This window comes from Cronbergia sp. UHCC 0137 (assembly GCF_034932285.1).
In the GTDB taxonomy this organism is placed as follows: domain Bacteria; phylum Cyanobacteriota; class Cyanobacteriia; order Cyanobacteriales; family Nostocaceae; genus Cronbergia.
The window spans coordinates 1-57,671 of sequence record NZ_JAYGHC010000013.1 but is presented as its reverse complement, the minus strand read 5'-3'; the positions used below and the strand labels follow the sequence as shown (position 1 = coordinate 57,671).

At 38.1% G+C, this 57,671-nt stretch carries 58 protein-coding genes and 2 tRNA genes (1 of these 60 running past the window's edge); 23 read left to right on the top strand and 37 right to left on the bottom strand.

Annotation, left to right across the window (positions count from 1 at the left end):
- The 7 genes from VB711_RS08555 to VB711_RS08525 all read left to right on the top strand — a co-directional run.
- Positions 1-366: the final stretch of a tRNA-dihydrouridine synthase family protein gene (locus tag VB711_RS08555; protein ID WP_323285448.1), read on the top strand. The gene continues 651 nt to the left of window position 1, outside the view; only the last 366 of its 1,017 coding nucleotides appear in the window; the start codon falls outside the window, past its left edge; it ends in the stop codon at positions 364-366.
- Between the two features lie 161 nt (positions 367-527).
- Complete coding sequence (locus VB711_RS08550; protein WP_323285447.1) at positions 528-779, top strand: hypothetical protein; 252 nt, start codon at positions 528-530, stop codon at positions 777-779.
- On the top strand, positions 766-1,137 hold the full coding sequence (locus VB711_RS08545) for a type II toxin-antitoxin system VapC family toxin (RefSeq protein WP_323285446.1): 372 nt from the start codon (positions 766-768) through the stop codon (positions 1,135-1,137). Before VB711_RS08550 ends, VB711_RS08545 begins: the two co-directional genes overlap by 14 nt.
- 207 nt (positions 1,138-1,344) lie before the next feature.
- Positions 1,345-1,806 (top strand): DUF29 domain-containing protein, encoded by a 462-nt coding sequence (locus tag VB711_RS08540; RefSeq protein ID WP_323285445.1) that lies wholly within the window; start codon positions 1,345-1,347, stop codon positions 1,804-1,806.
- Positions 1,807-2,413: 607 nt separating this feature from the next.
- Positions 2,414-3,886: a hypothetical protein gene (locus tag VB711_RS08535; RefSeq protein ID WP_323285444.1), complete on the top strand. Its 1,473-nt coding sequence runs from the start codon at positions 2,414-2,416 to the stop codon at positions 3,884-3,886.
- A 201-nt stretch (positions 3,887-4,087) separates the two neighbouring features.
- Positions 4,088-4,369: a type II toxin-antitoxin system Phd/YefM family antitoxin gene (locus VB711_RS08530; RefSeq protein ID WP_323285443.1), complete on the top strand. Its 282-nt coding sequence runs from the start codon at positions 4,088-4,090 to the stop codon at positions 4,367-4,369.
- Complete coding sequence (locus VB711_RS08525) at positions 4,362-4,685, top strand: Txe/YoeB family addiction module toxin (RefSeq protein WP_079290402.1); 324 nt, start codon at positions 4,362-4,364, stop codon at positions 4,683-4,685. Before VB711_RS08530 ends, VB711_RS08525 begins: the two co-directional genes overlap by 8 nt.
- A gap of 201 nt (positions 4,686-4,886) precedes the next feature.
- Here the strand turns inward: VB711_RS08525 and VB711_RS08520 are convergent, their stop codons facing one another.
- Complete coding sequence (locus VB711_RS08520; RefSeq protein ID WP_323285442.1) at positions 4,887-5,633, bottom strand: DUF1868 domain-containing protein; 747 nt, start codon at positions 5,631-5,633, stop codon at positions 4,887-4,889.
- A gap of 132 nt (positions 5,634-5,765) precedes the next feature.
- On the opposite strand from VB711_RS08520, the gene holA reads away from it, so the two are divergent.
- Together holA and VB711_RS08510 are read left to right on the top strand one after the other, a co-directional pair.
- Positions 5,766-6,758, top strand: coding sequence for a DNA polymerase III subunit delta (gene holA / locus VB711_RS08515; RefSeq protein ID WP_323285441.1), 993 nt, complete (start codon positions 5,766-5,768; stop codon positions 6,756-6,758).
- A 73-nt stretch (positions 6,759-6,831) separates the two neighbouring features.
- Positions 6,832-7,299 (top strand): DUF4168 domain-containing protein, encoded by a 468-nt coding sequence (locus VB711_RS08510; protein WP_323285440.1) that lies wholly within the window; start codon positions 6,832-6,834, stop codon positions 7,297-7,299.
- Between the two features lie 65 nt (positions 7,300-7,364).
- Here the strand turns inward: VB711_RS08510 and VB711_RS08505 are convergent, their stop codons facing one another.
- Together VB711_RS08505 and sipA are read right to left on the bottom strand one after the other, a co-directional pair.
- The gene (locus tag VB711_RS08505) at positions 7,365-7,919 is read right to left on the bottom strand and encodes a peroxiredoxin (RefSeq protein ID WP_323285439.1); all 555 of its coding nucleotides are present in this window, start codon (positions 7,917-7,919) and stop codon (positions 7,365-7,367) included.
- A gap of 50 nt (positions 7,920-7,969) precedes the next feature.
- Entirely contained in the window at positions 7,970-8,218 is a 249-nt protein-coding gene (gene sipA / locus VB711_RS08500; RefSeq protein WP_323285437.1) for a regulatory protein SipA, read from the bottom strand.
- 287 nt (positions 8,219-8,505) lie between these two features.
- On the opposite strand from sipA, the gene gntT reads away from it, so the two are divergent.
- Positions 8,506-9,855 carry a guanitoxin biosynthesis MATE family efflux transporter GntT gene (gene gntT / locus VB711_RS08495; protein ID WP_323285436.1) on the top strand — a complete coding sequence of 450 codons (1,350 nt, stop codon included), beginning with the start codon at positions 8,506-8,508 and terminating at the stop codon, positions 9,853-9,855.
- Positions 9,856-10,248: 393 nt separating this feature from the next.
- Here the strand turns inward: gntT and VB711_RS08490 are convergent.
- The 11 genes from VB711_RS08490 to VB711_RS08440 form a co-directional block, all read right to left on the bottom strand.
- Positions 10,249-10,320: transfer RNA gene (locus VB711_RS08490), tRNA-Thr, on the bottom strand.
- An 83-nt stretch (positions 10,321-10,403) separates the two neighbouring features.
- A tRNA-Tyr gene (locus VB711_RS08485) sits at positions 10,404-10,486 on the bottom strand.
- 110 nt (positions 10,487-10,596) lie between these two features.
- The gene (locus VB711_RS08480; RefSeq protein WP_323285435.1) at positions 10,597-12,249 is read right to left on the bottom strand and encodes an ABC transporter ATP-binding protein; all 1,653 of its coding nucleotides are present in this window, start codon (positions 12,247-12,249) and stop codon (positions 10,597-10,599) included.
- 136 nt (positions 12,250-12,385) lie between these two features.
- Complete coding sequence (locus VB711_RS08475) at positions 12,386-13,174, bottom strand: DUF6816 family protein (RefSeq protein ID WP_323285434.1); 789 nt, start codon at positions 13,172-13,174, stop codon at positions 12,386-12,388.
- Positions 13,175-13,271: 97 nt separating this feature from the next.
- Positions 13,272-13,676, bottom strand: a complete 405-nt coding sequence (locus VB711_RS08470; protein ID WP_323285499.1) for a ChuX/HutX family heme-like substrate-binding protein — start codon at positions 13,674-13,676, stop codon at positions 13,272-13,274.
- A gap of 28 nt (positions 13,677-13,704) precedes the next feature.
- Positions 13,705-14,484: a DUF4058 family protein gene (locus tag VB711_RS08465; RefSeq protein WP_323285433.1), complete on the bottom strand. Its 780-nt coding sequence runs from the start codon at positions 14,482-14,484 to the stop codon at positions 13,705-13,707.
- A gap of 133 nt (positions 14,485-14,617) precedes the next feature.
- Positions 14,618-15,571, bottom strand: a complete 954-nt coding sequence (locus tag VB711_RS08460) for a PhoH family protein (protein WP_323285431.1) — start codon at positions 15,569-15,571, stop codon at positions 14,618-14,620.
- Positions 15,572-15,754: 183 nt separating this feature from the next.
- A complete protein-coding gene (locus VB711_RS08455; RefSeq protein WP_323285430.1) occupies positions 15,755-16,141 on the bottom strand; it encodes a KH domain-containing protein in 387 nt (128 codons plus the stop codon).
- 1 nt (position 16,142) lies between these two features.
- The gene (gene rpsP / locus VB711_RS08450) at positions 16,143-16,409 is read right to left on the bottom strand and encodes a 30S ribosomal protein S16 (protein WP_323285429.1); all 267 of its coding nucleotides are present in this window, start codon (positions 16,407-16,409) and stop codon (positions 16,143-16,145) included.
- A 230-nt stretch (positions 16,410-16,639) separates the two neighbouring features.
- Positions 16,640-18,091 (bottom strand): signal recognition particle protein, encoded by a 1,452-nt coding sequence (ffh, locus tag VB711_RS08445; protein ID WP_323285428.1) that lies wholly within the window; start codon positions 18,089-18,091, stop codon positions 16,640-16,642.
- A gap of 289 nt (positions 18,092-18,380) precedes the next feature.
- Entirely contained in the window at positions 18,381-19,616 is a 1,236-nt protein-coding gene (locus VB711_RS08440; RefSeq protein WP_323285427.1) for a hypothetical protein, read from the bottom strand.
- Positions 19,617-19,823: 207 nt separating this feature from the next.
- On the opposite strand from VB711_RS08440, the gene VB711_RS08435 reads away from it, so the two are divergent.
- The gene (locus tag VB711_RS08435; protein WP_323285426.1) at positions 19,824-20,372 is read left to right on the top strand and encodes an NADPH-dependent FMN reductase; all 549 of its coding nucleotides are present in this window, start codon (positions 19,824-19,826) and stop codon (positions 20,370-20,372) included.
- A 103-nt stretch (positions 20,373-20,475) separates the two neighbouring features.
- Here VB711_RS08435 and VB711_RS08430 read toward each other — a convergent pair whose 3' ends face one another.
- A complete protein-coding gene (locus tag VB711_RS08430) occupies positions 20,476-21,594 on the bottom strand; it encodes a ferrochelatase (protein WP_323285425.1) in 1,119 nt (372 codons plus the stop codon).
- A 391-nt stretch (positions 21,595-21,985) separates the two neighbouring features.
- Between VB711_RS08430 and VB711_RS08425 the strand changes: the two genes are divergently transcribed.
- Positions 21,986-22,579: a hypothetical protein gene (locus VB711_RS08425; protein WP_323285424.1), complete on the top strand. Its 594-nt coding sequence runs from the start codon at positions 21,986-21,988 to the stop codon at positions 22,577-22,579.
- 218 nt (positions 22,580-22,797) lie between these two features.
- Positions 22,798-24,045, top strand: coding sequence for an MFS transporter (locus VB711_RS08420; protein ID WP_323285423.1), 1,248 nt, complete (start codon positions 22,798-22,800; stop codon positions 24,043-24,045).
- 446 nt (positions 24,046-24,491) lie between these two features.
- On the opposite strand, the gene VB711_RS08415 is transcribed toward VB711_RS08420, so the two are convergent.
- Both VB711_RS08415 and fmt read right to left on the bottom strand, forming a co-directional pair.
- Positions 24,492-24,794, bottom strand: coding sequence for a calcium-binding protein (locus VB711_RS08415; RefSeq protein ID WP_416233572.1), 303 nt, complete (start codon positions 24,792-24,794; stop codon positions 24,492-24,494).
- Positions 24,795-24,887: 93 nt separating this feature from the next.
- Positions 24,888-25,883: a methionyl-tRNA formyltransferase gene (fmt, locus tag VB711_RS08410; RefSeq protein WP_323285422.1), complete on the bottom strand. Its 996-nt coding sequence runs from the start codon at positions 25,881-25,883 to the stop codon at positions 24,888-24,890.
- Positions 25,884-26,747: 864 nt separating this feature from the next.
- On the opposite strand from fmt, the gene VB711_RS08405 reads away from it, so the two are divergent.
- The gene (locus tag VB711_RS08405; RefSeq protein ID WP_323285420.1) at positions 26,748-27,956 is read left to right on the top strand and encodes a hypothetical protein; all 1,209 of its coding nucleotides are present in this window, start codon (positions 26,748-26,750) and stop codon (positions 27,954-27,956) included.
- A 151-nt stretch (positions 27,957-28,107) separates the two neighbouring features.
- On the opposite strand, the gene minE is transcribed toward VB711_RS08405, so the two are convergent.
- The 6 genes from minE to VB711_RS08375 all read right to left on the bottom strand — a co-directional run bounded on the left by minE (position 28,108) and on the right by VB711_RS08375 (position 33,475).
- Entirely contained in the window at positions 28,108-28,407 is a 300-nt protein-coding gene (gene minE / locus VB711_RS08400; protein WP_323285419.1) for a cell division topological specificity factor MinE, read from the bottom strand.
- A gap of 293 nt (positions 28,408-28,700) precedes the next feature.
- Positions 28,701-29,507, bottom strand: a complete 807-nt coding sequence (gene minD, locus VB711_RS08395; RefSeq protein WP_323285418.1) for a septum site-determining protein MinD — start codon at positions 29,505-29,507, stop codon at positions 28,701-28,703.
- A gap of 175 nt (positions 29,508-29,682) precedes the next feature.
- Positions 29,683-30,693, bottom strand: coding sequence for a septum site-determining protein MinC (gene minC, locus VB711_RS08390; protein ID WP_323285417.1), 1,011 nt, complete (start codon positions 30,691-30,693; stop codon positions 29,683-29,685).
- Between the two features lie 188 nt (positions 30,694-30,881).
- Complete coding sequence (locus VB711_RS08385; RefSeq protein ID WP_323285416.1) at positions 30,882-32,222, bottom strand: four-carbon acid sugar kinase family protein; 1,341 nt, start codon at positions 32,220-32,222, stop codon at positions 30,882-30,884.
- Complete coding sequence (locus VB711_RS08380) at positions 32,219-32,674, bottom strand: DUF29 domain-containing protein (RefSeq protein ID WP_323285415.1); 456 nt, start codon at positions 32,672-32,674, stop codon at positions 32,219-32,221. The genes VB711_RS08385 and VB711_RS08380 overlap by 4 nt, the downstream gene beginning before the upstream one ends.
- Positions 32,675-32,818: 144 nt before the next feature.
- Positions 32,819-33,475 (bottom strand): hypothetical protein, encoded by a 657-nt coding sequence (locus tag VB711_RS08375; protein WP_323285414.1) that lies wholly within the window; start codon positions 33,473-33,475, stop codon positions 32,819-32,821.
- 101 nt (positions 33,476-33,576) lie between these two features.
- Here VB711_RS08375 and VB711_RS08370 point away from each other — a divergent pair, with 101 nt between their 5' ends.
- The 3 genes from VB711_RS08370 to VB711_RS08360 are packed head-to-tail and all read left to right on the top strand — an operon-like array spanning position 33,577 to position 35,218.
- Entirely contained in the window at positions 33,577-34,239 is a 663-nt protein-coding gene (locus VB711_RS08370) for a ParA family protein (protein WP_323285413.1), read from the top strand.
- Between the two features lie 5 nt (positions 34,240-34,244).
- The gene (locus tag VB711_RS08365; protein WP_323285412.1) at positions 34,245-34,739 is read left to right on the top strand and encodes a hypothetical protein; all 495 of its coding nucleotides are present in this window, start codon (positions 34,245-34,247) and stop codon (positions 34,737-34,739) included.
- A 20-nt stretch (positions 34,740-34,759) separates the two neighbouring features.
- Positions 34,760-35,218 carry a restriction endonuclease gene (locus VB711_RS08360; protein WP_323285411.1) on the top strand — a complete coding sequence of 153 codons (459 nt, stop codon included), beginning with the start codon at positions 34,760-34,762 and terminating at the stop codon, positions 35,216-35,218.
- Positions 35,219-35,345: 127 nt separating this feature from the next.
- On the opposite strand, the gene VB711_RS08355 is transcribed toward VB711_RS08360, so the two are convergent.
- From VB711_RS08355 to VB711_RS08345, 3 genes are all read right to left on the bottom strand, one after another.
- The gene (locus tag VB711_RS08355) at positions 35,346-35,843 is read right to left on the bottom strand and encodes a DUF29 domain-containing protein (protein ID WP_323285410.1); all 498 of its coding nucleotides are present in this window, start codon (positions 35,841-35,843) and stop codon (positions 35,346-35,348) included.
- Positions 35,844-35,921: 78 nt separating this feature from the next.
- A complete protein-coding gene (locus tag VB711_RS08350; RefSeq protein WP_323285409.1) occupies positions 35,922-36,686 on the bottom strand; it encodes a hypothetical protein in 765 nt (254 codons plus the stop codon).
- 2 nt (positions 36,687-36,688) lie between these two features.
- Positions 36,689-39,100, bottom strand: coding sequence for an N-6 DNA methylase (locus VB711_RS08345; RefSeq protein ID WP_323285408.1), 2,412 nt, complete (start codon positions 39,098-39,100; stop codon positions 36,689-36,691).
- 234 nt (positions 39,101-39,334) lie between these two features.
- Here VB711_RS08345 and VB711_RS08340 point away from each other — a divergent pair, with 234 nt between their 5' ends.
- Positions 39,335-39,553, top strand: coding sequence for an addiction module protein (locus VB711_RS08340; RefSeq protein ID WP_323285406.1), 219 nt, complete (start codon positions 39,335-39,337; stop codon positions 39,551-39,553).
- Between the two features lie 31 nt (positions 39,554-39,584).
- On the opposite strand, the gene VB711_RS08335 is transcribed toward VB711_RS08340, so the two are convergent.
- Together VB711_RS08335 and VB711_RS08330 are read right to left on the bottom strand one after the other, a co-directional pair.
- Positions 39,585-39,839 carry a UPF0175 family protein gene (locus VB711_RS08335; protein WP_323285404.1) on the bottom strand — a complete coding sequence of 85 codons (255 nt, stop codon included), beginning with the start codon at positions 39,837-39,839 and terminating at the stop codon, positions 39,585-39,587.
- A 537-nt stretch (positions 39,840-40,376) separates the two neighbouring features.
- Positions 40,377-41,642, bottom strand: a complete 1,266-nt coding sequence (locus VB711_RS08330; RefSeq protein WP_323285403.1) for a hypothetical protein — start codon at positions 41,640-41,642, stop codon at positions 40,377-40,379.
- 239 nt (positions 41,643-41,881) lie between these two features.
- Here VB711_RS08330 and VB711_RS08325 point away from each other — a divergent pair, with 239 nt between their 5' ends.
- Positions 41,882-42,670, top strand: coding sequence for an SDR family oxidoreductase (locus VB711_RS08325; protein WP_323285402.1), 789 nt, complete (start codon positions 41,882-41,884; stop codon positions 42,668-42,670).
- A gap of 120 nt (positions 42,671-42,790) precedes the next feature.
- On the opposite strand, the gene VB711_RS08320 is transcribed toward VB711_RS08325, so the two are convergent.
- The 8 genes from VB711_RS08320 to VB711_RS08285 all read right to left on the bottom strand — a co-directional run bounded on the left by VB711_RS08320 (position 42,791) and on the right by VB711_RS08285 (position 50,698).
- A complete protein-coding gene (locus VB711_RS08320; protein ID WP_323285401.1) occupies positions 42,791-43,570 on the bottom strand; it encodes a photosystem II S4 domain protein in 780 nt (259 codons plus the stop codon).
- 60 nt (positions 43,571-43,630) lie between these two features.
- Positions 43,631-44,131 (bottom strand): hypothetical protein, encoded by a 501-nt coding sequence (locus VB711_RS08315; protein ID WP_323285400.1) that lies wholly within the window; start codon positions 44,129-44,131, stop codon positions 43,631-43,633.
- Positions 44,132-44,170: 39 nt separating this feature from the next.
- Complete coding sequence (locus tag VB711_RS08310) at positions 44,171-44,548, bottom strand: hypothetical protein (RefSeq protein ID WP_323285399.1); 378 nt, start codon at positions 44,546-44,548, stop codon at positions 44,171-44,173.
- A 701-nt stretch (positions 44,549-45,249) separates the two neighbouring features.
- Positions 45,250-45,681: a DUF29 domain-containing protein gene (locus VB711_RS08305; RefSeq protein WP_323285398.1), complete on the bottom strand. Its 432-nt coding sequence runs from the start codon at positions 45,679-45,681 to the stop codon at positions 45,250-45,252.
- A gap of 107 nt (positions 45,682-45,788) precedes the next feature.
- Entirely contained in the window at positions 45,789-47,777 is a 1,989-nt protein-coding gene (locus tag VB711_RS08300) for a TolC family protein (RefSeq protein ID WP_323285397.1), read from the bottom strand.
- A gap of 160 nt (positions 47,778-47,937) precedes the next feature.
- Positions 47,938-49,497, bottom strand: coding sequence for a circadian clock protein KaiC (kaiC, locus tag VB711_RS08295; protein ID WP_323285396.1), 1,560 nt, complete (start codon positions 49,495-49,497; stop codon positions 47,938-47,940).
- A gap of 185 nt (positions 49,498-49,682) precedes the next feature.
- On the bottom strand, positions 49,683-50,006 hold the full coding sequence (kaiB, locus tag VB711_RS08290; RefSeq protein ID WP_323285395.1) for a circadian clock protein KaiB: 324 nt from the start codon (positions 50,004-50,006) through the stop codon (positions 49,683-49,685).
- Positions 50,007-50,131: 125 nt separating this feature from the next.
- A complete protein-coding gene (locus VB711_RS08285) occupies positions 50,132-50,698 on the bottom strand; it encodes a KaiA family protein (RefSeq protein ID WP_323285394.1) in 567 nt (188 codons plus the stop codon).
- A gap of 571 nt (positions 50,699-51,269) precedes the next feature.
- Between VB711_RS08285 and VB711_RS08280 the strand changes: the two genes are divergently transcribed.
- The 4 genes from VB711_RS08280 to VB711_RS08265 all read left to right on the top strand — a co-directional run bounded on the left by VB711_RS08280 (position 51,270) and on the right by VB711_RS08265 (position 57,237).
- Complete coding sequence (locus tag VB711_RS08280; RefSeq protein ID WP_323285497.1) at positions 51,270-54,491, top strand: ATP-binding protein; 3,222 nt, start codon at positions 51,270-51,272, stop codon at positions 54,489-54,491.
- 29 nt (positions 54,492-54,520) lie between these two features.
- Positions 54,521-55,522, top strand: a complete 1,002-nt coding sequence (locus tag VB711_RS08275; RefSeq protein ID WP_323285393.1) for a tetratricopeptide repeat protein — start codon at positions 54,521-54,523, stop codon at positions 55,520-55,522.
- Between the two features lie 60 nt (positions 55,523-55,582).
- On the top strand, positions 55,583-56,131 hold the full coding sequence (locus VB711_RS08270; protein ID WP_323285392.1) for a phosphate-starvation-inducible PsiE family protein: 549 nt from the start codon (positions 55,583-55,585) through the stop codon (positions 56,129-56,131).
- Positions 56,132-56,349: 218 nt separating this feature from the next.
- A complete protein-coding gene (locus VB711_RS08265) occupies positions 56,350-57,237 on the top strand; it encodes an SMP-30/gluconolactonase/LRE family protein (RefSeq protein WP_323285391.1) in 888 nt (295 codons plus the stop codon).
- Here VB711_RS08265 and VB711_RS08260 read toward each other — a convergent pair.
- A complete protein-coding gene (locus VB711_RS08260; protein WP_323285390.1) occupies positions 57,216-57,512 on the bottom strand; it encodes a HEPN domain-containing protein in 297 nt (98 codons plus the stop codon). The genes VB711_RS08265 and VB711_RS08260 overlap by 22 nt on opposite strands.
- Positions 57,513-57,671: the final 159 nt, after the last annotated feature.

The window sequence follows — 57,671 nt, the reverse complement described above, 5'->3', positions numbered from 1 at the left end:
CTTTCTCAAACCGGCGCGGCGGGTGTGATGGTGGGACGCTGGGCGATTGGCAATCCTTGGCTTTTTAATCAAATTCGTCAGGCTTTGCGAGGAGAGGAGATCACACTTGTTCCTTTGGTAGATGTACGCAAGTATATTGATCGTTTACAGCAAACTCCTACAGTCTCAACTATGCCAGAGCGATCGCGCGTAGGCCACCTGAAAATGTTCCTTAACTACATTGCTTTAAGTGTTGACACTGAAGGTGATTTTCTGCGATTGATGCGACGGGTGCAAACTGAGGTAGAAATGTTTGATTTGTGCGATCGCTTTCTCCTTAGCGATATGACGAAAACTTTCGCCCTAGCACCTTCCTTGAGCGTGTAACTTTGGCAATTATTTAGTATTTGGGTGAAATTAAATTTCTAATTGATAAACGTAATCTAAAATTAGAATGAGGTAAAGATAGTTAAATAGAATTATGGCAAACTTAACACCAATAATTGATTCTATTGTTCTTAATTTTGGGGAAATCTAAGGAGAATTTTATGCAAGTTGCAATTGAGTTACCTGATGAGTTAGGCAAACAACTTTTGGAGATGCCTGATATGCAGCTATTATTACAAAAAGCTGTTGAAAAAATTTTGTTGGAGGAGCGACAAAAATACAGTTTGACACCGCTCACTGTCAAATCATCTCAATTATTAGTTGATCTAATTAATGATTTACCTGAATTTCCAACTTTCAAAAATCAAGATCCGTTAAAGTTACAAAGAGCATTACGCGATGAATGGGATTAAGTATTTGTTAGATACAAATATCGTTATCGGTCTACTTCAACAAGACTTAATGGTTTTGGATATTTTAAAAGACAAGCAAATTCAAATTTGTGAATGTGCTTATAGTGCGATAACTCGCATGGAGTTATTGAGTTTTCCCTCGATAACACCCACAGAAAAAGAAGCTATTGTATTTTTATTAAGTCGTATGACGTATTTAACGATCACCCCAGCAATTGAAAATGAAACTATCAGCTTTAGATATACTCATAAAACAAAACTGCCTGATTCTATTATTGCTGCAACTACAAAGCATCATGGACTTGAGTTAGTAACGTTAGATAAGAAGTTGGCAAATAAGCTTAAATTAGATGACTAACAGCATTCCGTTACAACTTTTTTCTGCGGCTAGATGGGTGCGATCGCTTTCTCCTTAGTGATATGATGAAAACTTTAGCCCTATCACCTTTCACTACTCAAAACCATCGCCCAGCAAAGTCAGGTCAAGGATGCTAAAATCACATCATTATGTGAAGAGTTAAGGATTAAACCGCCGTTGTGCAGACCTTCCCAAGGAGAAAAATAAATGACTCAAGCGATCGCCACAAATACATCTCTCTACGAGCGTGACTATCATGAGTGGGTTGAAAATGTTGTAAAAAATCTGCGTGCTAGAGACTTTGATCGGCTGGATATTAAGAATTTAATTGAGGAAGTTGAGAGCTTGGGGATATCTGACAAAAACGAAATTTTAAGCCGTTTGGCGACCTTGCTAGAGCATCTACTCAAGCGGATTTATGTTGATATGCCTCAAGAATTTAATGGCTGGGAACGAACAATTAGAGAACAGCGCAGACGTATTAAGCGATCGCTTAAAATATCACCTAGTCTTGCTCGCTTCTTTGTCGAGGTTTTTGACTATGCTTTTGAAGATGCTCTTGATGAAGTTCGTCAGGAGAAGGGCTATAAATCTGTCACCTTTCCTCATACATGGCAGTTTAGCCGCGATATTGATGCCATATTAAATGTTAATTTTTGGGAAATTTAAGGAGAATTTTATGCAAGTTGCAATTGAGTTACCTGATGAGTTAGGCAAACAACTTTTGGAGATGCCTGATATGCAACTATTAGTACAAAAAGCTGTTGAAAGAATGTTGTTAGAAGAGCGACAAAAATAGAGTTCGACACCGCTCACTGTAAAATCATCTCAATTATTAGTTGATCTAGTTAATAATTTGCCTGAATTTCCAACTTTCAAAGATCAAAATCCGTTAAAGTTACAAAGAGCATTACGCGATGAATGGGATTAAGTATTTGTTAGATACAAATTCTGTTACAACTTTTTTCTATGGCTAATGGGATGGGTGCAGATCGCTTTCTCCTTAGCGGTATGACGAAAACTTTAGCCCTAGCACCATCTTTGAGCGTGTAACTATGGCAATTATTTAGTATTGGGGTAAAGTATAAATAATTGATAAACATAATCTAAAATTAGAATCAGGAAACAAGGAGGTTTCTACTTATATTACATAAGGATTTGAGAATTAGGAAATTATTTTTGTGATTCCCAGAGTCATGGAAGAGGGTTAATCATTTGTGTTAAAATAATACATTACTAACAATCTTTTGTCATCTAATAGGTTTTACTAAATATTATGGAAAATATTAAGTCAAAAATACAATACTATTTACGTGTACATCATCATATCGAAATTAATTTTTTTATTTTAGATTCCCGTGTATATACCAAAAAAAGTATAAATATAAAAGAAGAATTAATATTAAACATGGAAGAAGGTTTAGAAACAGATACATTGTTACAAATCGGTATAAATTCTGATATTATGAGTACATTAACAGATACAGACAACGAAGAAAATCTTATAATAATTGAAATTGAATGCGATTTACAGTCTTACTCTTCTCATACAGAAATATTTGAGAAAGCAAGACCTCGTTACTTAACAATATTAAGTATTTTATCTTTTTTTACGGGAGAAGTTTTTACAGTTAGTCAAAAAATGTATACACAATTAATGTTAGGAAATATTTATGAAAATAATCAAATAAATACATTATTTATTAATAATGGAATTAATAAAACTGAAGATTTAAGTAAGCTAATTGATTTTATTAATAGCTCAGACAAACATAATAGAATGTTAATATATTCGCTTCTTGATAGGTGGAGAAAAGGTTTATATCTTCAAGAAGAAAGCGAAGATACTTTTTTGTATAATGATGAAGCACTGTTAGCCTATTATCATATTCTAGAATTACTATCGAGTGTATATGAATCACCATTGAAGAAAGATGTTGATGAGCTATGTAGTAATTTTCTAGATAAACTACTTGGTGATACTTACCACCTTTCCAAGAAAATTCTAGAAAACGAAAAACTTAATAAAAGTAAATCTCTAAAAGACCTATTAATTTCTGAAATATCTATTAAAATTAAAATATATTATATGCTTAATAAGCTTAAAATGCTTAATAATAAAAGCAAAGAAATAGTTGAAAAATTAATAAACGACAGAAATGCAGTAGCTCATGGTAGAGCAGTTTACCAAGATAATGTTATTTTTCCAGTTCCACCCTTTTTCCCTCTTGTAGAAGACTTATTTAATGAAATTGAAATTGCTAAAATAATTTCAGCCAGAGCAATTGCATCGCATTTAGGATTAAATACTTGGAAAAAAGAGTGGACAAATTTATTAAGAAATTTCAGAGTACCTTATGAAGTAGTACAGGCTTTTATTGAAAATAAATATTATTTAAATATTTCTAGTGAAGATTTTATAAATGGTAAAAAACACAAAGTAAGACCATCTGATATTTACTACTATACTGTGACTCGTAAAATTAAATTAAAAAAGTTAGAAGAAATAATATGTCAAATTATTATAGATACTGAAATTAATGAAATAAATGCTTTAGAATTTTCAGGAATTAGTATTTTACTATCAGATAGCAAAAATTATGTACTCTGCCAAAAATGTAGACAGATTATTAAAACTTCTTATGATAAAAACTGGATCAGTCATTCAGAATTCCGTGATATGTTTCTGTATTTAGAATATAAAAAATTTAATATCAATACAATCAAAAACTTACTTTATACTGAATAATTTATTTTAGATTTAAACTTTTTAAAGTTAGTTATATTCAAAACATATATTCTGCTATTTACGCTAAATAAGAAGTTGTTTGTAATGGTAAAATATTTTTTTACATTCATTTCCAGTTTTCTAATTGTATTAATAAATACCATTTTGACAACAAAAATAGAATGTTGTACAATATAGTTGTACAACTTCTTCAAGAAGAGAATGTTAAACAAAGAAACCACTTACTCTCAAGCAAGGTTGAATTTAGCAACTATCTTAGATCAGGTGTGTGATAACCGGGAAATAGTAGTAATTAAACGTCGTAATGAGAAAAATGTGGCGTTAATTGCAGAAGATGAACTTTCCAGTTTATTAGAGTGTGTTTATTTATTAAGATCACCTGAAAATGCTAAACGTTTATTTCGGGCTTTAGAATGGACACAAACAGCAATAGAAACTCCTCAAACATTGGCTGAATTAAAAGAGGAGTTAGGAATTGAGTAGTAAGAAAAAAAAGCCAGATACTCATAATGAAGAAAAAGAATTATCTGGTTATTTTCCTGTTTTTAGTCCTGATTTTAAAGCAGATTTGGCTTGGTGGTATAATCATGATAGAAAAAAAGGGGATAAGATATTAGATTTAGTAGCGGATATTCTTGATGGTCAACCGTTTACAGGCTTAGGTAAACCTGAACCTCTTAAATATATTGCTCCTGATACTTGGTCACGACGCATTGATTTAGAACATCGTTTGGTTTATAAAGTAACACAAAATAAAGTTTATTTTTTACAAGCTCGTTATCATTACGAATCAGATTAAAATCAATAGATATCTCGTGAAAATTAAATATGCGTTAATAGGCTTTACTCAATTACATAATTTTAAATTATCGGTTTTTCAAAAATGCTTAATCCTTTGATTTCATGAATAGGGCTTTAGCACTGCTAAAACCCTACCACACCTTTAGGTTTTGTCGTGATTGTTTAAAATCTCAAATCTCAGCAGTTTTGAGTGTATTAATTACAAATCCAAAGATGGACAATGTGGCTGACGATAATATTGCACCATATTATCAAACCTGCGTAGTTGAACCTGGTGAATTAAAAAATCTGGCAGATTTAAAGGCAATTGTTGATTCAATTCAGATAACATAGTGCTGAATTTTATTCGGTCTAGCTCAGGTGAAATTTCCCCAAAATAACCCAATGTAATATGGGCTGTCAAATGATAATGTTGCTCAATACCCAAAGCCATTAATTTCGGGTTTTGATAGATTACCCGACGGAATTGAATAATCTCCTCATAAGAGCGTTCATCCTTGGGAACTAAACAAACACCAATGGCTCTTGGCATCACTATCAATCCCAGCATTTGCCAGAAAATGGGTTGAGTAGCTTGTAACCTCGATTGTTTATACTGCTCAAAGGTTTCTCTTAAACAAGAGTTTAACTCCTCGATAAATTTGGGGTTTTCCTCACAAGCGTGAAGGTAAGCATGATCCCAAATCAAATCCGCTAAAGTTAAATGAAAACTAACAGACGGTACAGGTACAATCAAATCATTGTTGACAGGTAACTGTAAAAGCGACTGTTGACAAGACTGTAACTGAGTGTAAAAAGCAGAATTTGGCGTATCTTCTTCTGCTGGTGGGGTAATCAGCGTATAACCAGGGAAAGGCGCTGGTTCTCTTACTCCAGAATGCAGCTTAAATTTAGAAGATTCCTGTATATGCTGGACTTGGGATTTGTAAGCCTCTGGTAGCGTCATTCTTGCTACCCGGTTTAAATAGGTTTGGTAGTTGTCGTCCAATCTTCATACCCTCGCACTCTTTTGATAAATTGTAGGTAAATTAAGCCTCTACCGTCTAGAAAAAAAAATAATCAGGTCGGGGGGAATAGTATGCCAATGTATGTTTACTGGGGTGAAGATGATTTTGCGATGGAAAAAGCGGTGGCTGTTTTGCGCGATCGCATTCTCGATCCGATCTGGATTAGTTTTAATTATACATCCTTTGCGCCTGATCAAACGGATGCGATCGTTCAAGCTCTAAATCAAGTCATGACACCAATCTTTGGTGCTGGTGGACGTTTGGTATGGTTGGTTAACACTACCCTTTGCCAAAGCTGTCCAGAAAATGTGTTAGCAGAACTACAGCGTACTCTACCGGTTATTCCTGAAAACTCCCATTTACTACTTACCAGTCGTAATAAACCCGATGAACGTCTCAAAGGGACAAAATTTTTGAAGCAGTTCGCAACGGAGTTTCGAGAATTTTCTCTAGTCCCCCCTTGGAAAACGGATTTGTTGGTACAAGCTGTCAATCAAGCTGCTCAAACTGTGGGTGTAAAACTAACCCCCCAAGTTGGGGAATTTTTAGCAGAGTCCGTGGGTAATGATACACGACTGCTTTACAATGAATTAGAGAAGTTGCGGCTGTATACTCAGGGCAGTTCCAAGCCTTTAGATGTCCAGACAGTATCTCAATTGGTCAGAAATACTACGCAAAATAGTCTACAATTAGCAGGGGCTATCAGAAGTGGAGATACACCTAAAGCTTTAGGGATTTTAGCGGATATGCTCAATGCGGCTGAACCAGGGCTACGAATAGTGGCTACATTGATTGGTCAATTTCGGACTTGGTTATGGGTAAAGATGATGATGGAGAGTGGTGAACGCAATCCTCAAGCGATCGCTCAAGCTGCGGAAATCAATAATCCTAAACGCATTTACTTTATACAGCAAGAAGTCAAATCTCTTTCTGTTACACAACTCGTCTCCTGTTTACCTCTTTTACTAGAGCTAGAAGTCAGTCTCAAGCAAGGAGCATCAGAAATGATCATCCTCCAAACTAAGATAATCGAACTTTGTCAATTATGCCGAACTAGGTCATAAGGAACTTCTGACTCAAAAAATAATTCAAACTTATTATCATAATCTTGACTATAATTCTCTGTCACTTAGTTTTATGCAGAAAATCTACTGTGTCTTTGTTCCCACTGGTTTACAGCAAATGTTATCTAAATTATTGGTATTGTCTACTCTATCGCTCACTGGTTTGATTTCTGGGACTTTAGGTTGGAGTTCTCAAGTTGCTGCTCAAACTTTAAAGGTTAATAATACAGAAATCAGGAACTATGCTCAAGCTGTATTAGCAATGGAACCTGCTCGTCAAGAAGCTCTAGAAAAAATTAAAAAATTAATTGGTGGTAAAGAAGTTCCGAAAATTGTTTGCCATGAATCTAAAACCATAGATGCTCTTCCTAATAATATTCGAGATATTGCAGTTAATTACTGTAACAAGTCTCAAAAAATAGTTGAAGCTAATGGGTTAACAAGTGATCTGTTCAACAAAATTACTATGGAAATACCAAATAACAATACTTTAAAACAGCAAATATATAATATATTATTGGAGTTGCAAAAAAAACCATGATCTCGATCATCATCCCCAGATCCCCAACTTATCAAATTAGTCGGGGATCTATATCTTGATTAGTTTTAAGAAGCTGCTTGCAATTCTTGAAGTCTCTCTAAAACTTCTCTGCTGTGAATACTAGGGTTAACTTTGACAAAAGTTTCCCGCAGAATACCTTGAGGATCAATGATAAAACTATGGCGCATAGATAAATAACCAATCCAAGAACCATAAGCCTTACTCACAGCCCCATTTGTATCAGCTAAAAGGGGAAATTTTAACCCCTCTGAGTCACAAAATTCGGCATGGGAATCAATATCATCAGCACTGACACCAATGATTTGGGCGTTTTTTTCTAAATACTTGGGTAAGTCTTGCTGAAAACGACGTGCTTCAATTGTACAGCCAGATGTAAAGTCTTTGGGATAAAAATACATCACTACCCATTTACCGCGTAAGTCGGAAAGAGAAATTTTACCATCTCCTGTATTGGTCGGTAAGGTAAATTCTGGCGCGGGTTGGTTAATTGCGGGCAGTTTGCCACCTAGTGCATTGGCTGTAGGGGTGAAGTTCAACCAACTGAGGAAGATGAAACAAGTAGTAAATATGAGGTTAATAAAATTGCGTCGGGTAGTCATTGTGTAAACCAGAATCAGAACTTAACATAAGTTAACATTCTTGGTTGCGGTTATTCTGACTTTGGTTGAGATTCGGGAGAATTTTCTGTAGTTTCGATGTATTGACTATCTATCAAAAAAGCTCCTTTGCTAAAGCGCACACCCCAATATCCTCCGGGGCGACGGTCAATAACTATACCTTCTTCGCCAAGGTGGATGACATCGGGGGGACGCAGCATGGGCATAGGTTCAGCAGTTTTGATGTAGGGTGGTAGTGCTACAACGCGGACTTTAGTACCAATAGGAAATTCTTTAGACATTTTGCCAGAAGTTCAAAATTTTATATTACTTATTACTTAAAAATTCTAACTTTTTTTGGAAGAAATTAATTAAATAGCTTCGTTTGTCTTGTTTTGGACAGTTTATTTTTTGGAAGTTCTTAAACTGAAGGGGTTCGGACTTAGATGAATTTCAGCAGAGGGAATTTATCCATATATAGCGGTATGCACTTGAATGAGATATGAGATACAGAATCTACAGTAAAAGCCTTATCGCAAGAGACTCTTAACTCCTGACTTCTGATTCGTGACTTATCTATAATATATTTATGTCATTTGCTGTTCTAACTAAGTATAACTTTGTAGGGCGTTTTTTCCGACTAGCAAGTGTAAGTGTACTTTCTAATCTGATGGTTCCCCTAGCAGGTTTGGTTGATATTGCTTTTCTGGGACATTTAGCAGATATTCGTCACTTAGCTGGTGTAATTCTTGCAACTATTCTATTTGATTATCTTTACCGGGTATTAAAGTTTCTGAGGTCAAGCACTAATGCGATCGCTGCCCAAGCTGCTGGATTGGATGACCCGAAAGCGGTGTTATTAGCTGGGTTACGCAGTGGGGCGATCGCTCTCACATTTGGTCTACTAATCCTGTTACTCCAATACCCCTTACAAAAGCTGGGATTTACCATTCTCGGTGGTTCTCCAGAGATTGAAGCTTCGGGAATTGATTATTTTAGCGGCAGAATTTGGGGAGCGCCGGCTGTTTTGCTCAATTTTGCCCTATTTGGTTGGTTTTTGGGGCGAGAGATGAATGGGGTGGTGTTATTAATGTCTATTGTTGGTAACGGTTCTAACGTGCTGCTGGACTATTTAATGATTGTTAAGTGGGACTGGGCTAGTATGGGAGCGGGACTAGCAACGGCAATTAGTCAGTATTTAGCCTTGGGAATTGGTTTGGTGTGGGCTTGTTTCAATATTTCGTGGTCAGCTTTACCAACGGCACTGGAAGAGTTTTTTGATTGGGTAGCGATTAAAGATATTATAGCCTTTAACAGTAATATCCTCATTAGATATGTGGCAATGGTTTCCACTTACGCCATCTTCACTAATTTGAGTGCGTTAATGGGGACTAATATTTTAGCAGAAAACGGTTTGCTGATCCAAATTGTCTTTTTAAGTCAGTTTGCAGTGCAAGGGGTAGGGGTGACAATTCAAACTTTGACGGGAAATTTTAAAAGCAAAGGGATGACACAACAGATGATTCCTTTACTTATTGTTTCTGTTTTCACCAGTTTGGTAATTGCTTTTACTTTTGCTGTTGTTTCTATTTTTTATCCAGATCAGGTATTTGGGTTGTTAACCAATCATTTAGAAGTGAGTCAGGATATTACTAATTACACAATCTGGTTATTGCCTGTGTTGGTAATTACAGCGATCGCTTTCATTTTAGAAGGTTATTTCATCGGTTTAAAGGAAGGTGTAACTCTACGGAATGCCGTTTTATTAGCCTTTTTCTTGGGTTTTGTTCCTATAGCGATCGCTGGATGGTATTTCCACAATAATCATCTTCTCTGGGCAACTATTGTTTCGTACATGACAACTATTATGGTTACTCTGGGGATACAAGTTCCCCGCACATTTGCCAGTCAAAAACTCGAAAATCTGCAATCACTATAGGATTGATCAAAGTGAGCTATACCAACCACACAACTGGGGCGATCGCAAGCTAACGGAAGATAAGCGCTCGTTACTACTATTGGTGTATTCCTCACAAGCTCATCGCTCTTTTGGTTAGTATAATAATAACAACTTAGTAAGCCGCTTAATATCTAATCTACAAATCCAAATTTCATAAAACTCTTGTGGGGTGGGCATCCTGTCCGCCCTAATTATCAAGGTTGAATAAATAGATTTTTCAACAATTAATTTCGAGGATGATTATTAGTAGGATTATCTATGTCTATCTCGTAAAGAAACTTGGCTCTAATTTTATTTATCTTGCTACATTCACAGTAAACCAAAAAGTTTTTCCCAAAGAGCGATTCCGATAAAACACTGACGCTTTAGCAAAGCCCGTGACGAGGATTGAACTCGTGACCTCACCCTTACCAAGGGTGTGCTCTACCACTGAGCCACACGGGCGAAATTTGTATTTTGATTTTATGAGTTAGAATGATGAAAAATTTTACTCTCTCAATGATTATAACTCATAATTAGCGAGACAGTGGGCCGGGCTGGATTTGAACCAGCGTAGGCGCAAACCAACGGATTTACAGTCCGTCTCCATTAACCACTCGGACACCGACCCATGTAGTCTCACGATTACTAATCATAGCATTGGTTTTTAGAAATGGCAAGGGTTTTGAAAAATATTAGTTTGAGAAACTGGATTGCTTGCACAGACTGGGTTTTCAAGAATTACTCTATAAACTCACCGTTTTCTTGCAGGGAGTGTAAGCGGTGGTAAATGCCTTTTTGGAGTAAGAGTTCGGTGTGGCTACCGATTTCTGCAATTTTTCCCTGGTCTAAAACCACGATTTTGTCGGCTTCTCGGACGGTGCTGAGACGATGAGCGATGATGATTGTGGTGCGAGTTCCTTGAATTGAGCGCATAGCTAGTTGAATTGAACGCTCAGATTCGTAATCTAAACTGGAGGTTGCTTCGTCAAAAACTAATACATCTGGTTCTACTAGCAAAGCTCTAGCAATTCCTAACCGTTGTCTTTGTCCACCTGATAACCTCACACCACGTTCTCCGACAACGGTATAATAACCTTGGGATAGTTGCTGGACTATTTCATCAACTCTAGCAATTCTACAGGCTTCTTGAACTTGCTCGAAAGTGGCGTTTGTTCTACCATATTTGAGGTTATCTAAGATGGTACCGTTAAAAACGTCTACTTCTTGATGAACGATCGCTAATCTTCGTCGATACTTACCTGTATCTAAACTAGAAATATCTTGACCATCAATTAAAATTTGACCTGTTTGGGGTTCAAAATAGCGCAATAGTAGTTTGACTAAAGTTGATTTTCCTGAACCGGATTTTCCTACTAATGCTACTGTTTGATATGGCTCAATCAATAAATTAATATCTTGTAAAACTGGCTGATTAGCATCATAGCCAAAACTAACGTGAGAAAATTCTACCTTACCAGTAAATGTGTAGGGTGATTCTGTTTGTTCTTGTTCTGATAAAAGGCTATCTGAATCTGATACTGTTGGCTGTTGCAGAAATTCATGAAAGCGCAACATTGAAGAATAACGACGAGCAAAAACTTCAGCTAAGGCGCTAATGGGTTCTAATTCTGCATAGGCCATGCTAGAAAGGGTTAGGGTCATAATAAAATGACCAAGGGATATTTTACCGTTGACTGTGGCTACTAAGGTCAAACTCAAAATCATAAACACACAAAACTGAATTACAGTTTTTTGCCAAGTTGCTAATTTTACATAACCTTTATGAATGCGATAATTAGTAACTTGTAATTCACGATTTAAACTGATAAAAGAAATGAAAAATAAAATAGCAATTCGCCATTCTATAAAGCAGATAACGGCAAAAATTGCTAATACTCGCCAAAATTTGGGAATCAATTGTCCTGCAATTTCTGGATAACTCCAAGTATGATTAGCTAGACCTCTAGCTACTCTACCAGCAATCCGTCCGGGGTTATTTTCATCATAAAATTCTAGGGGGAGAGTCAGAATTTTAGCTATGGTCGTTTGAGTTTGATCACGACGCGCTCTCAATGGTATATCCCAATGAAACCAATTAGTTAACCAAGGTTGTGTTGGTGCTTTAACTACGGTGACAAGGAAGATTAAACCTAGTAATACTGCTAATGCTAGGGGTTTATTAATGGGGTGATTGGTGAGTTGAGAAACAAGAGCGATCGCTCTTTGTATTGGTTGATCTAACGGCTGATTAGATAAAACATTTAAAATCTGTCCAATCGCATAGGGAACAACCAAATCTATCATTTCATAAATACTAGATGCAGCAATACTAAAAACACTCAATTTCCAATCTTTACGAAAATAAATGAAAATATCTCGAAATTTTGGCATGATAAACAATCTCCAAAAGCGCGAGTCTTGACTTGGACTACTAATCATTCTTTTGGATTATATCGCAATAGATAAATTAATTCAGAAGTTATACAACTGCTACATTAATAACCTGAGTTACCAGTTATTTTTGTATTTACTGAATTTGTGTATACGGGAAAAAATCAAGGTGATAACGATACAGTGCTACTGGTCGAAAACCTGCTTTAAAATAATCTGGATCTTGGGGAGAAAGATAAACAGCCGTAACTTGATCGGCTACTATTTTTGGATTTGATGTTAACATTAACCTATAGGCTGTCGTAGATTCTACCGTGTTAAAGTAAGGATTAGAATTACCCTTAAATAATTGTTGAAATGTCTCTGTAGTAATAAATTGATCATCGCTAGGACTTTCTGTAGCGCGTGCAGTAATCAAGGAAACTAATTGACTTTCTCCTCTAAGAAAGGTAATTTGACGATTAGGAGATTTTGGATCTATCTTAACCGATAAGACAGAATTATTGCCTAAATAAGCTTTTACTAAATTCAAACTATTAAATGTTCTATCAGCGACTAAAAGTTCAGTTTTTTGATCTAGTTGAGGAATGAATTTCAATCCCGAAATAGGTGCTTTAACTTTGATAAATCTGACTAAAAAACTCACAGCTTGGTTTAATTGGCTACGATTCCCCTCAAATCCGGGCGTAATAATATCAGGTGCTAAAGGTGCTGCTAAATCTATTAATGTACTCTTAACTTCCCAAGTACCAGCCATCCATTCAGGGTAAACTAAGTCTCCCTTGGCTGGTTTAACTGATGTTAATTTTTCCCATTGGGGAAAATTTGCTAACCGTTCGGCTAATTCTCCAGCTTGCGCTTCTCCATTTCCTAGTAAGAGTAAAAGTAGTAAGCAAAAACTCCAAAGCACACTGATAAAAAACATAAAATTACTGTTCTAATCTATCCATAGAATCCCTATTGTACAGTAGGATAGTTGATCAGCTGACGCAAGCGTTAGCGAAGTGCTGCTTTTAGCAGGATTAAATTTCTATTGGTAAAGGTTGCCAAATTTCGCCATATTTTTCTCTTAAAGTTTCCCAAGCCTCTATTTGTCCTGGTTCGTATTCACCGGGTTTACCCCATTGTAAAAATATGCTCAAGGCTGGTTCTTGTGTTTCATCTAAAAACCGGATAGCGTAGGTGGGAAAATTACCTCTTTTTGCTGAACCCGTTTCAAATTTCACCTGGGTGATTTTTTCCATGTTTAAGTGAAATTCAAAGCCTTCGGTGTGCATATTTGCGTATTTACCTTTGGATAATTCTGCATAAAATAGCTTTTCTATTTTTCCTCTAGCTTCTAAAACAGCCGCACTGCTGGTAACGATTAAACGCACAGTTCCCAAGGTTTCACAAGCTTCTAAAAATTCTTTGAAGTTAGCTTTCATCATGTTGATTTCAGGTAAATTACCAAATTTAAGTTTTTAATAAGGTCTGTATCCATTCCGCATCAACCATATTAATTGGCGGAGGAGGGGGTAACTGATTATAGTCAATAGATAAATCATAAGCCGCTTCATCAAATATAGTATGAAGTGCATCTTGTAAATCGAGAGCAATATCAGTATCAGGGGTATGCAATGGTATGGGAATAATAGGTAGACGATCTTGTAACTTGATAGTCCAAATATTCACCACACCAGAATAAGCGCGAATCAAGGAGATTAAATAAGAAACATCAGGAATATGGGGATGTTGAAAGGGTCTGGTACCCCGTCTTAATAAATCTATCTCAATTAGATGCACATTAGCATTATAAAGGCGCTGGCGTTTTTGGCGATATTGAGTTAATCCTGGTTCACGTTTGTTAACTGGTGACAGAATTTCAATACTTGTAACTAAGGTGTTATTAGCTGTATCTCTAATTTCTATAGTAGGAACTCGTACTGTAACTGGTTGTAAAATAGGTAGTGTTAATGGTGCGGGGGTAGTTAACACAGAACTTTGATGTACTTGGGATGGAGGGTAAAAATCGTATTTTTGTTTTACTTGAAGAACTTCTACATCTGGATACAAAATACCGATTTCACCCTCTGGTGTTGTATCTTCAACCAAATAAATTTCTAACCGTGCGGTATATTTAGGACGAAGTTTTGGTACTAAAATTTGTCTAATTTTATTGGCTAAAGCGCTATGAACGTCAGGCCAGAGGTAGCCTTCAAGATATGGGTTCATACCAGGAAAGGGTGAAGGCATGGTAATTACTAAAATATAAGTTGATGTAATTACAATAATTAAGTTGTTAGGATTTATATACTATGGTAGCATAATTTATATAGAAGTCAGACAATAAAAGACTTTTAAATCTGTTGCCTGTTATCTACTATGACTATTTCTCGTATTGTTCGTAGGCGGAAACTATGCGCTGAACTAAGGGATGGCGGACGACATCTTTTTGAGTAAATTCGCAAAAGGCAATTCCTTCGACATTTTTTAAAATTTGTAAAGATATGCCTAAACCTGATTGTTGATTGTGTGGTAAATCGGTTTGGGTGATGTCTCCAGTAATGACCATGCGCGAACCAAAACCCAAACGAGTCAAGACCATTTTCATTTGAGCCGGCGTGGTATTTTGAGCTTCATCAACGATTATAAAGGCGTTATTTAAAGTCCGTCCCCGCATATAGGCTAGGGGTGCTAGTTCAATCACTCCTCGTTCTATTAAATTGGGAACTTTTTCCGGGTCGATAAATTCGTTGATGGCATCATAAAGGGGACGGAGATAGGGATTGATTTTTTGTTGCAAATCTCCGGGTAAAAATCCTAATTTTTCACCGGCTTCGACTGCGGGACGGGTTAAAATTAATCTTTCAAAACGACTGTTGAGGAGTTCCTGAACGGCGATAACTACGGCTAGATAGGTTTTGCCAGTTCCAGCAGGGCCAATGCAGAAAGTTAGGTCACGTTTACGGATGGCTTCGATATATTTTTTTTGGTGAAAGGTTTTGGCGCGGATTTCATGGCCAGAGCGAGTTTTGGCGAGTATGTCTCGCTGTAAGTCTTGGAGTTCACCTTGGCGATCGCTCTCTAGGGCTTGACGGGCTGTTAAAATGTCGGCACTGGAAATACTATTGCCTTTACTCCAAAGATTTTCGAGCGATCGCACTAATCGCGTTGCCATTTCAATCTGCTTGGGAGTTCCAGAAATTAGTAGTTCCTGTCCCCGCAATACTAAATTTGCTCCTGTTTGCTGAGACAGGAGTTTGAGATTTTCTTCCCCATATCCCCCTAGCGCGACACAGGAGGGGATATTTGGCAGTTGAATTGTGAAAGCATCTGCCATAGGTAAAAGGGATTGGGAATAAAGGACTTTGGGCAGGGAACAGGGAACAGGGAACAGGGAACAGGGAACAGGGAACAGGGAACAGGGAACAGAATTATTCTTCCCCTTCTTCCTCTTTCTTCCTGACTCCTGACTCCTGACTCCTGACTCCTCGACTCAGAACTTACAACAATTTTATCGAACCTAGCGGGTGCGGGGTTTAGCCACTGGTCTAGGAATGCTGCTAACTCTGTCTCTTGATTTTGGTGGTGGTATTCGTTCTTCTGGGTCTTCATCAAAAGAGATACCATCCCGATTTTGGGCTGCGCTGCCATAGATATCTAGGTAAACAGATTGCCCAGCTAATTCGGCGGCGGTAGCAATTATTGTGCGGATAGCTTGAATATTGCGTCCCCCCCGACCAAAAACCTTTTCTTTATCTGCGGCTTCAAAAGCGATACGAATCCAGGTGCGTTTGAGGGTGTGAGATATTTCACAATCAACGCTTAAAGAGTCTGGAAAATCGAGAAATGGCTGAACGAGAAACTTCACCAGCCCAATATAGTTGGGACTGGCTGCTGGTGATTTCATTTCAAATTTCTGATGCGGCTGTTGCACGGACCTGTTCAAAAACATTTGCTTTTACGAGAATGCGACGAACGGTGTCAGTGGGTTGAGCACCTTGTTGTAATCGTCTGACGATACCGGGGATATCTAGTTTTACTTCATCGGTTCTGGGGTTGTAAAATCCTAGCTCTTCTAGGGGACGACCATCACGACGAGACAGATTGTTAATCGCAATAATGCGGTAACTTGCTTCCCGCTTTTTACCGAATCGCTTCAAGCGCAGTTTGATCATGTTGAAAAATCGCTCTCCTGTTTTTACTTACTGATTTTCTCACTGGTATATAAGAAACTGACTAACACCGCTTTACGCAATTCAAAAAGCTAACGATGTAGGCTTTTATTATATTTTGTAGTTTAGTCTAAGTTACCTCGCCTCAAATACTTCCAGTTCTAAAATGCTAATTCTAACACTTGCGAGGCATTAATGGGAAATTGACGAAGGGGGAGATTTTTCGGTTTAAGCTAAAGAGTACCGAAACCCTTTTTCTTCTTCTCTTTCTTTTTCTTTTTACCGGGTGCGCCACCGGGATAGCCGCGCCAGCCAGCAGAGGCAGGATTACCTGCTCCCAAGGGATCACCCATGCCACCACCAAACATTCCTGGCATACCGGGAAAGTTACCTTGACCCATTTGCTGCATGAGCGATCGCATTTTTTGGAAATCGGCTACCAATTTACTCACATCCGACTCTCTATAACCAGAACCAGTCGCAATCCGTCGTCTCCTACTCGGTGAACTAGCCAATAAATCGGGATCATGGCGTTCATGGCGAGTCATGGAATTAATCATCGCTTCGGAACGTTTAAGCTGGGTTTCTCCATGCTTTAATTGATCATCAGTAAGTTTGTTCATCCCTGGAATCATCTTCATGATCCCACCCAATGAACCCATGTTTTTCAGTAGCCGTAACTGTTTGAGAAAGTCGGTAAAATCGAACTTGGCTGACAGGATTTTTTCCTGCATTTTTTCCGCATCTGCCAAATCAAATTCTTCTTGGGCTTTTTCTACCAACGTTAGCACATCACCCATACCCAAAATTCGCGAAGCCATGCGATCGGGATAAAATGGTTGTAACGCCTCTACCTTTTCGCCCACCCCCACAAATTTAATCGGCGCTCCCGAAATTTGCCGCACTGACAAAGCCGCACCACCACGGCTATCACCATCTAATTTGGTCAGAATTGCCCCAGTAATCCCAATTTGTTCGTGAAAGGTGCGAGTCAGATTGGCGGCCTCTTGCCCGGTCATAGAATCCACTACCAGCAGGGTTTCATCCGGTTCGACAACTGCCTTAATCCGGGCTAATTCCGCCATCATATCTTCGTCGATTTGCAGCCGTCCAGCAGTATCAATAATAACGGTATTTAACCCTTCTGCCCTGGCACGTTCCACACCTTGACGGGCGATTTCTACAGGGTCAGCATCACTTCCCAGTTCAAACACTGGAACATCAATTTGTTTACCGAGTGTCAATAATTGATCAATTGCGGCGGGACGGTATACGTCTGTGGCGACTAACAAACAGCTACGGTTTAATTTGCGTAAATGTAAGGCTAATTTGGCTGTGGCGGTGGTTTTACCTGTACCTTGTAAACCAGCCATCAGAACAACGGTAGTCCTACCTTCAACTTCTGCCAGGGGTACATTTTCTTCCCCCATCAACTGCACTAATTCATCATGGACAATTTTGATAAACTGTTGGTCAGGGCGCACGCCAGCTATTACATCTGCTCCCTGGGCTTTGGCTTCAACTTCAGCAATAAAATTTTTGACTACCTGGAGGTTAACATCTGCTTCCAACAAAGCGCGGCGCACTTCCCGCAAGGCATCTTGAATGTTGGACTGGGATATTTTATTATTTCCCCGCAGTTTTTTCCAGGCGGATTCTAAACGGTCAGATAGTGCATCAAACATAAGTTACAAGTATTTAGCCAACGAGGGAGTCTGAACGGCTGGGATTAGGAGTATAACCATTTTAGTGCAAATTTGCCGCTTTTGGAAATTGCTCAAACAAACTTTCGGCAGAGGTAAGGTAGGGAAGTCTTTTGAGAGATGGGATTTAGGAGATACGCATTGACAAAATCTATTACATAAGGATGATGGATTTCAATACTTGTCGGTTAAGCTAAAAACATTAAATCAGGTAGGTTGGGTTGACGTTAGGAAACCCAACATTTACTTTCATACCCTAATTTAGCCCGTCCTAAATAGGCTCTTGCAAAGTTCCGCAATGTTTACAATAGGCTAAACCTTTGTAAGTAAGTTCATGGCAGTGATGACATTCTCTATATTGATCATAACCGCAATGTGGACAGTAAATATCATTGTGTCTAATTGTTTTAGCGCAACTGATACAGCGCATTTTTTGTACTCTGTTAACTGCCTGAACTTTAGGATTGAAAACAACTCTTTGAAAGAATTTGATAATGACAAAACCCACCAGGGGAACAACCAAGATATAAACGTAACTAATCAGGAATAATAAACCACCTAAAAGAGAGCCAATTAAATTAGATAAAAATTCAAAGATTACTCCAATTTGCAGAAACTCAAATACTTTCAAAATCAGGGGAATAAAAAAGACAACCAGCAAATGCCAGCTAATTAAAGCTATCAGTCCATATCCTCTATTTTGGGCAAAATTATGAACTAATAAGGCTAGAAAAATTAAAGGTATTAAAAACAGAGATTGAAAACTAAGTTGAATAGTCGGATACCAAAAAGCAGCTTGTTTATATCCTGCTTCAACCTGGTTAAATTGATTTTCGTTTTTGAGAACTGTAAGGAAATCAATACTTTCTGGCTTGGTGAGTAATTGATCTTTTAATTGGGTTATTTCTTTAGTTATTGTCGAGATTTGGCGGTTATTTTGATCTAAGGTTTGTCTAGCTTTTTCAGCACCAATTTGATTAATTGATTGTTCTCTAGGCTGACCTGCAATTTTTTCTAAAAGTGTTGAATCATATTGAGAACGAATATTATTGTTAGATTGTTGCAGTCTATTGATTTGCTCTTGTTTATTGTCAATCGTTCTGATAATTTGTTGTTTTTCAGAACTTCTAATTTTATCTTTAGATCCAGCATAATCTAAGCAGATTGGAGAAATTTTACCCAAACGTCCTTGTTTTTGTTCTTGATAGATTTTCTGAAAACCATATTGATTGTTTTGGTAACCTGATAATCCTTGTCTGATAATTTCATAATTTTTATCTTTATTGTTTTGTGTCCGATAATTTTGCCACTCGGAATAACATGGATAGGATTGTCCAGGGCTAAGATGCCATTGACTAATATCATTTAGTCCGATAAAAACATTAACTAAAATGAAAATATCAATTAATATAATAACGATTAAACTGACTTTATTCAGTGGTTCATTATTGATTTTTCTTGATTTACTAAATAATTGATTCAACAATCGACGTATTGTGGTAAACATATTTTTTTAAATCTACACTAGGATTATCTGCTGTTTAATAGCCGGATGTAATTTCATCAGTAGGATATACTGGGGATAATTGTAGCATTTACAGGACGCTATCCTTTCTCTAAAATCAAACCCTGGTAATTTGCCATATCAAAAAATAAATTCTACAATCAACACAATCATAATGACTTCGTTTTTCAAAAAAGTAATGGGTGTAATATGGTGAAAATAGTTGGTATTGGTGGTAGTTTAAGAAGTAATTCCTATACTCAAATAGCGTTGAAAGTAGCAGTGCAACGAGTAGAAGCTGTAGGTGCAGAGGTAGAAATTTTGGACTTACGGGAGATGCAATTGCCATTTTGCAATGGTGCTAAAGAGTATCCAGAGTATCCAGACGTGCAACGCTTACGTGATACTGTTCGCAACGCTGACGGGTTGATTTTGGCAACACCAGAATATCATGGTGCTGTTAGTGGTGTCCTCAAAAATACCTTAGATTTAATGAGTTTTGATGAACTATCTGGAAAAGTCACGGGATTGATTAGTGTATTAGGCGGTCAGTTTAATAGCAATGCGCTCAATAATTTACGTTTAATCGTTCGTGCAGTACACGGTTGGGTAATTCCTGAACAAATTGCTATTGGACAGGTTTGGAGTGCATTTAATCCAGAAGGTAAATTATTAGATGAAAAACTTTCTCAGCGATTTGATCAGTTTGCCCAAAGTTTAGTTGATAACACTCGTAAACTGCGAGGAGGGAATAATTAGTAAAAGTATCCCAAACATTTGTAGAGACGTTCCATGGAACGTCTCTACATTTTTTTCCAGAAATTCCTAATGATAATGCCTGTACATTCTTTCTAGGAAATTTCTAATGATGATGGTGGTGATGATGAGTTTCTGCTAACTGTGGATTAACTGCTGTTACTTCCTGATTAATTAATTCAGCAATATGATCATTAGCCCATTCAGCAGCCATGCTTAAAAACTGTGGATTGTCGTTAACACAGGCCATTTGCAGATAGTTTACACCAGAATACTGTTTCTCTAAATCATGGATGATGTGATGAACATCTAATAGAGTTTCGTGGTTTTCTGTGGCAAAACCAATTGGCATAAAGATGATCATTTTTGCACCCAACTGAATCAGATTTTGGGCTGCTTGGGTGGCATTTGGCTGAGTCCAGTCAATTAGGGGTGTATCGTGGTTCAGCCAACCTACGGAAATTAAAGGATAATTATTAATCAATTTATCCCTAACTAAATCGTAAAGTGTCTGACTTTCGACAATGCCAGATGTGAATCCTTTGGCTTTGTGGGGACAACCGTGATTCATTAAGACAATGCCGATTTGAGAAGGTAAATAAGCCCCTGCTAAATCAGTGTGAATTTTTTCTTCTACCAAACGCGCCATCAAATTGATATATTCTGGTTCGTTGTAGAAAGAAGGAATATAACGCTGGGCTTTAACCCAATGTTCTTCACCATCACTCAATTCTACTAGAGCATTATTAACTTGCTCAATGGCGATCCCACTGGTAAAGATAGAATCTACAACCAACAGAGGGTAAATTAAGATTTTATCAAAGCCTTGCTCTTTAATTTCTGCTAATACTTGATTAGGTAAAAAAGGAGCGCAGAAGTTAAAAGCTTTAAATACTTTAACTTGTTCGCCCCATTTATGTTGTAATTCGTGTTCAATGCCAGCCCGTTGTCTTTCAAAAATGGCATTGTGTGGGGAGATAAAATCGTGGTGGGTGTGTCCCCATTCATGACGATCAAATAAGGCTAAAAGCTTGGCTAGAGGTGGATAAATCCAAGTTGGAACGGGGGCAAATTTGGCTGTGAGTAGATTTAAAGCTTGTTCGTTATAGTTAGCAAAATCTTCGTAGCTTTCAACTTCACCATAGCCCATGAGCAATACAGCTACACGGTTTTGAACTGGTAGATGCTCGTGGGTGTGTTGTAGTTTTTCGGGAGTGGCAACCACAATAAGTTCCTCAATATAACTAAAATGGCAAAAGGGCGAGCTAGTGACGCTTTGGGGAATTTCCACCATTTTGTCTGCGATCGCTACTCTTGCTCGTAAGATAATATCCTATGCCGGGGGATAGGATAAAGACTCATAGTACCAGAATACTCCGAAAGATATATTACGGTAATCACGGTATACCAGGTTCTAGTTATTTAACTAATCATCCAGTTTATATGTGATAATTAAGCTAAATATAATCCAGTAGAGGGTTTGAGTAATTATATGGTTGAAACAAATCATTTTTTTTAGATAAAAAATTACCGATTATTGACAAAAAAAAGTTTTATTTAATACAATTAAGATTTTTAACTCATGAAATTGTGTCAGATGGTAAGATAGAAAGTGAATGAAAATAATTATTTGCCCTGGAATCCATGAAACAGAGCTAACTGAGAGTTTTATCAAAGGTTGCTTCAATCTAGCGTCTGAGAAACTTATCAGTGAAAATCCAGTGGATATTCTGGTTTTTCCGGCAGATGGTATTTTAGCTTTATCAGCATTTCATATTGTGCAGTTTTTGCGCGATATCCTACCCCAAAACAATAGACTAGAATTGCCTATTGTCTTTATTGGTTTTAGTGCTGGAGTAATCGGGGCGATAGGGGCGGCTGTAGCTTGGCAACAGTTAGGGGGTTGTGTCAGGGCATTTATTGCCATTGATGGTTGGGGTGTACCTCTGTGGGGTAATTTTCCGATTCATCGTTTGAGTCATGATTATTTCACCCATTGGAGTTCCGCGCTGCTAGGTAGTGGAGAAAATAATCCCAATAATTTTTACGCCGAACCACCAGTTGATCATTTATGCTTATGGCGATCGCCCCAAACTGTGAAAGGTTGGTCGGTAAATGCAAGTATAAAAAAACCTGAAACCCAAGCTTATCTCACGGCATCTGAATTTTTACAGTTTTTATTAAAAGACTATGAAACAAAATATTCCTGATATAAAAATTCGCAAGGGGAAAGGGGATCAGGATTAAAGGATTCACAGGATTAAATCAGATTATTCCTGCATTTCTTTCCCCTTTATCCCCCTGCCCCCGGTCACTGAGCGACTTGTACTGACTTGTGCCGAGCGAAGTCGAGGTAGCGAAGTCGAAGTAAGCCGAAGTGCTGCCCCCTGCTCCCATCTACCCTAGTCAATATTCCCACGTATTTTGAATGTTTCCCATTGAACCTACTGGTGTTAATCAAGGTTTTGGAGCATTGCTCAAAAACCGCAATTTCATGCTTCTGTGGATTGGACAACTGGTTTCCCAGTTAGCGGATAAGGTTTTATTAATCTTAATGATTGATTTGTTGGAGAAACACTATCTACCTGCTAATTTACCAGAAGGTACTGGGCGATTTTATTTATACATGGCCTTTACCCTGCCAGCCATATTTTTTGGTTCTGTGGGTGGTGTCATAGTTGACAGAATGCCAAAAAAGCTGATTATGGTTGGATCTGATGTTGTGCGGGGATTATTAACCCTGTGTTTACCGTTATTTCCACGCCAGTTTTCTATTTTATTGGTGCTAAATTTTGCCATCTCTACCGTAACACAGTTTTTTGCCCCGGCGGAACAGGCTACTATTCCCCTGATGGTGAAGCGAGAAAATTTAATGGCTGCCAATGCTCTATTTGGCAGTACAATGATGGCAGCTTTAATTGTGGGCTATGCTGCGGGAAATCCGATGTTGGTATGGGCTGAATACCTGAAACCAGAGTTTGGGAAGGAATTATTGGTAGGAGGTTTTTACCTTTTGTCTGCCTTGATCATGTTACCGATACATTTTCAAGAAGACAGACGGACTTCAGTAGTTAATCCCTTGACTGAATTTTTGCAAGGTTGGAACTATCTCAAAAAAAATCGCCTGGTCTGGAATGCCATGCTGCAAATTGTCACTTTATACTGTATAATGGCGGCATTACTAGAATTATCTATTAGATTAGCTGCGAGGTTAAATTTAGAGCAAACTAATTTTAGCTTTTTTGTCGCTGCTGCTGGGGTGGGGATGGTTTTAGGTGCAGGAATTATTGGACACTTTAGTGAAAAGTTACATCGCAAGCCATTGGCTTTAATTGGTTTTTTCTCGATGGCACTGGCACTAGGAATATTTATTTTTACCTATAATTTACCTTTAGCTCTAATAACTTGTGTTTTCCTGGGTGTAGGTGCTGCTTTTGTGAATGTACCAACCCAAACTTTGATTCAGCAACAAACGCCACCAGCTATGCACGGTAAGGTATTTGGCTTTCAGAATCATGCTGTTAATATTGCCCTTTCTGCTCCTTTGCTAATTACCACAAAATTGGTTAATAGCTTTGGGTTATCAATAGTCCTGTGTGGAATGAGTATTTTTGTTTTTGCTGTCGGGTTTTGGACTTGGAGAAATACTCGCGGGGTGTTCCAAGATGTGGTTTAATGATTGGTAATTTGGTAAGAGAAATTGTTCAAATAATTAAACTATACTTGAAAATATATCAAATTTTGTTGATTTATTGCAAATTGCGATATCTATAGATTTAATTCATCAGCGACTACAAATAGCAATCCAAATTTCACAAACGAGAGAATCATGATAGAAATAATGGTAACAAATCAACAGCCAGATAAATCTCAACCTAAAATTAATGTTGTCATCTGATATTCTGTTCGTCGTCCTCGCAAGAGCTAAATATTCATGAGCCTATGAAGCTCAATTCCATATTACGGTGATTACTTCCCTACCTAACGGCTAAACTAGCCTTATTGATACTATTGTCAATAAATTAGTTGGTTCGAGGTTAAATTCCTTGAATCTCAATTGTTAGGTCAAGCAGAGCGATCGCTATTTTTGAGCGATCGCTGTTACTTATTTCTAAGAAAATTCTATTCTACCTCCACTTGTGGCTTGAACTTTTTAATATCATTAACACCAGCACCGGCATCAATCACATCAGAACCATCTCCATAGTAAATAAAATCATTACCAGAGCCAGTAGTAATTCTGTCATTACCAGAACCAGTAATCACTTCATTGTCACCATCCCCAGCATTAACGATATTATTACCAGTTCCCGCAGTGATACTGTCAATATCAGAGCCTGAAGTAATGGTGTTATGACCATTGCCAGCATTAATAATATTGTCACCATTGCCAGCGACAATGATATCTCGATCAACACCAGTAATAATACTTTTTATCTTTATTCAGCAAGCCCTACTTGGTCAGACAAATAACATCCTGAAAAAAGCCCTTACGAGTACCTCTTTGAAACTTGCTGATCACCCAAACATCTCTGTTAACGTTAAGCGAGTCCCATTCACAAAGTCCCACCCTGACTGGGGACGTTTACCAGCTAACTGCACCTCTCGTAACAACAGCAACCCATCCCCTGTTTGCACGATCGCTCCCATACCCTTGGTAATAAGAACAACTTCTCCAGGATCACCAGCTACGGTTGTTTTTTCTCCTATTTTATGAAATATTTCTTGCAGTTCTGGTGGCAACTCGTCAACACAGACAGGATGTAAGGGTGCAGTAGCGGTAATTTTGATGGATTGATTACGGAAGGTAGCTGTACAATTTGGATAAAACCCTCTAATTTGATTGTGTAAATCGAAAGCACTCTTTGACCAGTCTAAATTATAGTCTTCCTTTTGAATCAAAGGTGCGTAAGTTGCCTGGGCATGATCTTGAGGAATAGCTTCAATTTCTCCGCCTTCTAAATTTAACAAAGTTTCTATCAACAAATCTGCACCAATGACCGCCAACCTTTCGGCTAAAATCTGGGAATTATCTAATATATTAATAGGTGTAGTTGCTTTCATTAACATTGCTCCCGTATCCATCCCCACATCCATTAACATAGAAGTGATACCAGTTTCCTTTTCACCATCATGTAAACACCACTGAATCGGTGCTGCACCTCTATATTTGGGTAAAATTGAACCATGTACATTAATACAACCCAATTTCGGCATATTTAAGATTTTTTTAGACAAAATTTGTCCGTAAGCAACAACAACAAATACATCGACATTTAATTGTTGAAGTTGGGTTAAAGTTTCTACATCTTTCTTTATTTTCTCTGGTTGCCAGACTGGGAGATGATGAGTAAGAGCGATCGCTTTCACGGGTGAAGGTGTCATTTTATTCCCCCGTTCCCGGCGCTTATCTGGTTGAGTCACCACCCCCAAGACTTGAAAATCAGAGTGATTAAGTAATTTTTCTAGCGTGGGAACAGCGAACTGAGGAGTACCAAAAAATACAACTTTCATTAGTTATTAGCTATTAGTTATTTAGTCAATAATAAGGGTGTCTTGAATCCCTAACAACTGATTCAAATCACATATAAATATAATATCTAGTGATATCATATTGATTATTACAAAAAGTTGATTAGTAGAATGTAGCTGGTTGAACAATCAGTTTAAACGCTATAAACTACACCCAGTATTGATAAACCTTGCGGATTGGCTATCTTGTATGGCATTATGTAGGGAGATTTATTAACTCAACTGCTTTGATAATTCACCAAACCTAAGTTGATTGTAGTCCCGTTATTCCAATTTACTTGGGGTTAATTGCAGTTATTAGGTCTGGTTAAGTCTATTAACTGTATTATAAAATTATCCGTGCTTTCTAGTAAGAACCTAATTATTTTGTTGTCAGGGTCTGGGTAGCTATGGTTAGGTGAAGTTAGTATTTGTTAATGCCGTTAAAAACAGCTAATTTCCATAATTTTAAGCTAATACCGCAAATCGAAAGTAAAAAAGCTTAGATCATAGGCTTTTTAGCTACTTTCAAGGGTTCAGGAAGGTAGGATGCAGTGTACTATTAAGAATCTAACCATTTTGTTGATGTCCTTAATTTTGGTGACACGGAGAGGTAAAGCTGGGTAGTAGTTACACAGTGATCAACATCAGTAGATGGCTAGGATGGATGCCTTCAAAATTAGAGAATACTTAAATTATATGAGGTTGGAAATAATGGTACTGAAACTTTTGTAAAGTGATGCAAAATTTGAATGAATAATCTAGTTAAAGCTTTCCGTTTGTTGTTATACATATAAACATAGCTTTTCCCCTTGCTGCATCGACATTGCTCTTCACACAGCAACTGCCCCCCTAGAGAGTCCACCCATGCTTAAAACCCTATTGCTGTCAGGATGGTTTCGCGTCAAACCATTTCTTAACTACGTTATTATTGTAATGCTCATTACCCCGTTAGTGGGTGTATCACTTAACTCTACCTCAGCGACACAATCAGGGGTAGGGAAAATTCTCTCAGGAATTAACGAATCTGATTTCCAATCCAAAGACGAGGTTGTGGCTAGGGTGTCTGGGTTTGAATTAGATTCAATGGAATCGTTGAATACAGAATTGCCATCGGTAGATTTAAACACTTCGGGTCAGGAAGAGCAACTACTACCAGATATTCAAAGTGATTTTGGGGTAGTAAAAGATAATTCTTTATTAAAAGATGATGTTTCTGTTAGCCAATCTAATTTGATTGAGAAAATAAAGACAGCTAAAATTCAGGCTTTGCGGGGTGAATTGGGTTCTCGGACTGAACCTTCCATCATGGCTAACGTACCACAATCAAAGCCAGGAGTGCCTGTAAGTGAAGAACCCAGTGATCATGATGCCATACCAGTAGATCCTTTGGGTAGTCCCCATCCTATTCCCTGGAAATGGATCATGATGACACAGGAATCTCTTGGTGGTCAAGGTGGTTCTGCGGTGAGGTATTATCGTAGTGTGCCGGTGGTGTCTCCAGATGGTAGATATGCTATTTACAGTCGGGTACAGATAGAAGTAAAACCGGAAATGCACAATAGTCGGGTGAGTAGTGTGTTGTTTATAGAAGATAAACAAACTAAAAGATTGAAGGTAATGACTGCCACTGCACCCTTGAATGATCCTTTGTTAAAAAGAGAGCAAGTGTCAGCAGAAGAAATGCCTCCTGATGGTAGTATTGGGGTGTTAGTGCCGGTTAGTTGGTCAGAAAAGAGCGATCGCTTTCTAGCACGTAAGTTTATTGGTATATTCAACACAGCGGATCTAACAGATCATGCAGTGATTTGGGAACGGCAGGAAAATCATATCAAAACAGTAGCCCCGGCTCAAGCTGAAGATGATCATGAAAAAATAGCCATTTTGTTAGGTTGGAGTAAAAGTAAGCCTAACAATGTGTTATTCCGTTCCGGTGAAATGGGGGAAGAAAATTGGCCTTTGGTGCAAGTTGCCACGGATGGCAAAACTGTAAATGTTACTAATGACGGGGATCAGGCTGTTACTTTTGGTGAAAGAGCGAAAATTTGGGCAGAACCACAAGTTGCATCCAGATAATGGCTGAATATTTGCATTTTGAGGTGGGCATTGCCCACCCTACCCAATGCTTTAACCTGATTACTAGAATAATCACGAATGATCAAACAACCGTATTTTCATAACAGGGTAATTAAAACGGGTAATTAAAACTTCGCTCTGCTATATTAGCCTACTCCAACACTTCGCTACTTTCTAACTCTGAAGTACCTTCTTTAACTCGACGGATAGGTAAGTTAGCAATCAAAGCGGTAGTGCGTTGGTTGCTTTCTAAAGAAAACTCTAAACCTTCTGTGTCAATCTCTACATAGCGACAGACAACGCTGAGTATTTCTTGGCGCATTTTTTCTAAGGTTTGTGGGTCTAAATCGGCACGGTCGTGGGCAATCACTAATTGTAAACGACGTTTAACTTGAGTGCGACTGGTATCGGGAGTGCGAACAAAGAGTTTTTCTAAAAGTTCAATAATCATTGCAGCTAGGTCTAGGGCAGAGAGGGGAAAATGAGTTTTTGATTAATTAAGTAGTCGGACAAAATTAAATTGATTCGTTGAGAGAGGGAACTCTTAACAGGGAACAGAAAAACCAGTTGTGTAATTAATTTTGTCTCATTACTTAATGGTTTTAATTGATAACCATAGACAAATAATGAAACTATTGACTAGTTTCACAAAAATCAAGTGTAACTGCTCAAAGTTAAATTGGTAAAATTATGGAGAAATAACTGTTCTCATGGGTCTAGATTTTACTAGGCTTTGTACAACAGTTAAACGATTTTTGTTCTCAACAACTTTTTGAGTCGTGAGAAAATGTTGGTGTTGGCTGAGTCCAAATCAAGAAATTCTACAGTTTCTCCTTCTAATCTACGGGCAATATTCTCAAAGGCCATGGCGGCTAAAGAGGGGTTTTCTGATAATACTAAAGGTTCACCGCGATTGGTAGAGATGATTACACGTTCATCATCAGGGATGACACCAAGGAGGGGAATGGCGAGAAGTTCCTGGACATCTTGCACAGACATCATATCATTTGCTTGTACCATTGCGGGTCTGATGCGGTTAATGATTAAATGTATTTGCTTAACGCCTTGTGCTTCTAGTAACCCAACTACCCGGTCAGCGTCCCGGACGGCGGAAATTTCCGGGGTGGTGACGATCAGGGCTTCTTTGGCTGGGGCGATCGCATTTTTAAACCCCATTTCAATTCCCGCAGGGCTGTCGATGATCACATATTTATATTTTGTTGCCAAGGCATTGACCAATAATTTCATTTGGTCGGGTGTCACGGCCTCTTTATTGCGATTTTGGGCTGCTGGCAAGAGTACCAAGTTTGGTTGGCGTTTATCTTTAACTAAGGCTTGTTCTAAACGACAGTCTTTAGATAGGACTTCTACGGCTGTATAAACGATGCGATTTTCTAGTCCTAAGAGTAAATCTAAATTTCTCAGGCCAAAATCCGCATCGACTAAAGCTACTTGACGGCCTAGTTTGGCTAAAGCCATGCCTAAATTTGCTGATGTTGTGGTTTTGCCCACTCCTCCTTTACCGGAGGTAATCACAATAATGCGATTCATGATAGCAATACACTCTATTAGGTTTCAGGAAATGATACTATATTAAGGAGTAGGGCGCGTAAAATAGTGGGCAGGTAGGAGGTAGGGGGCAGGGGGCAGGGGGCAGGGGAGGAATAATTAATTTATTACCAATCACCAATCACCAATTCCCAATTCCCAATTCCCAATTCCCAGCCTAAACTACTTTTTGATTAATCTTGGTTAATTGACTGCGAGAAAAATCATTTGCTTTAGCGATGCGGATTCCTTCTGGTGTGATGTATGCTACTTCTGGAAAAACATTTTGTGGTTGTTTTTCTGGCGATCTAGCTACAGCGTCGGCGATTCGCAATTGGGTTGGTTTCATTTGCAATGCCATGATTAAACATTCTCGATTGCCTTTAGCGCCAGCATGAGCGATTCCCCGTAGACGACCCCAAACTAGAATATCTCCATCTGCAACTACGTTACCACCTGGGTTAATGTCTCCTAAAATAATTACTGTACCAGGATGGCGGATCTCTACTCCAGAACGAATTGTCATTTCTAGATAAAGGGCATCTGCTAAGGCATTTAGCGTATCTGGGGTATCGGCATTAAATAATGTTGTTTGGGGCTGTATTTGTTCTACAGAATATCCTAAAGTACAAGCAGCGATCGCTGTTTGTCTCCGACTGGTAGCTACGGATTTTAACTGTATTTGGTAGGTGCTTAGGGTTTGGCCTAGTTCTTGCAGTTGTCTACTATCTAACAAACGGTCTTGGGCGTTTAAATGCAGTATGGTGTTACCAGTTCGCAACCGTTCCCCAGCATTAAGTCGCTGCTTCATCTGTTGCCAAATTTCTGACCAACTAAATTCAGAGGAATCAACCTGAGATTCTGGGGGCAAAATTAATAATAGTTTTCCCTCCTGGGTTTTTAACTGGACTTGAAGATGATTATCGGTTTTCTTGTCTGGTAATCCTAACTCAGGATTGCTCAAATCAGTCAAGTCGGAATTAGATTCTAAACCTAGTTTGTTAGAATTACCTTTTAAATAAACAAGAACGGAATTTAGTTCCCCACTGGGAATAATAGAATGATTATCTGTCTCTATATTGATATCAGTCTGGGTAGAGATTGGTTCTGCTGGTGGGGAAACCCCATTAAGTGCAGAATTTAAGTCTATCTTAATTTTTTCTTGGGGGGTAGCAGAATCAGAATTCATGCAGCACTAGCCAAAACAGATCAACTTAGTTTAAATAGTAAAGAACAAAGGGAGGTAGAGGGGCAAGAGGTAGGGGAGGAGTAATTAGGACTTGAGGAAAAAGTCTTTTGGTTAGGGTCAGGAGTCAGGAGTCAGGAGTCAGGAGTCAGGAGGAAGAATATCAGTAAGCCCTAATTAATCATCATCAATTACTTAATTAATCTTTGATAAACTGTAGCCAAGGCATCGGCATTACCGACGTTACCGGGAAACAGGACTACTGGCAAGTTAGGAAATTGGGGATGGTTAGATGGTGTTAGTACCATAGAACAACCGGCTAAAATTTGACCCATTAATCTAGCGGAGGTCAAAGCTAATCCAGTGCTTAATACATCGTTGGAAGTAATGCCACCTTTGCTGATTAAAAATCCGATATCAGATGGTAAACCCTGGACAATATCCATTAATAAACTAGAAACTTGAGCGCCAAAATCTAATCTGGTTTTAACATCTTTAAAAGATAATTCTTGACGGCTGGTATAAATTACTGGTGTTTTTCCAGCTTTGTGTACCTCATGAACATTTTCTAAAATCTCTGTTAATATTTGACTAGATTGATTGACCCCATCTTCTAATAATCTGGAAACTTGTACTTCAATTCCTACTGTTCCTTCAACTTGTAATAATGATTCTAACTGTTGGGTTGTCTTTTTAACGTGAGAACCGACAATTACAGCACCCGGTTTACCATCACGGACATATTCTGTCATGTTTTCAGCAGCGATGGGTTGGGGTGGTAAGGCGGCTAAAGCGGTTAAAATGCTGGCAGCAGAACGGAATAAAAACCGTTTTCCCTGACTGGCTGCGGTGAGAATGTCTACAGCGAAGGTATTAAGATCAGTTTGAGTTTCGCCATCTACGACTGCACATTGATTGTTATGCAGTTCTAGTAAACGTTCTAAACTACCAGTGCGGATATCTGCAAGTAAGAATCTGCTAACTGTCTCTTCAGTGATGCGTCCTTTGGTTTTTTCTTCGACGTATTTAGGAAGATAACTATAATTGTAACTGAAAACGGAATCACGGGCAAATTCTGTTTCATGGACTGGGGTAGGGACACCATCAACTATGAGATAATGGATGCTGTCACGGGTAATGCGTCCACCCTCTGTTCCAGAGGCTTCACCAACAAAGAATGCGGGGACGAGAAAATGAGCGTCAAAGGGACCGAGTTCTGCGGCGATGACATCGGTTTCGATGGGATAATGGCCGCGCAGGGTGGAGTCTGAACGACTAACTACGAGAAAGTCGTCTATTTGTTCTGCGGCTAATGCGAGTTTGAGGTTGTGACAAACTTCTCTGGTGATGGTTGCGGCTGATTCTGGGGTGAGCGATCGCGTATTTGTTAAGATAAAGAATATTGGTGCTTGATCTCTCAAACCCAAACGCAAGGTTTCTACATCCCAGTGCATTAGCAATAAGCAACTGTGGACTGTTTGCGAACCGGTTGGATCATCATCTAAAACTATAATTTTGGGTTTGTTATTCATAAATATGTGAATTGTGGTAAATAATCTACATCTAAAATTTGTTCAACTGTATAAGGACAATTTGACGGAAAACAATTTAATCCACTTTTTTTCTTAGCTTGTCGTGCTGCATCATTATAAACTTCATCCAGCACTTTTAACATATAATTGTAGAGATTTTTTGATTTTGTTAATTTCCTGAGTTCGACTCGAAAATTATCAATTTCCATTTCCCAATCATTTTTACAATCAGGAAGACTCCAGTGTTGATACAATAATAAATGTTTTAGAAGTTGCAGTAGATAACTTTCTAATTTGTGTTTTTGTTCATTTCCCAATTCTGAAATTTCCTCAATCAGATGCTCCCAGTCAAGATGTTCTAAATCTCTTTGTTGTAACTGTGACAATGTTGTTTCTATCCACTGGGGATAATCTTGTTCATAAAGAGTTTGAGTGATTAATTTAGATATCATTGACGATTCTCCTGATGGAATATAGCAGGGAACAGGGAACAGGGAACAGGGAACAGGGTTGAAAGTCTATGAGTGTATGGATTTTCCAGATAGTTTTGTATTTCATTCAACTGCATACCGCTATAGAAAGTTAATTTATTGGGTTTAGGATTGGCGTAATTTCCTGATTTCTGTTTGTACATCCAATGCAATCTGCAATGATTGATTTAGGAGTTGAGCATATTCACTGGCTTGAGAACTAACTTGTAAGGTTTGCAGATTGGCTAAATTATTGACTACTAAATCTTGGTTGTTAGCCAGCAGTTTTTTATTATCGCGCAAAATACGCTCACTTTGTAAGGCGCGAACCAAATCTTCTCGAATTAGTTGTAAAGCAGCGATAACTTGTTCTCTATCGTTGATGCTGTGGGAGTTCCCGGAAGCGAGTTGATCGTTAATATCTATAGCTTGGATGACAGCGTGATATTTATCAACTTCGTCTAAAAGTATAGTTAATGCGTGGGTAGAGGTGAATTTTCGCCAGAGCGATCGCCCTAGAAGCACGGCAACGGGTACAATTATGAGTAAAATAATACCCAATTTATTAGAAGACCCCAGTGTAGGCAAAATTATAAAAGCATAAATAGCACCAACTATAATCGGTGTGAGAGCCAAAGCCACCAAACATTCGTTCAGAAAAAATCCCCATCGTTTCTCTTTATCTGCTATAATTGAGGGTCTAAAAACGTCTTCTGGATCAAAGCCAGTCAAGCGTCTCAATTCCCCCTTACTAATTTCCAAGCCGATTAAGTCTGGCTGCACCGATTGATACTCCTTAGCGCATTTTCATCAAAAAACGGTGTGAGAAAGTTTTGATGATATTTTAGGAAAACTGATAAAATACTAGATGAGTATAGCTTATTATGAAAGTTCTATGTGTTCATCATAAGGGTGGAGTAGGCAAAACAACAACTGCAATTCATATTACTGGAGTTTTCCTGAATATGGGAAACAAGGTACTCTTAATAGATGGTGATTCTCAAGCTCACAGCTTCAAATTTTTTAGCGAGGGACTAGCACCAAAAGCAGGTGGTGAAACATTTACAACCCAAGAAGACAAACTGACAGTCATCAGCGAAAGTGATAAAAGCAACCCTGATCGATTGGCTAAAACTTTAGGAAAATTAGCAAAAAATAAAAAGTTTACTCATACTGTTATTGATGTTTCTCCTGATCTAACTTCTATTTCTAAATTCTTGTTTGAGGTTACACCTGATTTGGTATTACTAGGAGTTAAGCAAGATGATATAGGCTCATTTGTAAGTTTAAATGATATGCTAATAGCGCTTGAACAAGCACGTCCTATCATTGGTTCTATTCGTGTAAAAATCGTACCAATAGGAGCATCCAAATCTGATTTCCAACAGTTTATTGATAATCATTTTACTAATTATGAAATCCTTGATCCTGTTGATTGGTTGCCTATGAAAGCTGGTAATGCAGTTTTTATTAATTATGACTATTTATGGACTGAGCCAGATTGTGAACATTTATGGGATTACTACAAAAAAGTAGTTATGGAGTAAAAAAAATGGCAGAAGCTAATTATACATCTTCTACCCGTCCACCAAAAAAGCATCGAGATCCTAACTTGATTGCCCGTAGTAAAGATGAATTAAAACGTCAACAAGAAGACTATATAAAAGAGAAGATAAAAACATCTGCTATTAAATCTTTGCGTCAAGGTACAATACAACCTTTTCCAGTTCGTGTTGGAAAAAAATGCAAGATACAATTAGATGATCTACAAATGCGTTTGCGCGTGGATGAGAAAACTATTTTAAATATGGCATTTGCTTATGCTTATAATGAGTCAATACAAAAGCAGATTAAAATTCAGCATCTGAGAGAAAAATTAGAAGATATGATTATAGATGAAGAAAGTTTGATGTTTGAAGTTAATGAATATACTCTTGATACTTTGTTTAAATCTGGAATTGAGGATGCAATATTTATTTATTTGAATTTTGGAATTATTCTTTTGCACGCTCGATTAATTGAATTAGACACATCGGCTATTTTTTGATTTTTAATTTCAATAATTATATGGAACAGTACATAGCATATAATCTGGCATTAGGAATAGTGAGAACAAGTTCAAAAACAAAGCAAGAACTTGGTCGTACTTTTGCCAGAATTTTAGGCTTTCATCCTGGTCCATTAGGTAAAGATGGTGGAATAGATGGGGTTATTATCCCCGAAGATGGCAGGTTAGTGTATTTTCAAAGTAAACTCAGTCAATTAGAATTGACGGTAGATCATGCAAAAATTTTATATGCTGATATAATGTATCACAAAGCAGAAATTAGTGTTATGTTATCAGGTGTAGGATATAAGAAAACATTTAAAGATCGTCTATTTGGTCATCCATATATAAACCCAGGAAGTATTCATTTGTTAACATTGGTTGATATCTTAGCCAAAACTGATAGTTATGATCTTGCAGTGCAAGATATTCCTAAACTTAAATTGATAGAAGAAATTAATTGGAAACAATTTAAATAGTAAAAGCGTGAGTATCAAGCAAAACTTTCATAATTGAGGTGTAGCTGGATTGATAAAATCGTTAATGATTTCATCTGGTAGTGGAAGATCAAAATCGGGAGAAATTATAACTTTCGATTCATCCGTTTTAATCATTTTGGGTATGCTGATTAGAGCTATATTCAGGAAACCAATTTTCATCTAGGATTTGTGCTAATGAACCAATGGGAATAAGAGGGAATTTCTCAAGGGGAAGTTGAGAGCGATCGCTTACTTCTAATCTAGCATCTTGATAACACTCATCAAATATTTCTAGAATGTAAGGTTTTAAACTAGGACTATCTTTAAGTTCATCTTTTATCTGTCTACGAAATGTCCTAATTTCCCCTTGCCAATGTCCTTGATTACGTTCTCTTTCACTATCCCAATATTTGAGTTTTAGTAGATGTACAAGCAGCGTAGTTAATAAATTTTCAATTGCTCGTTTCTCATTTCTACCCATAGTTTCTAATTCTTCTAATAAATTCTCTAAATCAACAGCAGAAAATTGTCCTGTGCGGAGTTGGTTAATGGTTGTTCTTATCCACAGGTAATAGTCTTGATCGTATAAGTTTTGAGTTGTTGGTTCAATTATTGGTGTTGCCATAAAATAGCGGTAGTTTTGTTGTTTTAACTTTATTTTAACAGCACAAACACATACCTCGTATAGAAGTATCTTCAAAATTTATCTGACACCGGAAACGTACTGTAGTTGTTCTTTGATGTACTGAATGCAGCCCTCTAGCCAACAAAATAAACTATCTTTATCAATATCAAATCGATGTTTTCCTCCTTTTTCATGCCATTGAGATGCCATAGCAAAATGAAATTTAGTTGAATTATCCCAGTCTCTTTGTTCTTTCAAATCAGCATTGTCATCTGCAAAATTATTTGGTTCTATTGATGCTCCAAAATCCTGCACCTCATTAGATTTAAGTAAAGACTCAAAACTTAATTTTTCTGAAGTATTAAAATTTCTAATTAGAAATGATTTATCAATATGCCAATGAGGTTGTGCATGGTTATTATCATCCTTTAATACATCCCATTCTGCACGAAATAATGGCTCTTTATCATCAGTAATAAATCCCTTAAAAACTCTTATGCTGACACCTGAGAACTGGAAACTATCAGGTTTAACCTTTAACTTAGGATTATTAAATACAGGCAAAAATGTTAAAGATATATTTATCCAGTAAATATAATTAAGAATTTCTGGTAATAACCGAATTACGCGATGTTTATTGCCTCTATCATCAGTAGCAAATACAATACCTGATTTATTATTAGTAAGTTCATAAATATAACGCTTTGAGTCTTTTTGCAATTCTATAAATTCTAATTCTTTAACATTCAATACGGGCTTAATACGATTTGTACACAACTGTAGGACTGTCTTAGCATCAGGAACGCAAAATGGTACTGCCTGTTGTCGAGATTTTCTTCCCATCCTTAAAATTCTGAAAGTGAAATTGTATTATCCGGTAGTTGATATAAATATAGAACTATTTTATTTAGCACTTGACTATCAAAATCTTCTCCAGAACTGATCAATTTACCAATTCTGTATAAAGATTCGAGAGCATTTAAATCTAAATTCTGATCCATCAAATTAGGAATTGGCATATTGTTAATATATCTTTTTGACAAATCCCATTGTCCCCCACCAATATGATTAGAAATAGAAGCCAGCAAGTTATTTATCAGTGAACAGGAAAGTATTGCAAGGTAGGCTAATCCGAGCTTTTCAGGTAGTATATTTCCTTTTTTGGGAAACCAAGCAAATCCCTTTATCACGACATAATCACCAGAATCATCCCATGCAAAAGAACCTGCTTCACCAAAATGTGTGGAAACTAATTTTGGTTGCCTTTCTACCTGCCAAGTTCTATGTCTATTAAGCATCCACCAGTTACTGTCAGTTTTTCCTGCTTTAGATAAAATTTTGGGTTTACTTTCACGTAAATATTTACCATAATAACTTCCTACATACTTTTTAAGTTCATCCTCTGATTCAATTTTTGGTATATCTTCTCCATAAGGATAAAAAACGTAAAAGGTATCAAATAGTTTTCCTGTATTTATAGAGTCATTGATAATTACAGGTCTGAAGAAATTCCTTTCCTTTTTAGGCAAGGCTTCAAAATCATTTTTTTTCAAAATAAAAACTGAGTTTAAACCTGTTTCTCCGCCTTGTCTAATTTCAAAAATATCTTTTACTTTTGAGAAATTTTCCAGTCTCTTTAATAAATTAAAAGCCTTATAAGAACGAGGCGACCAACTAATGAGATTTGTACTTAAAGATGGATTTTCATAAATACTAAATCCATCCTGATCTATAATGTCAAAGGAATTTCTGCCACAGTAGTTATATTTACGCAAAGCACGTAAAAGACCAGAAGATGACTGTAAGCGATGATCAGCCCATAGAGAAAGTGTTGATTCACTTGTTTTAGGAGATTTACCCACTAAAACAGCACTATCTATCTGGGCATTTGAGAAAAGATGATGACTTCCTAATTTTCCAACTAAATAAATATCTACATGAGATATAACTGCCTGTCTGATTTTGAAGTGCGATTCTGTATCCAAAATAGAAGCAGGTAATATGCAACCAATTACACCTTTTGAAGGTAGGCTTTGCACTCCTTTCCACAAGAAAACACTTGAAAGATCAGGAGTTTTCTGCATTAATGTATTTAAAGATTGTTTTACCAATTCTTTTTGTTGTTTATCCATATTATTCCAGGATAAAAATGGAGGATTCATCAAAACAATATCTGCATCAGCACTCCACTGATTCCGATCATTTAAAGAATCTCGATGTTGTATTTCTATCTCTACTGAAAACTTACTGTTTAACTTGTCTTTTTCATATAGAAGAATAAAGGTTGCCATGTCAATAGCTGCTGGTGAAATATCCCAACCCTCAAGCTTTACTCTTCCTTGATAGTTTTTCAAAGATAATTGTCTTAATACTTCTTTTAGAAAAACTCCAGATCCACAAGCGGGATCGAAAACTTTTAAATAAGGTGGTAAATCACCTATTGCATTTAATACTTCTTCAACTAAAGTTCTAGCTATTGAAGGTGGTGTGTAATGTATTCCAATGAAGCCAGTTTCTTTTTTAACATTTACAGGAGCAGGCAAAAATCCTGGTAGAAAGGGTTGTTCTTGGCTCAATGTATAAGCTTCATAATGTGCTTCTTGAAAGAGCGTACCTGAAGCATGACGGAGTAGTAGAGAAATATCAGGTTTTAACCCGTAAAAGCTAGTTCCATCTTTTAAGGTATTTATCAGAGATTCCCAATCTAAGTCATTAATTGAATGAATAATTGTTTGAATATCAGGAGATAATCCCCACTTTTTTATGTTTAATTGATTGCGATCATTATTATCCGCTACACAAGCAAGTAGATAAAGAAAAGCTCTTAAGGATTGTTGTCCATCAATATGATACCCTAGTATACCCCTGAGAATTCTAAATGTTCGTATCGCAAAGGAAATAATGGATAAATCTCTTGATGGTTGGTCTTTTTGTAGGTATTCGTAGAATTTTTCTAAATTATTTTCAACGCTTTTTTTCGTATAGCGTTCTAGAGCGGAAGGTTTGTTATCCCACCTATGAACTTCAACAAAATCATTAAAGACCCTAACGTAGTGACCAACATCTGAAGACCATGCTAAAGTTCGAGGATCTTCAACATCTGATTCAAGCCCTAAATCTAGACAAAAGTTACCAACTTTACCATTTAGAAGGATAAATTTCTCGCTTCCATTTTGAAGACTAAACAAAGGTACTGGAAGCAACCCAAGTTCAAGCTTCCAGGATTCAAGTGATTTAATCTCCAAACTACGAGCCATGCCCACATCTACACCTATATCAATACTTTTATTCAGTGTATGCTAAATTGGACTATTAGTATGTAAATCTTTACAAAGTTTTTTTACATCTTGGGCAAACCTGATCAGTCTTAGGTAGTAATGCGATCGCTTAATCATAGATCAATCTATCATGCGATACTTACATCGGGTTAGGCTAACGCTTATCCCAGAAAATATATGAATTGCCTTCTTTTCCTATTTAGGTCAATTAACATGGACATCAGTGTAACTTTAAATGAAATCAAAGCCCTGAGTATTACAGATAGAATACTGATTGTACAAGAAATTTTAGAAAGTATAGCAGCAGAACAGGCTTATCCCGATTTAACAGAAGTGCAAAAACGAGAACTTGATCGACGGATTACTGATTACGAAGCAAATCCAGATGATGTAATCACATGGGAGGAAATTAAAGCTTCAATTAGAGATTAAATAAGAAGTATTAATAACAATTTTACTGGTGTTAGGCATTTTCTATATCTGATAATAATTCTTCTTCACTTAAATCAATTAACGGCGCTCTATAATCATTTAATTTGAGGATGAAAGTTACTCTCTCTACTCCCAGTAATGCAGCAGCCATACCAGAAGAAAGACGTTTCATTTCATATAATTTCACAGCCATTGCCCATTTTGCTTCTTGTTCAAACTGTTCTCTTGTTTTACCAATAGCATCAGGTAAAGTTTCGGGGTAGTTAATTTTCAGTTGCAAAGACATAATTTATTTTATAGCAAAGGTTGTTGATATTATCGAATTACACGAAAATCGGCTTTTGGGTTATTCAAATCCTGACGCAGAAGCAATAATGCTTTTTCTTTGAGTATGGTTGCCATATACGCTGAGTAGCTATTTATTATATTATTTTTTCGATTTAGTTCAAGGAAATAAAACAAAAGGTAAAGAGATATCTGAACAATTATCGCTTTTTTCTCTATTAATCGGGTTTTCTTTTTGTTACCCAAAATTATGCACTATATTATAACCTCTACCGAAAGTTTATTTACCCTTAGTGTAAAAACTTTATGCGATCGCATAGTCCGTCTAACAATATGGAATTATATCAGAATAGCGATCGCTTATAGTGTAAAGATTCTTCTTCTAATAAGAGTATATCTTCCGCAGAATATATGTGATTTTTTAGCCTCATGTTTCTTGCTTGTTTCCGTAATTTCCCTGCGTGACAGCTAAGGGTGCGGAATGTGGGTTTAAATTACTTTGTCCGCAGGATCAAGGGTATCTTTAGATATGAAGGTGTCAACGTGAGGGTAGCTGCTGGAGTTTGTTTTTAGCAGATTTTACCAATTGCTGCGCTTCAGCATAGGCAGTTGTTCCTGGTTTGACGTTGCTGAGTTGATTGATAATTCCCTGAATTTCCCGTTTCATTTGGATATTATCAGTTGGTGGAGAGGTAATCAAGCTTTGAATTTGTCGGTTAGCCTGGGTGAGAATTTCTCGTGAATCGTTTTCCAATTGGCGACGATTTTTGATCATCCCCAAATTAGTATGATACTGGGCTAGTAATTTTTGGGCTTCCACATAGCTTGGTTCACTAACGTTAATGTTATCTAATTGAGCGATCGCTCTTTGCCAAAGACTCCCTATTTGTTCCCACTCTCCAACGCTATGGGGTGGATTTTGAGAGGCTTTAGCGGCTGCTAAGGCATATTGTTTCGCTGCTTCAATCAATGTACCACTACGCTGATCTACAGTTTTTAATTTTACCTGATAGGCAGCTATTAACTTTTGTGCATCTAAATAACGAGGGTTGTTGATTGGCACTTGATTGAGGCGCGTAATTGCCTGTTCCCATAACCCTGATGCTGTTTGTGTTTGTGTTAACTTAACTTTCTCCGCTTCCAGATCAAACTCCTGGGCAGCGGCAATAAAGGTACTAATTCGCGCATTTTCAAAATCCCGCTTGTAAGCTGCCAGTTCCGTTTGTGCCGTCTTTCCTGCTAAAGTTTGGGGGGTAATTTGGTTTAATTTGTCAATTGCCACTTGCCAAGAAGCGATCGCACTTTCTTTGTTTTTGGTATTCGTAGCCTGTTCATATTGTTCCTTGGCTGCTAATAACTCTGTTCGTGCTTGATTGAGTGGAACCAAAGCATTTTTATCTTGGAAAACTACAGCATCTAGTCGCGCTACCCGTTGCCGCGCTTGTTCAAATTCATCAACTGTAAATTTCCAAATACAACCGAAAAAATTACAATAAGTTTGGGGATAATAACCCAAAAACCAAACTGGTAAATTATCTAAATGTTTTTTTGCAGCTATAACTTTTTCTCCACCCCTTTCAATATCAGCCGGGGTTGTAGCCTTACTGACTAACTGATCTGCCTGTTCTAAAGAATCAATAGCCCCTCGATAGTGATAATCCATATTTAAATAGCTAGGTAAAAGTAGAATGGGCGCTACTCTAGCCATCGGTAAACGAATCATCGGATATGGTAAATTTAAAACCCACAACACCCCAGCCGTACCAGCTAAGAAAATAGTTGTATATTTGATTTGACGGAACATGATAGCACCTAGTATCTAATATTGATCCTATTCTCTTTGGTTCCTACAAAAAATAGTTAAATTCTTAAACAATTATTCAAAATGTGTAAGTATTCAGGATCTCAGACTAATAAAAGCTTTTCGAGTTCAATTTGATGATTTCCAGAAAATCTAACTTTTCTCTACTCCTGACTCTTGACTCCTAAATTTTTGCCAAAATGTTTATAATCGTAGTGAAATGAATCTAAATTATATCTAAAATGTCAACAGCTTTAATCACCGGTGCATCGGGTGGAATTGGCAAAGCCTTTGCTGAAAAACTCGCTGCGCGTAAAACTAATCTTGTTTTAGTCGCTCGTTCATCGGAAAAATTGCAGCAATTAGCGACAGAATTACGGCAAAAGTACAAAATTCAAGTAGAGGTTATAGTTAAAGACCTGACAGAAACTAACGCTAGTAATGCTGTATTTGATACCATTAAATCTCAAGAATTAACCATTGATTTATTAATTAATAATGCTGGTTTTGGTGACTATGGTGATTTTGCTGAACGTGACGGAGAAAGACAATTAAATATGATTCAATTAAATATAATGGCCTTAGTAGATTTAACCCATAAATTTCTCCCTCTCATGCGGCAGCGTCGTTCTGGCAGCATTATTAATATATCTTCTATTGCCGGATTTCAACCCATGCCCTATCTTTCAGTTTATGCGGCAACTAAAGCTTTTGTTCTGAGTTTTAGTGAGGCATTATGGGCAGAAAATCGTGATTATGGTGTTCATGTTTTGGTGGTTTGTCCAGGTCCAACGGGAACGGATTTTTTCACCGAGGCTAAATTTCCTCAATCTTTAGCAGGTAGTAATAATAAGATATCGACACCTGAAGAAGTTGTGGATGATGCTTTAAAAGCCTTGGAAAAAGGTGAACCTACGGTAGTTACTGGTGGTTTGGCAAATCAAATTATTGTCAATGCACACAGATTTTTGCCAAGAGAATCTCTGGTGAATTTGGTGGCAAAACAGTTTAAAGGGGTTGGTGATTGGTGATTGGTGATTGGTGATTGGTGATTGGTGATTGGTGATTGGTGATTGGTGATTGGGAAATAGAGGGAATTAATTTTCCCTTTTTTTATTAGACATCTGGTGAAAAAGATCGGTCGATGTCTATTACATATATCTAGTTAGTTGCACCCGGTAGCGGTCTTTTTTTGTGACGGCAATTTCACCAACTTCTAAACGACCTTTACCACGAATTGAGATTAAATCACCTGATTTGAGTTGAGAACTAGCTTGAGTGATATCTTTCCAATTTACCCGCACATCACCAGATTCGATAAAATCTACCATTTTGCTGCGGGACATTCCAAAACCGGCAGAAGCGATCGCATCTAAACGCAATGAAGCTTCGACGGTGGTTAATTCTTTCTTTTTCGGTTCTCTAACCTTTAATTCATTGAGATCAATGCGCTGAGTTTTCACAGGTACAGAACGCACTTGTTGGAGACTCATTTCCAAAAATTCGACCAATTCCGGGACAACGATCGCTTGAGATCCCCTTTCTCCCAAAACAATAATATCTCCCGTTTTTTCCCGAACAATACCCGTTCCCAACATTGCACCTAAAAAGTCCCGGTGAGTTGCGGTGTCAAACAAGAAATTTCCAGCGATTTCTAAAACAGCGATCGCTACTTGAGACTGATCTAATGGTAACTCCGAACGAGCGATCGCTATTCTTTGTCGTTCAGCTTGCGGGTATCCACCCCATGCCACCAAATGCACATCTGTTAATCGACTAAACACCCTCTGAATTTCCGCCAACTCCGGTGGAGACAAAAAATCAGTTAAGACCACCTCCCAGGTCTTAATAGCCTGTTCTGCTTGGTCAATCACACGAGCTACACTATCACGATTTTCAACACCTTTTAACAGTTCTTCTCTAGCCAACATTGTTTAAAATTATTTGAATTGTATTTCGCGCAAAGACGCAAAGAGAATGTGAAAGCAATTTTAATTAGTTTCAGCGTAACCCTGAATATTTTCTGGTTCAAACTGACGTAATATCCTAGTCGCTTGACGAGTCACAGTTTCAGAACCTTGAACCACAATTATGTACTTACCAGCATTCAAGCGATTACGATAGGGTAAAGCATCTCCACCCCCTGTAATTAAACCAACACCACCACCAGCCACCAAACTCCCCAAAGCCCCACTACCAGCACCCAAAAGACCGCCAATTAGGTGATTTCCAATTTCTCCAGCCCAACCAAAGGTATTCAAGCCAGTGCTAAGACTGAAAGCAACACCAGCAAAAAAGCCAAATGGTACAAGCCAGTATGACATAAATGTTGCTTGTTTTTTAGCTTGCTCTTTGGGGTCAATCAAGCCAAATTCATCAGCACTCTTATAACCTCTACCCAAAATTGTACTATTTATACTTTCTCTTTCTAACGCTAGGTAAGCAGACTCAGCTTCTATCCGGTCTGATAATACAGCAATCAAGTAATTCATAATCTAATTCAAATTTTGTCTTAATTAACAGCGTATCATTCAATTAAGCACATCTAAAGGTTGACAAAAATTATCTATCCCTTGTTTGAGGACATAGATTAAAATTGGTGTTGCCAAAATTTTCGGAAAATCGGGCAATTCTTGAAGTTTTGCCATCATTTCTACAATTGAGCCATTCAACAACTCACCTCGATATTCTCGTTGACACAAAACTACACGCCATTTTTTCGCCAAACCATCCAACCAATCAGCATTTGTTTGTCCTGGTTCTTGTCCTGCTCGAATAGCTAAGGTCATGGCTGCATCTTCTAAGTCTCCCTCACAATCCTCTATCAAGTCTAATACTTCCATTGCTTGAGAGTCATCTACCAATTGAGAGCGTAACTGTGCAATTTCTTTTGATGTTACTTTAGTCATGAGTTTTTGTCTAGTTTATTAGTGAAAAAGAACCCCACCCCCAACCCCCTCCCCGCAAGCGAGGAGGGGGCTATGATGTATTTTACTAAAAACCGCTATAAATTCCTTTGAAATATATTTGAGAAGATGATAGTGATAATTTGCGTTTTTACATTCATTTTCATTGGTGTCAGCTTAGGCTCTAATTCTTTTCCCACAGTCGTTTTATACTTCTCAAGGTTACAATTTGAGCTTTTGCCTAAAGGGGAGATATTGATGTAAAAACGCAAGTTATAGACTTCTCAAGTATACCCCTCCTCTCTTGAGGGCTACCGTGTACACACAAGTCTTATCAAGATTAAATCGGCGGTTAGAAACCGCAACTACACAGGCAAAACCCACCTCCGTGGGTTAAAAATAAGTAGTTTTTCTTCAGTCCACGCAGGTGGACTTTGTTTGTGTAGCCGTGATTTCTAATCGCCAGGGCTTGTTTTGGGTAATCAGATCACTTGTGTGTACACCGTAGCTCTCTTGAGGGGAGGGGAGATTTTGATTTATCAAAATCGGGGTGGGGTTCTTCTGGATTGTTTGGTAATTGAATAAGTTTGATCTAACGACATTATTAAAGTTTTACGTCAAGTTGACAATCATCATTAATTAAAGTCTGAAACAAGCTATTTTAGTAAAATTCTAAAATCATCAAATCCTTATAAATTCGTGATTCAGACATCAGGAAACCAATCTTGATCTAAAGCTTGAGAAAGACTAATTTGCGCTTCAGGGGGAAGTTTAAATAGTTTAGACACCGATTTGATGGCGACGGGATAGACTTTTTCATACATAGTTTCCAGTTGAGAACACAGACTAGGACTATCTTCTAGGCGTGTTTGAATTTGAGAGCGAAAGTTAACAATTTCTGAAGCCCAGTGATTACCGGATCTCGGTTTTTCAACTTCCCAATAGGACAATTTAAGGAGATGTTCTAGCAGACGGGTTAAAAGACTACTCAAGGCGCGTTTGTCGTTTTTCCCCATGCTTTCTATTTCTTCAATTAAATTATCCCAATCTATTTCTTGGAAATTTCGGTTTCGGAGTTGTTGCACGGTTTCTTCTATCCATTGGTTATAGTCACTTTCATACAGAGTTTGTGTCATAGGGAAAAGGGAACGGGGAACGGGGAACAGGGAAACGATCGCAAAAAAAACCTCACTTACCTTAATTATAGGCAAATGAAGTTATTTAGACTTTATTCAGCAGAAATTTACTTATTCAAAGCCCTAAAAGTTACGGATCTTTGTAATTGAGTTAAAGCACGGTTGTAATCCAAAATAGCTGTAATGCGATTACCTTCGGCTCTTGTCAGGTCGTTTTCTGAGTTAATGACATCAGTTTGAGTACCGACACCGGCTTGGAATCGCAAACGCGCTAAACGTAAAGACTCTTTAGCTTGTTCTAAAGCAGCATTAGCGGTTTGCACATTTTTTAAATTAGATTCCTGGCTTGAGTATGCCTCTTCCACCTGAAAACGAACTTGGTTGCGCTGTTCAGAAAATTGGGTTTGAGCGATCGCTATATTAGCTTTAGCCTGAGCCGCCCTTGCCCTTGCTGCGCCCCCATCATATAAATTTAGGGTTGCTCGCACTCCCACAGAATAACCATCGCTGACATTGGTATTATCATCGAATCGATCCAGCAAGTCATATCTAGCAACTAAACTAACTTGTGGACCCAAAGATGCTAAGGCCTGTCTCCGTTGTGCTTCACTAATAAGCCCTTGAGCTAACTGCTGTTGCAACTCTGGACGGTTTTGATAAGCCAAAATAATGCTTTCTTCCAGCGTCCGGTTCCACAGATCCGCTAACTGTACAGGATCAGCGGCACTGATATTTACCGATTGGGGGGTATTTAACCGAATGGCTAACCGACGACGGGCGACTTGTTGCTGGGAGAGGGCGCTGGTGAGATCCTGCTGGGCATTAGCTAAGTTTACTTGCGATCGCAACACATCAAACCTCGTCCCCACCCCAGCCCGTTCTAAGGCCTGAGCATCTCGCAAACTAGCCTCAGAGTTTTGTACTGCCGACTGAGTAATCCGTACCCGTTCATCTGCTTGTTGCAAATCGTAGTAAGCTGTAGAAACATTCAGTCGAATTTCTTCCGATTGGCGCTCCACATCCAACTGCTGAATACGGACTCTTTCTTCATTCTCCTTCACAGTTGCTCGTCGTCTACCGGAGGTATAAAGATCGTAAGTCAGTTGGGCTGAACCACTAAAATCAGTATTATTAGGTGCTTCACCCACAGTCGGATCTGTTTGTCTTGCTTGGTCAAACTGTAGAGAACTGCCAACACTGCGACTATTTGTGATGTCCGTACTTAACCCCAAAGTCGGAAGCCATGCCGCTTCTGCCTCCCTTAGAGCCGCTCTACTGCGTTCCAACTGCAAGATCGACACCTGTAAATCATTATTATTCCGCTTGGCCAATTCCAGAGCTTGTTCCAAAGTAATTGGCTGATTTTCCCCAAGCGTCACTTCCTCTGGTTTGCTAGGGAATAGCAACGGGTCGGGATTAGGATTCAGGTTTTCAGGAATTGCTACTGTACCCCTAGTGTCCTCAATAATTGTTTCTTCAACAACTGTTTCTTCAACAATAGTCGGCACAGGAGCAACTGTTTCCTCAACCGCACTAGGCACAGGAATTGTCTGTTCAACAACTGTTTCCTCAACAATAGTAGGCACAGGAGCAACTGTTTCCTCAGCCACACTAGGTAGATTAGCTTGAGCTACCAACTTTAGAGAGGCATTTTTTTGTAAACACCGACTTGGAGTTAAAAGTAAGGCAGCTTGGCTGTTTTTATCTACCTGTGGACACTGTTGCGACTCTAGAAAATTTGCTTCTTGGACTCCAGCGACGGAAATTTGTAACCCTGTATTTGGTCTTTTTTGTCCAAAAATACTAATAAAATTAGCTTCAGCAAGACTGCCATCGCTCAAAGGTTGAACACCAAGTTGAGTTAAATTAGCAGTGGGTAATAAAGCTTGATAACTATTAACCGTACTCTGGGACAGTTGTTTATCTGTCATATCCTTGGTGTCTAAGGCTCTACCAGGAGTAGAAATTAACACATTAGGAGAAGACAAAGGCTGTACCCCATTTATTTTCACCACTCCAGCCCAAGTAGGCTGAGTCGTTAACACTGCTGCTGTTACACCTGGTAACAAACTATGGAATAATTGCTGTCCTTTCACCGCATCCCCTCACACGAAATTCAATTTAGCGGCAGAAAACCTGTCTTCACCACAGAATATAACACGTTAGCGACATACTCCACACTCACCCTTTCAGGTGAATGAGAGGCTTCTTTTTGTTTTAGCTAAACTTAAAAGAAAAGATAGCGCGACAACAAATTTAAAAATCGGGACTCTGTTTGTCTTCAAAACGTTTGACAATACGAGAAAGCTCCGCCTTTTCATCTATAGTAACCCGATTAGGCGCTCCACTGACAATCCTTTCGTAATTACGGAAAGAATCTTTAATATCTGGACCGTCTGCTGTAATATTGTACTCGCGGATGCCCTTGTCATGCCAAGATCCCCGCATTTTAAAGACGTTGATTGCCCTGGACATTTCCCCACGAATTTCCACGTACTGCAACATCAAAATTGTGTCTGTGATCGTGGAAATGTGAGAATCTGTAATGGAATGTGAACCCATGAATTGGTCGGTTGTGTTGGTAAAGAACCCTGTGATTTCTTCTTGTTTGGCATAACCTGTCACCCCAATCACAAATTGCCGAAAGGCGTTGTTACTAACCCCTCTAGCCATAGCAGAAAGGGAATCAATAGCAATGCGGGCAGGTTTAAACTCAGCAATTTCTGATTTAATAATTTGCAAATGATCTTCTAAACCAGTGGATTCGGGATAGGTACAAATTATTTTTAGTAAGCCTTGGTATTCTAATTCCTCAAAATCAATACCCCAAGAATAAGCGTTGCGAGACAGTTGAGCGCGAGATTCTTCATAAGCAAATAATATAGCTCGTTCACCACTCACACAGCCATCTTGCAAAAATTTGCTTACCAATAATGTTTTACCAGTTCCCGTTGCTCCCGTCGCCAAAATAATAGAATCTTTAAAGAAGCCGCCACCGCACATCTCATCTAAGATTTTCACCCCAGAAGATACTCGGACATTAGAAGATCGTTGGGTTAAACGCATTGCTCCCAAGGGGAAAATGTTCACCCCTGCATTAGTGATAGTAAACGGATATTCACCTTTCATGTGAGTTGTTCCGCGCAATTTGAGAATTTCAATTGTCCGACGACGACGTTCTCCTTCTAATACATTCCGCACGATTACCACATTATCAGAAACAAATTCTTCCACGCCAAAGGAGGCCACTGCTCCATATTCTTCACTGCGTTCTGTGGTGATGATGGTTGTGACATTCAAAAGTTTAAGTCTTGCTACTAAGCGAAATATCTCTCTTCGCACTACTCCCATTGCTTCATACTGCTGAAATACTGCCGTAATTGAGTCAATGGAAACTCGTTTGGCCTTGTATTTACGAATAGCATATTGTAATCGCTCAATCAAGGCTGAAAGATCAAAATTACCTACAATATCCTGTCCTTCTGGATCTGGGGAGGCATCGAGAATAAAAAGTTTTCCTTCTTCAATTAGCTTTTGTAAATTCCAGCCAAAAATATGGGCATTTTTAATAATATCACTGGGCGATTCCTCAAAGGTAACAAATACCCCTGGCTCGTCTAAATAAGTGATACCGTTGTAGAGAAATTGGAGAGAGAATAGGGTTTTACCTGTGCCAGATGTACCACTGACTAAGGTAGTTCTATGGACAGGTAAGCCGCCATGACTAATATCATCAAAACCTTCGATCATTGTGCAAATTTTTTCTACACCGACCATAGGTATAGTTTGTTTTTCCTGTGGTGCTTTTTCACTCATTGTTTGTCACATATTTGGGTCTTGAACCCGATTTTTTAAAATAGTTCATAGGAAACAGAAAATAGAGCCAAGGTAAACAATTAAGAATTTTGGATTTTGGATGGTATTTAATTAAGTCCAATCTAAAATATAAAATTTCTCCTCTATGTTGCCATTTTTCCTGCTGATTCCTATCTCCTGCTGTCTCAGTCAGCTTGTTTTTCCCAATCTTCTTCGATTAGTTCTTCATACAATAAGTCTAATCCGATTAATACTCTTTCTCTATCTGAAAGATCACCGATGATTTTGCGGACGGGTGGGGGCAAAATTTTCGATAATGTAGGTGTGGCTAATATCTTATCTTCTTCGGCAAGTTGTGGATTTTTCAGGACATCAATCACTTTCAAAGCATAAATACCTTGAAATTCCTGTTCTAAGATATTTTTCAGGGTTTTTAGGGCGCGGACGGAGTTGGGTGTGTTCCCTGCTACATAAAGCTTGAGAACATAGGTTTTTCTAGCTTGATTCATACATATAAAATACAACTAAACTACAGGCTATTACCCCAGGGCGGAAGTCAAAGGTCAAAAGTCAGAATGAATAGGGTGTGAGATTTTTGGAGATTGGCAATGATTGGTTTATTCAAGTAATCAATTTAGCTGATTTTAGCCATTGAACGCCTATAAACTTCACACAAATTTGCTAAGATATCGATCAATGTCAGACGGTAATCTAGTAAGGTTTCATTACTCCTTCCTTCTAATTTTAGTTGTGTAGAAAATTCGTCAATTACTTCCATGTGGATTTCTATGATTGTTGGGACAGGAACACTGGCATAAAATAAGGTGTTGATAAAGTTATCAATTTTTATTTTCAATGTTTTATCTGTGATAAAGTAGTTTATAAGGATTTGCCGATATTCGGATTTGATTTGTTCTAAAATTTCCTGCTGATCGGCTGGATTCATTTGCTGAAACTGCTGCTGGTTTTTGGGTTTGTGGCAGGCAAATAGGTTGCTATTCTGAAGTTCGAGGGTAGATTTGGGTATGTTATGGGTTGTTATAGGGATAGGGTGAATAAGCTGTAAACAAAACAATTGGGCAATAATGCTATCAGCAAGATTGTGAATTTGTGTAAATAAACTTCTTGCGTTACTCAATTTACCAGATTTGTCTAAGTATTTCTCAATATTTGCTGGCAGAATCAATAAAGGTATTAACATCTACTTTTTATATATCTCCTCGATCGCCATGACCAAGATTTAAGGGTTGATAGGTGTGGAAAAAAGATTTTTGCTAAAGATTGGTTAATTGAGGTGTTGTGTCAAGTATTTAATCAAAACCTGACATTGATGATGGGGATGGGTGATTAGTTAAAGTTTTTGCCTTTCCCTGTCCCCTGCCTACCTGTAAACATATATGTCTAAATAGGGATTACTATATTTCACTCCTTGATAAGATACTTAAACGAACTTAACGTATTTTCGCATTCTAAATCATTATAATTCCTCAAGGTTCTAAAGCGAATCTTTAGAGCCATAATTGTTTTAGCTGTAACTATCAACGAGGAGTTTCAATACCAGAAGGATACTGGTGAAGATGGTGGCTCGTCCAAAAGAGTGTTACTGCTGTAGAAGTTGAGCCTAGCTGATTGTTGAGATGGCGTTTAAATTGTCACTAGAATCGCTGATTTGAATCTTCTGAGAGGATCTTGCTTCAGGCGTGAAGACCATCAGTAATTTGGCCGATGGTGATGCCAGAGGTAACCACAAGAAGAAAAACCCCCAAAGCCTTATGTCAATGCTACAGTACCCGCTTTATGACTTTCTAGCAACCGTACCCAGCTGCGTAGAAACAAGTACTCTGGCAGAGGTGCTGGAGATTTTTGAGCAAGAGCAGTGCGATCGCTTGGTAGTGGTGAATCAACAGCAATTCCCTCTAGGATTGTTGCACTCTGCCCGTTTAATCCCTAAATTATTGTCAGCAGCAGGTGGCAGTAGTTATTTAAATTTCCATCAGTCCCTCTCTACCATGGCAGCGATTTTTGAGCCGATACAGACTATTTTAGCGTCTGAGCGGCTAGAAAAATTTAGCTGGTTATTGCGTTATCAAGAAGCCAAAAAGCAGCAAATTTCCGAATGGATACTGATTGACTCAGATGGTAAATATCTGGGCTTGTTAGATAGTGTACGATTGTTGCAGTTTTTGGCTAAAAACCATGATGGTGGGGTGAAAACTCACTCCCCGGTACAGATGCCTTATGAACATCAACGAATGCTCCATAAGCCTTTAGTACAGTTATTAGCAAGGCTGCCCTGGCCTTTAATGTTACAAACAGGTGCTGGCAAAGTTGTTACCCAAAATCCCGCATGGTGGGAACAATTGGGTATTTTGAAAGATCCAGAAGGAGTCAGGCAACAGGTAGAATCTATACTAGCCCCTGCCCGCACCCAAGAGCCGGAATACTCTCATCATCAAATTAAGGTTCATCCCAATGGGAGAGGAACTAAGGACGCTAGAGAAAATTCTTCTCCAGGAATGAAACTATTTTCAGCGAATAATAGTCCTAATTTGTCAGGACAGAATCATCCTCAGATAGGGAAACATATATCAATTATTCAAGAGCCGTCAGTATCTAGCAAAAATTCAGCTAATCACTGCTTTTTGGACACGCAAATGGGTACTTGTACCTGTGTAGTAGAAATACAAAATGGTCAAGAACGAATTTGGCAGTTTGCTAAAATTCCTTTAGATAGTGCTGAGTTCAAGGTTTTAAGTTCTAATGCGGAAGTAACTCTCAACCGGACTGATGATTTGTGGTTAGTATTGGCAACGGATGTAACCGAACAGCAACAATTATGTAAAGAACTGGCTGCTAAAAATGCTGATTTAATTCAACTAAATAGATTGAAGGATGAATTTTTAGCTTGTATTAGTCATGAACTCAAGACACCTCTGACGGCGGTTTTAGGGTTGTCTAGGTTACTAATTGATCAACAGTTAGGAAAATTGAATGAACGTCAAGCTCGTTATGCAGGGCTGATTCACCAAAGTGGTAGACACTTGATGAGTGTGGTGAATGATATTTTAGATTTGACCCGGATGGAAACTGGACAGATGGAATTGGCTTTAACTCCAGTGACCATTGAAACTGTGTGCGATCGCGCTCTTACGGAAGTAAAAAATCTCCATAGTCAAAACAGTAAAACCACTCATCCCTCACTGGCTCAAACTACACGCTCACCCAATCACCAATTTAGTCTCTACATTGAACCAGGTTTAGACCAAATTGTGGCCGACGAATTACGCTTACGGCAAATGCTGGTACACTTACTTTCCAATGCCTTTAAATTCACTGAAGTTTCCGGGGAAATTGGGCTGAGAGTTAATCGTTGGGAAGGGTGGATTGCTTTTACCGTCTGGGACACAGGTATTGGCATTCCTGAACATCAACAACATTTAATATTTCAAAAATTTCAACAATTAGAAAATCCCCTCACCCGTCAATTTGAAGGCACCGGTTTAGGGTTAGTTTTAACTAGGGCTTTAGCGCGTCTTCATGGTGGAGATGTTAGTTTTTTATCTCGTGAAGGCAAAGGTAGTCAGTTTACACTGTTGTTACCTCCCAGTCCCCCCAAAACTAGCTTTACTGAATCTGAAGGAATTATCACAGATTCACAACAACATCAACCTATTTTTTCCCAACAATTAGTATTAGTAGTTGAGGCAGTAGCCCGATATATTGAAGATATAACTGAACATCTCAAGGGTTTAGGTTATCGGGTGATTATTGCCCGTTCGGGAACAGAAGCCCTAGAAAAAGCCCGCCGCTTGCAACCAAAGGTGATTTTCTTAAATCCGCTATTACCTTTATTGTCAGGTTGGGATGTGCTAACTTTACTTAAATCTGATGCGGCCAGTCGTCACATTCCTGTAATTATCACAGCTACCGCAGCCGAGAAAGAACACGCTTCTGCTAACAGGGCTGATGGTTTTTTAAGTTTACCAGTGGAACAACCAGTATTAGCACCACTTTTAGAAAGATTATGTACTTCCCCAGAAAATCAGCAGCTAGGGTCAGAAAATAACGAAGTTAACCAAAATAAAACTCCTTTACGGATTCTCAGGTTGGTGAATCCAGAGTTAGAATCAATCAATCTTCATCCCTCACTCAAAGAACATCGGGTGATTGAAGTCGATGATTTAGATCAAGCTGAACTTTTGGCGCGGGTGTGGCAGTTTGATGTGATTTTGCTTGATGTGGAAAGTTATACTGCTCAAACTTATTTACAAAAGTTGATTCAGCACCCCCGATTGGCTGCCCTCCCCTTGGTAACTTGTGATGTAGCGACTACCTTGGCAGCTTCGCAAATACCAGGATTATGTGTATTTCCTTGTTTAACTCCATTTAATCAAGAAAAGGGTGGTCATAAAGTCAAGACAGATACTTTATTGTCAGTGCTGCAAATTGCCTCTGGTGTTTTTTGCCCTCCCAATATTGTAGTCGTAGATGTAACCATGCTGCGTGATTTGCCCCAAGTTAGGCGCAAGCAGGCAAAAAATTATAAATTAGAAAAAAATGCCTCTTTGAATGATAAAGACGAGAAAGAAAATACTAGCCGCACTGAACGGGGTTCTGAGTGGTTTCAAGCTTTAATTCAGTATTTACAAACTGCTGGCTTTAAAGCGGCTATAGGTAACTGTTGGGGAGAAGTGCTACAACAAATTCGCCATCGCAGCGTTGATTTACTGTTAATTTATCTGAGTGAGTCTTCTATGCACAAAGATGTCCAGAAAGCACTCAAATCTTTAGGAGATCTATCTTTTAATTTGCCACCTATTTTGATTCTTGACCAAAGGTTAAGTCAGGTTAATTACGTTGAAAATGGTTCTGATGAAATTACAACTGTTTTGACTACGTTATCTGCCAAGGTATTACCTCGTTCTATTTCTATGGAAGATTTGTTGAATCAGATTAATCAAGCTTTGGTAAGTGCTAAAAGGAAAAAAAGTTAATTGAAGTGTATTCTGTTATTAAAAAAACAATGAACTTATCATTAAAGAAATATTCTGGATTGGGAATTATAAGTTTAGTGTTACTGGTTGTAAATATGAAACCAGCAAATTCTAGCTTATCCCCATTACTATTAGGTAAGTCAACTCAATTAAATTTAAAATCTCTGTCTATTCCCTTACAGGAAGAAGAGAAACTGACTATTTCCCGGCAATGGATTTTAGCACAATCTAACCGTCAAACTGCTACAGAGTCGTTAAATAAGGGTCTACAGGCTATTCAAGGGGGGAAAGTCCAAGAAGCGATCGCTGCTTTTCGTCAAGCCACACAGCTAGATCCTACCTTAGCACCAGCATACTATAATTTAGGTTTGGCGCTGCGACAAGCGGGACAGGTACAACCTGCGGCCGATGCTTTTTATCAAGCTACCCAAGCCGATGCCCAATTTGCGCCAGCGTTTGCTAATTTAGGTGGTGCGTTATTAGAAGGCAATAATTTAAAGTTAGCGACGGATTACTTGCAACGGGCTATACAACTAGAGCCTAGCTTGGGTTTTGCCCATTATAACTTAGGATTGGTCAAAGCACAACAACAAGATTGGGAGAGTGCGATCGCTGCTTTCACAAAAGCGATCGCATATAGTCCAAATGCCCCCGAACCACCTTATCATCTAGGTTTATCTTACCTTAAACAAGGAAAAATTGAAGACGCAATAAAGGCATTTCAACAAGCAATTAAAGTCAATCCTAAATATGCAGAAGCACACTATAACCTTGGCTCAATTTTGTTTGGACAAAGCAAATTTGCCGAGGCATTAGCAGCTTTTAGAAAATCAGCCGATGCAAATTCTAAATATGCTGATCCCTATTATGGGGCAGGGTTAGCACTCCTACAATTAAAGCAATATTCAGAAGCATTAAAAGTATTTGAATATGCTAAAAATTTATATAAAACTCAAGGGAACTCCCAGTGGGAAAAAAATACTGAACAATTGTTATTGAGAACACAGAATTTAAATGATCAACCCCGATAAGGTGCAAAAAATTAATATCGCGCAACAATAGAATTATTAACCTATGGAATGTCAAGGTAAATGCAAAAACGCTTCAAAAGTCGATTCTTGTTTTGCGATCGCTGGCTTGACAGACAAAAAATTGTTCGTAACATGGAGGCTTTCCAAGACCTGATTGTGATTGTCCTGTGTTTAGCATTATTTACTGTCATGCTGATACAGTTGTGGGGGATATTTATATCTATTACCCAAGCACTCGACTATAAACAAGTGACAGCAAAAATGCTGTTTGTATTGATTTTGGTTGAGTTATTTCGACTACTCATAGTTTATTTGCAAGAACATAGTATTGCTGTAGGAGTAGCAGTTGAAGTAGCGATTGTATCCGTCCTCAGAGAAGTAGTGGTATATGGTGCCATAGAAATTTCCGGGGTGCAGACAGCCGCAATTTGTGGTTTATTATTTATTTTGGGAGGGCTATTAATTGTTTGTGCTAAAACACCACACATGGACTGCATTAGTGCTAACACCAAACTTTGTCCCATTGTTAATAAAGGACTGAAAGAAGAACAAAATCAAGTAGATTTTCGGTATTCACGAAGCCGTGAAGAAGATCAACTCCTACCATAGAATACTTTCAGCTTTTTCCATGCAATAATTAGTGTGTATGGGTATGGGTAAACTTCGTTCAGAATAGACATCTTAGAATAATCTAAAAATTAAGAATGTCATTCTGAGCGAAACCTTTCGCTTTTTAGTTTTAGCATTGGTTTTATTATATATTAGGTAAGCGATCGCGCCTAAACCCAATAAATATTGCTTTAACAAAACATCAGGGAAAACAAGAGATGAATGCAAATCAATACCAGATTAAAAATGTTTTAGCAGCCCGTTCTCGTTTAGGAGAAGGCCCTGTTTGGGACTCAACGCACCAACTTCTTTATTGGGTTGATATTTATAACCATAGGGTAAATCAATTTAATCCTGCAACTGGACAGAACTTGTTTTTTAATGTAGGAGACGTAGTAGGTTCAATTGCTTTGGCAGGTACAGATAGATTGATTATGGCACAACGGGATGGATTGACGTTTTTGAATCTTCAAACGGGTGAAGTAAGTCCGATCATTCCAGTTGAAGCAAATATGCCAGATAATCGCTTTAATGATGGTAAATGTGATCCCCAAGGCCGCTTCTGGTTTGGTTCTATGTCTGCTGGTAAAAATCAGGCCAGCCTTTATCGCTATGATCTTGATGGTTCATTGGATAAAATGGAGACAGGATTAACTATTTCCAATGGTTTGGGTTGGAGTCCAGACGAAAGGACTTTTTATTTAACTGATTCTCCCCAGCAAAAAATATATGCTTATAAATTTGATCCCTTGACAGGTAATATTAGCGATCGCCGTACTTTTGTAGATTTAACAAATGAGTCTTTTTATCCTGATGGGCTAACAGTAGATAGTCAAGGAAATATATGGTCTGCGATGTGGGATGGTTGGTGCGTGATTTGTTTTAATCCCCAGGGTAAAGAAACTTTGCGGATAAATTTACCTGTCCAGCGTCCGACAAGTTGCACTTTTGGAGGTAAGGATTTGCAAACACTTTATATTACCACTGCTTCAATTGGTTTAAGTGAAAAGGAAATTCAAAAGAGTTTCTACTCTGGTGATTTATTTGCTGTTCTAACAGATATAACTGGACTGCCTACTTATAATTATAGAAATTTTGTTGCATAAGGGGTCAAAGTATCCGCCACATCTTTTAAATCATAAAAACCAGGTTCAAACAATAAACAAATATCTAACAAAATATCCAAATCATGGTTTTTTTTGACTACTCGCTCTTGATATGTCAAATAAGCCTTTAATGCTTTTTCCGCAGCCTGTTGACAATGGTAAACAACAGCATCCAACAGAGATTCTTCATGATTAAGCAACACATACGCAGCTTTTAAATCTCGCTGACTCTTGATTAACCACTGCCTAGTTTCTGCAAATTTTGCGTTATCCATACAGGAGTTTACATTGACGAATTATTTGATTGACTAGTGAGTTGGTTACATTATCCTTGAGTTCAACTTCTGAGCGGGTCATCACCAGAATATCTTTTGGGATACCAATACCACGCAAAGCTTTATATGCCTGACGCGATCGCCTAACCGCTGCTAAAA

Bases quoted from the DNA above. Each gene is read 5' to 3' on its own strand.
- VB711_RS08310 (WP_323285399.1), bottom strand. From the start codon at position 44,548: ATGACTAAAGTAACATCAAAAGAAATTGCACAGTTACGCTCTCAATTG.
- VB711_RS08320 (WP_323285401.1), bottom strand. From the start codon at position 43,570: ATGTTGGCTAGAGAAGAACTGTTAAAAGGTGTTGAAAATCGTGATAGT.
- rpsP (WP_323285429.1), bottom strand. From the start codon at position 16,409: ATGATCAAACTGCGCTTGAAGCGATTCGGTAAAAAGCGGGAAGCAAGT.
- VB711_RS08285 (WP_323285394.1), bottom strand. From the start codon at position 50,698: ATGTTAATACCTTTATTGATTCTGCCAGCAAATATTGAGAAATACTTA.
- VB711_RS08345 (WP_323285408.1), bottom strand. From the start codon at position 39,100: ATGGCTCGTAGTTTGGAGATTAAATCACTTGAATCCTGGAAGCTTGAA.
- VB711_RS08315 (WP_323285400.1), bottom strand. From the start codon at position 44,131: ATGAATTACTTGATTGCTGTATTATCAGACCGGATAGAAGCTGAGTCT.
- VB711_RS08440 (WP_323285427.1), bottom strand. From the start codon at position 19,616: ATGTTTACCACAATACGTCGATTGTTGAATCAATTATTTAGTAAATCA.
- VB711_RS08545 (WP_323285446.1), top strand. From the start codon at position 766: ATGAATGGGATTAAGTATTTGTTAGATACAAATATCGTTATCGGTCTA.
- VB711_RS08265 (WP_323285391.1), top strand. From the start codon at position 56,350: ATGAATGCAAATCAATACCAGATTAAAAATGTTTTAGCAGCCCGTTCT.
- VB711_RS08340 (WP_323285406.1), top strand. From the start codon at position 39,335: ATGGACATCAGTGTAACTTTAAATGAAATCAAAGCCCTGAGTATTACA.
- sipA (WP_323285437.1), bottom strand. From the start codon at position 8,218: ATGTCTAAAGAATTTCCTATTGGTACTAAAGTCCGCGTTGTAGCACTA.
- kaiC (WP_323285396.1), bottom strand. From the start codon at position 49,497: ATGAGTGAAAAAGCACCACAGGAAAAACAAACTATACCTATGGTCGGT.
- VB711_RS08425 (WP_323285424.1), top strand. From the start codon at position 21,986: ATGAAAATAATTATTTGCCCTGGAATCCATGAAACAGAGCTAACTGAG.
- VB711_RS08505 (WP_323285439.1), bottom strand. From the start codon at position 7,919: ATGACTACCCGACGCAATTTTATTAACCTCATATTTACTACTTGTTTC.
- holA (WP_323285441.1), top strand. From the start codon at position 5,766: ATGCCAATGTATGTTTACTGGGGTGAAGATGATTTTGCGATGGAAAAA.
- gntT (WP_323285436.1), top strand. From the start codon at position 8,506: ATGTCATTTGCTGTTCTAACTAAGTATAACTTTGTAGGGCGTTTTTTC.
- VB711_RS08465 (WP_323285433.1), bottom strand. From the start codon at position 14,484: ATGCCTTCACCCTTTCCTGGTATGAACCCATATCTTGAAGGCTACCTC.
- fmt (WP_323285422.1), bottom strand. From the start codon at position 25,883: ATGAAAGTTGTATTTTTTGGTACTCCTCAGTTCGCTGTTCCCACGCTA.
- VB711_RS08380 (WP_323285415.1), bottom strand. From the start codon at position 32,674: ATGATATCTAAATTAATCACTCAAACTCTTTATGAACAAGATTATCCC.
- VB711_RS08350 (WP_323285409.1), bottom strand. From the start codon at position 36,686: ATGGGAAGAAAATCTCGACAACAGGCAGTACCATTTTGCGTTCCTGAT.
- VB711_RS08455 (WP_323285430.1), bottom strand. From the start codon at position 16,141: ATGAAATCACCAGCAGCCAGTCCCAACTATATTGGGCTGGTGAAGTTT.
- VB711_RS08520 (WP_323285442.1), bottom strand. From the start codon at position 5,633: ATGACGCTACCAGAGGCTTACAAATCCCAAGTCCAGCATATACAGGAA.
- VB711_RS08385 (WP_323285416.1), bottom strand. From the start codon at position 32,222: ATGAATAACAAACCCAAAATTATAGTTTTAGATGATGATCCAACCGGT.
- VB711_RS08540 (WP_323285445.1), top strand. From the start codon at position 1,345: ATGACTCAAGCGATCGCCACAAATACATCTCTCTACGAGCGTGACTAT.
- VB711_RS08325 (WP_323285402.1), top strand. From the start codon at position 41,882: ATGTCAACAGCTTTAATCACCGGTGCATCGGGTGGAATTGGCAAAGCC.
- minE (WP_323285419.1), bottom strand. From the start codon at position 28,407: ATGATTATTGAACTTTTAGAAAAACTCTTTGTTCGCACTCCCGATACC.
- VB711_RS08360 (WP_323285411.1), top strand. From the start codon at position 34,760: ATGGAACAGTACATAGCATATAATCTGGCATTAGGAATAGTGAGAACA.
- VB711_RS08365 (WP_323285412.1), top strand. From the start codon at position 34,245: ATGGCAGAAGCTAATTATACATCTTCTACCCGTCCACCAAAAAAGCAT.
- VB711_RS08470 (WP_323285499.1), bottom strand. From the start codon at position 13,676: ATGAAAGCTAACTTCAAAGAATTTTTAGAAGCTTGTGAAACCTTGGGA.
- VB711_RS08280 (WP_323285497.1), top strand. From the start codon at position 51,270: ATGTCAATGCTACAGTACCCGCTTTATGACTTTCTAGCAACCGTACCC.
- VB711_RS08530 (WP_323285443.1), top strand. From the start codon at position 4,088: ATGTTAAACAAAGAAACCACTTACTCTCAAGCAAGGTTGAATTTAGCA.
- VB711_RS08370 (WP_323285413.1), top strand. From the start codon at position 33,577: ATGAAAGTTCTATGTGTTCATCATAAGGGTGGAGTAGGCAAAACAACA.
- VB711_RS08475 (WP_323285434.1), bottom strand. From the start codon at position 13,174: ATGTTTTTTATCAGTGTGCTTTGGAGTTTTTGCTTACTACTTTTACTC.
- VB711_RS08275 (WP_323285393.1), top strand. From the start codon at position 54,521: ATGAACTTATCATTAAAGAAATATTCTGGATTGGGAATTATAAGTTTA.
- VB711_RS08510 (WP_323285440.1), top strand. From the start codon at position 6,832: ATGCAGAAAATCTACTGTGTCTTTGTTCCCACTGGTTTACAGCAAATG.
- ffh (WP_323285428.1), bottom strand. From the start codon at position 18,091: ATGTTTGATGCACTATCTGACCGTTTAGAATCCGCCTGGAAAAAACTG.
- VB711_RS08420 (WP_323285423.1), top strand. From the start codon at position 22,798: ATGTTTCCCATTGAACCTACTGGTGTTAATCAAGGTTTTGGAGCATTG.
- kaiB (WP_323285395.1), bottom strand. From the start codon at position 50,006: ATGAATCAAGCTAGAAAAACCTATGTTCTCAAGCTTTATGTAGCAGGG.
- VB711_RS08330 (WP_323285403.1), bottom strand. From the start codon at position 41,642: ATGTTCCGTCAAATCAAATATACAACTATTTTCTTAGCTGGTACGGCT.
- minD (WP_323285418.1), bottom strand. From the start codon at position 29,507: ATGAATCGCATTATTGTGATTACCTCCGGTAAAGGAGGAGTGGGCAAA.
- VB711_RS08355 (WP_323285410.1), bottom strand. From the start codon at position 35,843: ATGGCAACACCAATAATTGAACCAACAACTCAAAACTTATACGATCAA.
- VB711_RS08335 (WP_323285404.1), bottom strand. From the start codon at position 39,839: ATGTCTTTGCAACTGAAAATTAACTACCCCGAAACTTTACCTGATGCT.
- VB711_RS08550 (WP_323285447.1), top strand. From the start codon at position 528: ATGCAAGTTGCAATTGAGTTACCTGATGAGTTAGGCAAACAACTTTTG.
- minC (WP_323285417.1), bottom strand. From the start codon at position 30,693: ATGAATTCTGATTCTGCTACCCCCCAAGAAAAAATTAAGATAGACTTA.
- VB711_RS08435 (WP_323285426.1), top strand. From the start codon at position 19,824: ATGGTGAAAATAGTTGGTATTGGTGGTAGTTTAAGAAGTAATTCCTAT.
- VB711_RS08305 (WP_323285398.1), bottom strand. From the start codon at position 45,681: ATGACACAAACTCTGTATGAAAGTGACTATAACCAATGGATAGAAGAA.
- VB711_RS08480 (WP_323285435.1), bottom strand. From the start codon at position 12,249: ATGCCAAAATTTCGAGATATTTTCATTTATTTTCGTAAAGATTGGAAA.
- VB711_RS08260 (WP_323285390.1), bottom strand. From the start codon at position 57,512: ATGGATAACGCAAAATTTGCAGAAACTAGGCAGTGGTTAATCAAGAGT.
- VB711_RS08405 (WP_323285420.1), top strand. From the start codon at position 26,748: ATGCTTAAAACCCTATTGCTGTCAGGATGGTTTCGCGTCAAACCATTT.
- VB711_RS08460 (WP_323285431.1), bottom strand. From the start codon at position 15,571: ATGGCAGATGCTTTCACAATTCAACTGCCAAATATCCCCTCCTGTGTC.
- VB711_RS08270 (WP_323285392.1), top strand. From the start codon at position 55,583: ATGCAAAAACGCTTCAAAAGTCGATTCTTGTTTTGCGATCGCTGGCTT.
- VB711_RS08535 (WP_323285444.1), top strand. From the start codon at position 2,414: ATGGAAAATATTAAGTCAAAAATACAATACTATTTACGTGTACATCAT.